Source organism: Candidatus Nitrosocosmicus agrestis (genome assembly GCF_008389435.1).
GTDB classification, from domain to species: domain Archaea; phylum Thermoproteota; class Nitrososphaeria; order Nitrososphaerales; family Nitrososphaeraceae; genus Nitrosocosmicus; species Nitrosocosmicus agrestis.
On record NZ_VUYS01000010.1, the window covers coordinates 1 to 57,671 of the forward strand.

Annotated in this window: 60 protein-coding genes and 1 pseudogene (1 of these 61 running past the window's edge); 26 read left to right on the plus strand and 35 right to left on the minus strand. The window is 31.9% G+C overall.

Going from position 1 to position 57,671, the window contains the following annotated elements; translation table 11 throughout:
* A pseudogene (locus F1Z66_RS07780) lies at window positions 1-267 on the minus strand (hypothetical protein); the annotation flags it as partial.
* Between the two features lie 190 nt (window positions 268-457).
* Window positions 458-655 carry a hypothetical protein gene (locus tag F1Z66_RS07785; RefSeq protein ID WP_159357356.1) on the minus strand — a complete coding sequence of 66 codons (198 nt, stop codon included), beginning with the start codon at window positions 653-655 and terminating at the stop codon, window positions 458-460.
* Window positions 656-2,029: 1,374 nt separating this feature from the next.
* Here F1Z66_RS07785 and F1Z66_RS16230 point away from each other — a divergent pair.
* Window positions 2,030-2,248, plus strand: a complete 219-nt coding sequence (locus F1Z66_RS16230; protein ID WP_149863050.1) for a transposase — start codon at window positions 2,030-2,032, stop codon at window positions 2,246-2,248.
* Window positions 2,249-2,278: 30 nt separating this feature from the next.
* Window positions 2,279-2,422: a hypothetical protein gene (locus F1Z66_RS15390; protein WP_154670512.1), complete on the plus strand. Its 144-nt coding sequence runs from the start codon at window positions 2,279-2,281 to the stop codon at window positions 2,420-2,422.
* A 691-nt stretch (window positions 2,423-3,113) separates the two neighbouring features.
* Here the strand turns inward: F1Z66_RS15390 and F1Z66_RS07795 are convergent.
* The 4 genes from F1Z66_RS07795 to F1Z66_RS07810 form a co-directional block, all read right to left on the minus strand.
* Window positions 3,114-3,293, minus strand: a complete 180-nt coding sequence (locus tag F1Z66_RS07795; protein WP_230207494.1) for a hypothetical protein — start codon at window positions 3,291-3,293, stop codon at window positions 3,114-3,116.
* Between the two features lie 1,779 nt (window positions 3,294-5,072).
* Window positions 5,073-5,837: an MBL fold metallo-hydrolase gene (locus F1Z66_RS07800; protein WP_149863052.1), complete on the minus strand. Its 765-nt coding sequence runs from the start codon at window positions 5,835-5,837 to the stop codon at window positions 5,073-5,075.
* A gap of 632 nt (window positions 5,838-6,469) precedes the next feature.
* The gene (locus F1Z66_RS07805) at window positions 6,470-7,693 is read right to left on the minus strand and encodes an alpha/beta hydrolase family protein (RefSeq protein ID WP_159357357.1); all 1,224 of its coding nucleotides are present in this window, start codon (window positions 7,691-7,693) and stop codon (window positions 6,470-6,472) included.
* A gap of 513 nt (window positions 7,694-8,206) precedes the next feature.
* On the minus strand, window positions 8,207-8,770 hold the full coding sequence (locus tag F1Z66_RS07810) for an OsmC family protein (RefSeq protein ID WP_201448532.1): 564 nt from the start codon (window positions 8,768-8,770) through the stop codon (window positions 8,207-8,209).
* A gap of 303 nt (window positions 8,771-9,073) precedes the next feature.
* Between F1Z66_RS07810 and F1Z66_RS07815 the strand changes: the two genes are divergently transcribed.
* Entirely contained in the window at window positions 9,074-9,598 is a 525-nt protein-coding gene (locus tag F1Z66_RS07815) for a hypothetical protein (protein WP_149863054.1), read from the plus strand.
* A gap of 120 nt (window positions 9,599-9,718) precedes the next feature.
* Window positions 9,719-9,985, plus strand: a complete 267-nt coding sequence (locus F1Z66_RS07820; RefSeq protein ID WP_149863055.1) for a hypothetical protein — start codon at window positions 9,719-9,721, stop codon at window positions 9,983-9,985.
* A 1,435-nt stretch (window positions 9,986-11,420) separates the two neighbouring features.
* Here F1Z66_RS07820 and F1Z66_RS15840 read toward each other — a convergent pair.
* Window positions 11,421-11,627, minus strand: coding sequence for a hypothetical protein (locus tag F1Z66_RS15840; RefSeq protein ID WP_195907503.1), 207 nt, complete (start codon window positions 11,625-11,627; stop codon window positions 11,421-11,423).
* Between the two features lie 190 nt (window positions 11,628-11,817).
* Here F1Z66_RS15840 and F1Z66_RS07825 point away from each other — a divergent pair, with 190 nt between their 5' ends.
* Together F1Z66_RS07825 and F1Z66_RS16235 are read left to right on the plus strand one after the other, a co-directional pair.
* Entirely contained in the window at window positions 11,818-12,468 is a 651-nt protein-coding gene (locus F1Z66_RS07825) for a sialidase family protein (protein WP_149863056.1), read from the plus strand.
* Between the two features lie 33 nt (window positions 12,469-12,501).
* Window positions 12,502-12,624 (plus strand): hypothetical protein, encoded by a 123-nt coding sequence (locus tag F1Z66_RS16235; protein WP_255437898.1) that lies wholly within the window; start codon window positions 12,502-12,504, stop codon window positions 12,622-12,624.
* A gap of 101 nt (window positions 12,625-12,725) precedes the next feature.
* Here F1Z66_RS16235 and F1Z66_RS15395 read toward each other — a convergent pair whose 3' ends face one another.
* Window positions 12,726-12,896, minus strand: coding sequence for a hypothetical protein (locus tag F1Z66_RS15395; RefSeq protein ID WP_154670513.1), 171 nt, complete (start codon window positions 12,894-12,896; stop codon window positions 12,726-12,728).
* Window positions 12,897-13,026: 130 nt separating this feature from the next.
* On the opposite strand from F1Z66_RS15395, the gene F1Z66_RS15400 reads away from it, so the two are divergent.
* The 5 genes from F1Z66_RS15400 to F1Z66_RS07845 all read left to right on the plus strand — a co-directional run bounded on the left by F1Z66_RS15400 (window position 13,027) and on the right by F1Z66_RS07845 (window position 18,079).
* Window positions 13,027-13,194, plus strand: coding sequence for a hypothetical protein (locus tag F1Z66_RS15400; RefSeq protein ID WP_154670514.1), 168 nt, complete (start codon window positions 13,027-13,029; stop codon window positions 13,192-13,194).
* A 1,492-nt stretch (window positions 13,195-14,686) separates the two neighbouring features.
* Entirely contained in the window at window positions 14,687-15,166 is a 480-nt protein-coding gene (locus F1Z66_RS07830; RefSeq protein WP_149863057.1) for a DUF2299 family protein, read from the plus strand.
* 663 nt (window positions 15,167-15,829) lie between these two features.
* Entirely contained in the window at window positions 15,830-16,012 is a 183-nt protein-coding gene (locus F1Z66_RS07835; RefSeq protein WP_149863058.1) for a hypothetical protein, read from the plus strand.
* Window positions 16,013-16,289: 277 nt separating this feature from the next.
* Entirely contained in the window at window positions 16,290-17,402 is a 1,113-nt protein-coding gene (locus F1Z66_RS07840; protein WP_149863059.1) for a ring-cleaving dioxygenase, read from the plus strand.
* Window positions 17,399-18,079: an alpha/beta hydrolase gene (locus F1Z66_RS07845; protein ID WP_149863060.1), complete on the plus strand. Its 681-nt coding sequence runs from the start codon at window positions 17,399-17,401 to the stop codon at window positions 18,077-18,079. Before F1Z66_RS07840 ends, F1Z66_RS07845 begins: the two co-directional genes overlap by 4 nt.
* 3 nt (window positions 18,080-18,082) lie before the next feature.
* On the opposite strand, the gene F1Z66_RS07850 is transcribed toward F1Z66_RS07845, so the two are convergent.
* The 4 genes from F1Z66_RS07850 to F1Z66_RS15405 all read right to left on the minus strand — a co-directional run bounded on the left by F1Z66_RS07850 (window position 18,083) and on the right by F1Z66_RS15405 (window position 20,982).
* Window positions 18,083-19,009 (minus strand): DUF5996 family protein, encoded by a 927-nt coding sequence (locus F1Z66_RS07850; protein WP_149863130.1) that lies wholly within the window; start codon window positions 19,007-19,009, stop codon window positions 18,083-18,085.
* A 20-nt stretch (window positions 19,010-19,029) separates the two neighbouring features.
* Complete coding sequence (locus F1Z66_RS07855; protein WP_149863061.1) at window positions 19,030-19,314, minus strand: UBP-type zinc finger domain-containing protein; 285 nt, start codon at window positions 19,312-19,314, stop codon at window positions 19,030-19,032.
* Window positions 19,315-20,175: 861 nt separating this feature from the next.
* The gene (locus F1Z66_RS16440) at window positions 20,176-20,385 is read right to left on the minus strand and encodes an ATP-binding protein (protein WP_149863131.1); all 210 of its coding nucleotides are present in this window, start codon (window positions 20,383-20,385) and stop codon (window positions 20,176-20,178) included.
* A 447-nt stretch (window positions 20,386-20,832) separates the two neighbouring features.
* The gene (locus F1Z66_RS15405; protein ID WP_154670515.1) at window positions 20,833-20,982 is read right to left on the minus strand and encodes a hypothetical protein; all 150 of its coding nucleotides are present in this window, start codon (window positions 20,980-20,982) and stop codon (window positions 20,833-20,835) included.
* A 376-nt stretch (window positions 20,983-21,358) separates the two neighbouring features.
* On the opposite strand from F1Z66_RS15405, the gene F1Z66_RS07865 reads away from it, so the two are divergent.
* The 3 genes from F1Z66_RS07865 to F1Z66_RS07875 are packed head-to-tail and all read left to right on the plus strand — an operon-like array spanning window position 21,359 to window position 24,795.
* Window positions 21,359-22,387: an ABC transporter substrate-binding protein gene (locus F1Z66_RS07865; protein ID WP_149863062.1), complete on the plus strand. Its 1,029-nt coding sequence runs from the start codon at window positions 21,359-21,361 to the stop codon at window positions 22,385-22,387.
* Between the two features lie 29 nt (window positions 22,388-22,416).
* Window positions 22,417-24,336 (plus strand): ATP-binding protein, encoded by a 1,920-nt coding sequence (locus F1Z66_RS07870; protein WP_149863063.1) that lies wholly within the window; start codon window positions 22,417-22,419, stop codon window positions 24,334-24,336.
* A gap of 36 nt (window positions 24,337-24,372) precedes the next feature.
* The gene (locus F1Z66_RS07875; protein ID WP_159357360.1) at window positions 24,373-24,795 is read left to right on the plus strand and encodes a response regulator; all 423 of its coding nucleotides are present in this window, start codon (window positions 24,373-24,375) and stop codon (window positions 24,793-24,795) included.
* Between the two features lie 234 nt (window positions 24,796-25,029).
* On the opposite strand, the gene F1Z66_RS07880 is transcribed toward F1Z66_RS07875, so the two are convergent.
* The 3 genes from F1Z66_RS07880 to F1Z66_RS07890 all read right to left on the minus strand — a co-directional run bounded on the left by F1Z66_RS07880 (window position 25,030) and on the right by F1Z66_RS07890 (window position 27,386).
* Window positions 25,030-25,209: a hypothetical protein gene (locus tag F1Z66_RS07880; protein ID WP_149863065.1), complete on the minus strand. Its 180-nt coding sequence runs from the start codon at window positions 25,207-25,209 to the stop codon at window positions 25,030-25,032.
* On the minus strand, window positions 25,125-25,376 hold the full coding sequence (locus F1Z66_RS16445; RefSeq protein WP_201448537.1) for an FAD-binding protein: 252 nt from the start codon (window positions 25,374-25,376) through the stop codon (window positions 25,125-25,127). The genes F1Z66_RS07880 and F1Z66_RS16445 overlap by 85 nt, the downstream gene beginning before the upstream one ends.
* 804 nt (window positions 25,377-26,180) lie before the next feature.
* Complete coding sequence (locus tag F1Z66_RS07890; RefSeq protein ID WP_159357361.1) at window positions 26,181-27,386, minus strand: DUF892 family protein; 1,206 nt, start codon at window positions 27,384-27,386, stop codon at window positions 26,181-26,183.
* 763 nt (window positions 27,387-28,149) lie between these two features.
* Between F1Z66_RS07890 and F1Z66_RS07895 the strand changes: the two genes are divergently transcribed.
* Window positions 28,150-28,350 (plus strand): hypothetical protein, encoded by a 201-nt coding sequence (locus tag F1Z66_RS07895; protein WP_159357362.1) that lies wholly within the window; start codon window positions 28,150-28,152, stop codon window positions 28,348-28,350.
* A 129-nt stretch (window positions 28,351-28,479) separates the two neighbouring features.
* Here the strand turns inward: F1Z66_RS07895 and F1Z66_RS07900 are convergent, their stop codons facing one another.
* The 3 genes from F1Z66_RS07900 to F1Z66_RS07910 form a co-directional block, all read right to left on the minus strand.
* Entirely contained in the window at window positions 28,480-28,767 is a 288-nt protein-coding gene (locus F1Z66_RS07900; RefSeq protein WP_149863068.1) for a hypothetical protein, read from the minus strand.
* 220 nt (window positions 28,768-28,987) lie between these two features.
* On the minus strand, window positions 28,988-29,188 hold the full coding sequence (locus F1Z66_RS07905; protein ID WP_149863069.1) for a hypothetical protein: 201 nt from the start codon (window positions 29,186-29,188) through the stop codon (window positions 28,988-28,990).
* A 50-nt stretch (window positions 29,189-29,238) separates the two neighbouring features.
* A complete protein-coding gene (locus F1Z66_RS07910; protein ID WP_149863070.1) occupies window positions 29,239-29,460 on the minus strand; it encodes a hypothetical protein in 222 nt (73 codons plus the stop codon).
* Window positions 29,461-30,077: 617 nt separating this feature from the next.
* On the opposite strand from F1Z66_RS07910, the gene F1Z66_RS15410 reads away from it, so the two are divergent.
* A complete protein-coding gene (locus F1Z66_RS15410) occupies window positions 30,078-30,218 on the plus strand; it encodes a hypothetical protein (RefSeq protein WP_154670516.1) in 141 nt (46 codons plus the stop codon).
* Window positions 30,219-30,299: 81 nt separating this feature from the next.
* On the opposite strand, the gene F1Z66_RS07915 is transcribed toward F1Z66_RS15410, so the two are convergent.
* The 3 genes from F1Z66_RS07915 to F1Z66_RS07925 form a co-directional block, all read right to left on the minus strand.
* Window positions 30,300-30,728 carry a hypothetical protein gene (locus F1Z66_RS07915; RefSeq protein WP_149863071.1) on the minus strand — a complete coding sequence of 143 codons (429 nt, stop codon included), beginning with the start codon at window positions 30,726-30,728 and terminating at the stop codon, window positions 30,300-30,302.
* A gap of 113 nt (window positions 30,729-30,841) precedes the next feature.
* Window positions 30,842-31,165: a methyltransferase domain-containing protein gene (locus tag F1Z66_RS07920; protein ID WP_149863072.1), complete on the minus strand. Its 324-nt coding sequence runs from the start codon at window positions 31,163-31,165 to the stop codon at window positions 30,842-30,844.
* 452 nt (window positions 31,166-31,617) lie between these two features.
* Complete coding sequence (locus F1Z66_RS07925) at window positions 31,618-31,890, minus strand: alpha/beta hydrolase family protein (protein WP_149863073.1); 273 nt, start codon at window positions 31,888-31,890, stop codon at window positions 31,618-31,620.
* A 282-nt stretch (window positions 31,891-32,172) separates the two neighbouring features.
* Here F1Z66_RS07925 and F1Z66_RS07930 point away from each other — a divergent pair, with 282 nt between their 5' ends.
* A complete protein-coding gene (locus F1Z66_RS07930) occupies window positions 32,173-32,745 on the plus strand; it encodes an MEDS domain-containing protein (RefSeq protein WP_149863074.1) in 573 nt (190 codons plus the stop codon).
* A 687-nt stretch (window positions 32,746-33,432) separates the two neighbouring features.
* On the opposite strand, the gene F1Z66_RS07935 is transcribed toward F1Z66_RS07930, so the two are convergent.
* On the minus strand, window positions 33,433-34,521 hold the full coding sequence (locus tag F1Z66_RS07935; RefSeq protein ID WP_149863075.1) for a sensor histidine kinase: 1,089 nt from the start codon (window positions 34,519-34,521) through the stop codon (window positions 33,433-33,435).
* Window positions 34,522-34,737: 216 nt separating this feature from the next.
* On the opposite strand from F1Z66_RS07935, the gene F1Z66_RS07940 reads away from it, so the two are divergent.
* Complete coding sequence (locus F1Z66_RS07940; protein ID WP_149863076.1) at window positions 34,738-35,157, plus strand: hypothetical protein; 420 nt, start codon at window positions 34,738-34,740, stop codon at window positions 35,155-35,157.
* Between the two features lie 174 nt (window positions 35,158-35,331).
* Here F1Z66_RS07940 and F1Z66_RS16240 read toward each other — a convergent pair whose 3' ends face one another.
* From F1Z66_RS16240 to F1Z66_RS07955, 7 genes are all read right to left on the minus strand, one after another.
* Window positions 35,332-35,454 (minus strand): hypothetical protein, encoded by a 123-nt coding sequence (locus tag F1Z66_RS16240; RefSeq protein ID WP_255437899.1) that lies wholly within the window; start codon window positions 35,452-35,454, stop codon window positions 35,332-35,334.
* A gap of 461 nt (window positions 35,455-35,915) precedes the next feature.
* On the minus strand, window positions 35,916-36,086 hold the full coding sequence (locus tag F1Z66_RS15415; protein ID WP_154670517.1) for a hypothetical protein: 171 nt from the start codon (window positions 36,084-36,086) through the stop codon (window positions 35,916-35,918).
* Window positions 36,087-36,374: 288 nt separating this feature from the next.
* Window positions 36,375-36,542: a hypothetical protein gene (locus tag F1Z66_RS15420; protein ID WP_154670518.1), complete on the minus strand. Its 168-nt coding sequence runs from the start codon at window positions 36,540-36,542 to the stop codon at window positions 36,375-36,377.
* 337 nt (window positions 36,543-36,879) lie between these two features.
* Entirely contained in the window at window positions 36,880-37,065 is a 186-nt protein-coding gene (locus F1Z66_RS07945) for a tautomerase family protein (protein ID WP_320410718.1), read from the minus strand.
* A gap of 851 nt (window positions 37,066-37,916) precedes the next feature.
* The gene (locus F1Z66_RS07950; RefSeq protein ID WP_149863078.1) at window positions 37,917-38,177 is read right to left on the minus strand and encodes a hypothetical protein; all 261 of its coding nucleotides are present in this window, start codon (window positions 38,175-38,177) and stop codon (window positions 37,917-37,919) included.
* A gap of 599 nt (window positions 38,178-38,776) precedes the next feature.
* Complete coding sequence (locus tag F1Z66_RS15845; protein ID WP_195907504.1) at window positions 38,777-38,938, minus strand: hypothetical protein; 162 nt, start codon at window positions 38,936-38,938, stop codon at window positions 38,777-38,779.
* 1,453 nt (window positions 38,939-40,391) lie between these two features.
* On the minus strand, window positions 40,392-40,619 hold the full coding sequence (locus tag F1Z66_RS07955; RefSeq protein WP_159357364.1) for a hypothetical protein: 228 nt from the start codon (window positions 40,617-40,619) through the stop codon (window positions 40,392-40,394).
* An 865-nt stretch (window positions 40,620-41,484) separates the two neighbouring features.
* Between F1Z66_RS07955 and F1Z66_RS07960 the strand changes: the two genes are divergently transcribed.
* Window positions 41,485-41,799, plus strand: a complete 315-nt coding sequence (locus tag F1Z66_RS07960; RefSeq protein ID WP_149863080.1) for a hypothetical protein — start codon at window positions 41,485-41,487, stop codon at window positions 41,797-41,799.
* Between the two features lie 237 nt (window positions 41,800-42,036).
* On the opposite strand, the gene F1Z66_RS07965 is transcribed toward F1Z66_RS07960, so the two are convergent.
* Together F1Z66_RS07965 and F1Z66_RS07970 are read right to left on the minus strand one after the other, a co-directional pair.
* Entirely contained in the window at window positions 42,037-42,447 is a 411-nt protein-coding gene (locus F1Z66_RS07965; RefSeq protein WP_149863081.1) for a cupredoxin domain-containing protein, read from the minus strand.
* Between the two features lie 720 nt (window positions 42,448-43,167).
* Window positions 43,168-43,824, minus strand: coding sequence for a nitroreductase family protein (locus F1Z66_RS07970; protein ID WP_149863082.1), 657 nt, complete (start codon window positions 43,822-43,824; stop codon window positions 43,168-43,170).
* A gap of 908 nt (window positions 43,825-44,732) precedes the next feature.
* Here F1Z66_RS07970 and F1Z66_RS07975 point away from each other — a divergent pair.
* Window positions 44,733-45,008, plus strand: a complete 276-nt coding sequence (locus F1Z66_RS07975) for a hypothetical protein (protein ID WP_149863083.1) — start codon at window positions 44,733-44,735, stop codon at window positions 45,006-45,008.
* A 16-nt stretch (window positions 45,009-45,024) separates the two neighbouring features.
* The gene (locus F1Z66_RS07980; RefSeq protein ID WP_149863084.1) at window positions 45,025-47,439 is read left to right on the plus strand and encodes a DNA polymerase domain-containing protein; all 2,415 of its coding nucleotides are present in this window, start codon (window positions 45,025-45,027) and stop codon (window positions 47,437-47,439) included.
* Window positions 47,440-47,901: 462 nt separating this feature from the next.
* Here the strand turns inward: F1Z66_RS07980 and F1Z66_RS07985 are convergent, their stop codons facing one another.
* Window positions 47,902-48,225 carry a hypothetical protein gene (locus tag F1Z66_RS07985; protein WP_149863085.1) on the minus strand — a complete coding sequence of 108 codons (324 nt, stop codon included), beginning with the start codon at window positions 48,223-48,225 and terminating at the stop codon, window positions 47,902-47,904.
* Window positions 48,226-48,787: 562 nt separating this feature from the next.
* Here F1Z66_RS07985 and F1Z66_RS07990 point away from each other — a divergent pair.
* Window positions 48,788-49,513, plus strand: a complete 726-nt coding sequence (locus tag F1Z66_RS07990) for a hypothetical protein (RefSeq protein ID WP_149863086.1) — start codon at window positions 48,788-48,790, stop codon at window positions 49,511-49,513.
* A gap of 779 nt (window positions 49,514-50,292) precedes the next feature.
* On the opposite strand, the gene F1Z66_RS07995 is transcribed toward F1Z66_RS07990, so the two are convergent.
* Entirely contained in the window at window positions 50,293-51,069 is a 777-nt protein-coding gene (locus F1Z66_RS07995) for a hypothetical protein (protein WP_149863087.1), read from the minus strand.
* Window positions 51,070-51,902: 833 nt separating this feature from the next.
* Window positions 51,903-52,184, minus strand: coding sequence for a hypothetical protein (locus F1Z66_RS08000; protein WP_195907505.1), 282 nt, complete (start codon window positions 52,182-52,184; stop codon window positions 51,903-51,905).
* Window positions 52,185-53,425: 1,241 nt separating this feature from the next.
* On the opposite strand from F1Z66_RS08000, the gene F1Z66_RS08005 reads away from it, so the two are divergent.
* Complete coding sequence (locus F1Z66_RS08005; protein ID WP_149863088.1) at window positions 53,426-53,680, plus strand: hypothetical protein; 255 nt, start codon at window positions 53,426-53,428, stop codon at window positions 53,678-53,680.
* A gap of 571 nt (window positions 53,681-54,251) precedes the next feature.
* A complete protein-coding gene (locus F1Z66_RS08010; protein WP_195907506.1) occupies window positions 54,252-54,557 on the plus strand; it encodes a hypothetical protein in 306 nt (101 codons plus the stop codon).
* Window positions 54,558-55,601: 1,044 nt separating this feature from the next.
* Here F1Z66_RS08010 and F1Z66_RS08015 read toward each other — a convergent pair.
* Window positions 55,602-56,189: a flavin reductase family protein gene (locus tag F1Z66_RS08015; RefSeq protein WP_149863090.1), complete on the minus strand. Its 588-nt coding sequence runs from the start codon at window positions 56,187-56,189 to the stop codon at window positions 55,602-55,604.
* A gap of 182 nt (window positions 56,190-56,371) precedes the next feature.
* Here F1Z66_RS08015 and F1Z66_RS08020 point away from each other — a divergent pair, with 182 nt between their 5' ends.
* A complete protein-coding gene (locus F1Z66_RS08020; RefSeq protein WP_149863091.1) occupies window positions 56,372-56,551 on the plus strand; it encodes a hypothetical protein in 180 nt (59 codons plus the stop codon).
* A 224-nt stretch (window positions 56,552-56,775) separates the two neighbouring features.
* On the plus strand, window positions 56,776-57,671 hold the 5' portion of the coding sequence (locus F1Z66_RS08025; protein WP_149863092.1) for a cache domain-containing protein. Its footprint extends 106 nt past the window's final position; only the first 896 of its 1,002 coding nucleotides appear in the window; its start codon is at window positions 56,776-56,778; its stop codon lies beyond the right edge, outside the window.

The window sequence follows — 57,671 nt, forward strand, 5'->3', positions numbered from 1 at the left end:
GGTGGTGGTAGTATCATAATCTGCTATAGTAGTAGACATACCTTTGTCGTTTAACATTAAAGACTGTGGCATTACGGTGTTTGTATCGCTTTTATGTTTGTAAAAGTCAGCATCAAGTTCTGCATCATATATTTTATCTTGCGTAATTACTCCACATTTGCTACACAATTTTTCACCCATTTCATAATCGTAAATTATAGAATGTTGATGTTGGAACTTTGAAAGAGGAATTTGGTCAACTTCATTAATTATTAAAGTATTAGACATGCCTTGAGGTTACGTGGTATAGTATATCTTGAGGTTGTTTACATCTATGCAATGTGATCATTTGGGTTACAATTGGTTACAAGTAATACCCATGAATAGCAAGTTTTTAAGGTCAAGTATTTGATCTAGGTGAGTCTAGTAAACCAACAGGGGTTTATTGTCTATTCTGTGTATGTAAAGTAAGAGCAAGTTAATGGTCTCTAAATGCTGAGACAAGTCTTGACAGCCTAAATGGCATTTTGAGAGTGTCATTGTCTTTTATTCCCGCCGTCTTTGAGCATTCTTTGGAAAGATTTTCCATTTGCATCGCGGTAACTAATACTATCTTTTGGTCCGGCTTTTCTAGTCTTGTTTTTTTAGTAACTTCGAGACCCGAGGGGCTGTCCACATGAGTATCCTCTACAATAGCGTCATATGACTTATTTTTTCTATCAAAAAAATGGTAAAGCTACATTATCACTATTTGCGGTATCTATACTAACGCCTCATGAAGATAGATATTCTCTTAATAGCACGGGTAACTCATTTTCAGCTTCTGCAATCAATATTTGTACTTGACTTATTTCTTCTTTGAATAAATTACCGCTACTTTCATTTTTAGGTCACTCTTTGTGACTAGCCACAATTGCATTTGCTTGATTCATTTATGTCTTATAGATATTTCTTTCGAACTGTGGAAAATTAATATCAGATTCTGCTTTGTTTCCTAATTCAAATTATTCCAAAATAAACGACAGTTTGCCAGATATGGCAAATCATATCTCAACGAATACTGGAAAATAATTTGAAAAATGCTATACAACTCATTTCAAAACTAGGCAACAAAGCACTCCATCTACTACTATCATATAACAACAACAACAACAACACGACTAGTAAGCAAGCACCTTTATCCGATAAAAACAAATAAAATAATTTAACTTAACTAATTATCCAAAGAATCCTCTATTTTAAAATGCTACTTTTTCTCTTCTATTATCATAAAGGAAAAAAGTAGCAGATTCATCATATGCTTATTTTTTTAAGAGCGTCCAATTGGCCTTTTTTAGCTTCGTAGCGAACGTCATTTATAAGGATTTTTATTATTAAACATGTTGTAATATGTAATGCAATGTATAGATAGATAATGCGAATTTAAACTATAAACTAACTTCTCCATGCTGATAAATATACATTCTCGTCTACTGTCCTAAGGGAATTAAAACAAAATCACGACAGTAAAGTAAGTAGCCAATAGAATTGTATGCTTGAATACCTTTTTTGCGTTAACCTTGATAATAAAATACTGAAACAATATTGTAAAGGCGTTAATTTGTTGTTGTACACACAGTCTCGTATTATTATTATTTGTATTAATTTTTTATTATGCCATAGATCTGACTTTAATGAAAAAAGCATGTCATTTGCAGTTATTTTATACTATATAGCCTAACTCAAACTATTTAGCTTGGATTGTCCAATATGGCTCTTACAGATCAATTGGCATCTTGTAACAACCGCTCAGTAGTTAGACGTGGCGAGAGAGAAAGAGAAAAAGAGGGATATATCCTCTTCTCATATGATTTTTCTTGATGATAACTGGCTGGGATTTTGAGCTAGAAAAAATATAAATCAAGATAAAATGGGTAATATTCTTATTCTTAGATTCATTCATCCTCGCAATTTTGTAGGTAATAACAACAATAATAATAATTACTTCATGATTTCCATAGATAACTATCTCTTGAGCCAAGATAACCAATAGGGGCTAGTGGGTGGATGGATGGATGAAAGGATGAATGAGAAATGGAAGGTGCAGAATAGGAAAAAAGGCTATCAAAAGATCCATATCGCTTTAAACATAAAAACAAAGGAAATCCTTGCCCTCGAGGTAACAGACAAGAAGGTTCATGATGATAGGCTGTTAAAGAAATTGGGTGACCATGTTCTGAATACTACCATTACTACTATCTCTACCTCTCTACCTATACGAAGAATTTAATTCGCTACTCTCTCCTAGGGGATGGAGCTTGTGATTCAAATACAAACTTTCAGTATCTTTTGGAGAAAGGAAGGAATCCAACCGAGAATAAAGGTAAGAAAGAATTCAGTCGTTTCACCTAAAAATAGTTTAAGAAATGAGGAAGCGATACTGCAAACAAAAGAGATCTATTGAAATGGAAGAAAAAGAAAAAGAAAAAGAAAAGAAAAGAAAAGAAAAGAAAGTACGGACATAGATGAATGGCTGAAACTGCTTTCTTAACATTCAAAAGCATTTTGGCGAGTGTATGTATTCGCAACAAGGTTCCAAAATGATAAAGGAGATGGTGATAAAAGTGTCATTGTATAACCTGTTTAGGAGAATATAAGGTAACAAGCATAGTTAGATTAAAAGGACAAGGATAGGATACAAAGCATCAAATTCATTAAACTATCTAAAAGATGCCGGTTTAGGAAATACTGTGTACTCAAAATTATTAGACATGCTATTGAACAATTGGTACCTCCTGAGTACAATAGTAGAGTCAAGTTACTATTTATAGTCATAAATTCTTATCATTATAACATGGTTGCCCCCAATGAAGATAGGGTTGCACATAATATCATCCTACTAATTCAAATTACAAAAATACAGCATGAAGTTAAAGACGTCTACGTCATATTGGGAAATAATAATTAATCAAAATTGTTACACATTGTTCGGGTGCCAGTCACCTGTGTCAGTAATATGCTGTTGATTGATAAAACATTTAAGGTAATTCTCAATCTATTTTATGACAAATCTTTTGTTTTCGATTTCGTCTTCATTATGGAACCAAAGTATAGCAACCATTGCCAATTTGAGAGTATGGTCTAATAATAGATCTCTAGGGCTCTGTTATGGGAAATTCTTTTTTTGAGCATGAATCGCAGTATTTTTCTATGATAGTAGCTCCATCTACACTGAATATTGCCTCCTGCGTAGCTATATTACCACAACTTACGCAGTGAATTATCTTTCTGCTAACATCGTCTAATGGCCGTAGCAATGAAAACTTCTTTTCCAATATATGACTTCATTAACTCGGTCCTGCTAAATACTTTTAAAATCTTGAAATTCTAGTGTTTTAACATAAGAATTAACTATGTGATCTTTAAAGATTTCTTTAATTTTCTTAATTATATAATGAAATTTAGGATTACTACATTCAGTGCCAACTATCATCGCCATTTATCTTTACTAGAATTTATTTTAAATTATAGGGGTTGGTTCGTTGATTCCGTGGAAATGATTTAAAACTGGCCTTCTGTTGACATTTAGGACATCCTGAATCCTTTAGACAGTTTAGCAAATATGTTATGGTGCCATTGTAGATCCTGAAGGTAATTATACGTGGTATATTAGGCCTTTCCAATTCTAAAAATGTCTTATCTTCTCATACAAATGACTATACTTATAACAATTAATTACGATTTATTTAAAATTAAGGTGTGGCCTGATAATACAAAAATAACTCTCCTTGTCACGGCCTGTTGTTTATACCATAACAATCTCTGGAGGATTTAGAGAACGAACAAGATTATGTTGACAACACCTATAAAATGGGGTATTCGTTATTGAGGTATAAAATCAACATGCTTGTTAAAAGATGAGAATATTTTTCAGTAGACTCCGCTTCCAGGCGGCGAAAATAATGATAGGCGAGATACTAATAAAGAATAATAACATACCATAGAAATATTAGGCTAGTCATGCTAATTCTAAAGCATCAGCATGGTGGCGTGAGTTTAAATGATTATTATGCATTAAAACTGCTAATCGATCTCATCAATTTGAAATAGCAATTAGGTTTTGATAGTGGTATTACCTGTATAGTCCATTGCAGTTTCTCATTCATGAACCAAATCTTTTTTCATAAAGATTAGATTCTTCATCAATACTGAAAACATTTATGGTATTTCATATATATTTTCGTTTACCTTTGAGAAGCGGTACTAACCCATTGATATGGGTAAATTATGATATCATAGATCATAACTGACTCTGAACTAAACAGATCGGTCATACAAGATCAGTTAATGATGTCAACGATCAATTCTTCGATATTCTTTATTTAATAGATTTTGTGATATTCTCCTTAGTAATTGTTATTTATCCCTCATAGCCGTATCCCTTAATCAGCAAAAACAGAAAATTGGATATCTTATTCCTTGTGTCATTCTTATTACTCGTAGTAAGATTTAGCAATGCAGATCCGAGCCGCAGTCATCACTATAATACGTAGCCTGTAATTCTCCTTTCCTAATAAGAAATAGACTAATAGATATATGCCATAAAAAACGAATTACCTACAGATCTATGACTCTTTCCACCGAACCCGCTACCTACTTATCAACAATTTTACTATGGAATTAGAGAAAAGAAAATTTGCCAAATTTAAAACTAAATTGTCATATGATCTCACTATTGCTACTGCTATGAAATGTTAATATTGTATTCGTTATAGAGATCTATGGTGACTTCAAAATCATCTTTAGAAGATCATATATGTGGCTGCAATAATTCTGATAGAAGAAATTGTCCTTTATGTCAGAAGCCTTGTCATCATGATACATCCTTGAACCCTAAAATACTAATTTCGCCAACATAATATGTGGCAACAAACGGTTAACTTGTTAAGAAATGGCAATGGAAAAAAATTGCAGTTTCCAACTCACTCATATAGCATAAGGAACTTAATCACACCGAAACCTATACCGCTGATTTGTCTAATACATCTATCACAATTGAAAAAAGAAGTATCCATAAAAGGTGAATAGGATGTATTCTATAAAGGTTCGAACTTTCATCCTTTTAAATTTTGTATGTATTCAGCAACTAGTTTTTCGACAGCTTCTCTAGCTCCTTCCAACAATGGTGAATCTTGATGAGCCATCAATAACTTGTCAAAATTAATCCTTGAAAGCCTTTGCACAGATACTATTGCTGTAGTTGGATCCATTGATACTTGGGGTGCAGATATATACAAACCCTCGGCTCCAAAGACCTTTTTATATATACTATCAGCACCCAGAAGCAGTTTGTCTTTTTCATAATAAAGCGATATGTGACCTGGAGTATGACCTGGGGTATGGATGACCTTAAGACTTCCAATCATGTCACCATCTGAGACTTGCTCATCAACGCTAATAGGTTCAACTTCTAAAGTTCCGTATTCTTTTGACAATGACTCAACTGAGATACCGAGATTTTCTAATTTTTTAATAGTTTCTTGTGTAGACGGTGGTCCCATGTATGGTGGATTATGAGCAAGATATCTTGCCTCGATCCAATGCGAATAAATCCTAGCACCTGATCTTCTCTTTATCTCGTTGGCTGCTTGTGCGTGGTCAACGTGGACATGAGTTAAGATTATTTGCTTCACGTTCTTGATTTCGTATCCAACGTCCTGCAGATATTTTTCAAGCATGGGTAATTGTGAAAGAAAACCGGGATCAATTAACGTTAAATTATCTTTATCTTCCACAAACAAATAAGGAAAGACCTTTCCCCGTGGATCAGGATGAGTCATGCCTTCTATTGAGTAAACATTCTTAGTAATCTCAGTCATCTGATTTCAAATATATGCGTCTGTAAGACTTTTGAACTTATATGTTTTAATTTTAACAATGCCCTCTTATTTTTAATTGTCATATGGTCGTGGGGGTTCTATTACTTGATGATAAATCTAAACCTTGATTATATTCTACCCAGTGATAATTATTAAAGGGGATTTAATATTTACATTGTATGTTTAATCCGATCTGTGTTTTTATTTGAATTATGCACACCCGACATGTTTCTAAAGCAATATTTTTCATATACAATGTTAAGAGAAGCAATAAAGTAATATCTTGATGAAAACAATAACTAGTATCACAGAGGGGAGTCTTAATTGACGAAACTATACTCAAATCCAATTTCGAATCAAATTTGTTTCACATATCACCAAATCCGCCACCAATTATAGTATTTACTTTAATATGGATTGATAATCGTCAAATTGATAAATTCATAAATATACGAATGTCTAATTATGAAATTTAAAAATTGAATTCGTATAGTTTTACATATCAATTGTGTTAAAAACCTACTACAGACCATGGCTTTTTTTTCTATATCTTAAAACGCAATAAAACTATTAAAAAAACCATACCTGGCATCTCTATTTCAATAAAAGGTAAAAAAAATAAAACTCCTTTGCTATCTTGAATGAGATTCTAACCATGAATATAAATCTGCTAATACATCTGGTTCCATTGGTCCAAACGCTGTTTGCCATTTTGATGATGGATAGAAAGCATGTCCTAAGTCAGGATATGTAATTAAAGTATGGTCGGGATGATTCACTTCGTTGAGCCTTTGATGTAATAGGAATGCTTGTTGAACTGGAGTTTGAACATCGTTTTCTCCATTGAGTATCAAAATCCCTGTAGATTTAGAAACATTTCCAATAGAGCTTAAACTTGTTGGCATGTTAGATAGAGATTTCCACAATTTGGGACATATTCCAATAGTATTGCATTCAAGCACATCAAATGATGTGGTATTTTCATAGCCCTTTATCAAAAAAGGTTTGATTTGCTTATCGATGTTTATGTCACTACTATTATCAAATTCCTTTATCAAAGCATCAGTCATGGCTTTGCTATCATTTGTATGCGAAACAGATGGGGGTAATAAAAAGTTCCTCAAAAATGGATCCGATACAATCTGTTGAATCGATATCAAACCAGTGTTATTGTTATCTAATACTTGCATAGCGTATTCTAATGGTAGCGAAACGTCTTGATAATACTCTACGTCTTTTAATGGGTTTTGAGCTAGAGTCGCCATAAGTATGATGTTTCTTACCATTGTTGAATTATCCATTCCTATGATTGGAGCATAAAGGGTACCTTCGCTATGACCCAATATGCTTATTCTCTTTGGATCAACTTCAGGCTGCTGAACAAGAATATTCAAGGCTTTCTTGCCATCATTTACTTGATCGTCAACTGTATTATTCCCCCATACACTTGAATTCGAAATAGTATAACTTTCTGGTCCAACACCTCTTTTATCATACTTTAGAACGGCAAATCCTCTCTCAGAAAGATATTGGGATATCTCCCAGAATGGTTTACTATTTTTAGTTAACGTTTCGTTCATGTCTAACGCGCCAGAACCTTGAATAAGCAACACGGCCGGAAATGGTCCTTTGCCTATTGCAGGATATGATAACTGAGCTTTTGTAGTCACTCCGTCACCCAAATCTATGACTAGATCCTTATATTTGATAACTTGAAGGTCAGACTGGGCCAAAGTTTCAGAAAATAAAGGAGTACCAAACGTTGTTGAATATGACGATAAAATCATAAATGCACTAAAAAATATGCTTAAAACTACAAATGGCGATGATTTAAATTTATTTACCAACACTAACATTTGCAATGGTGGCACCTTATATAAAGTAGATACGTATGCTACTGTCCACTACTTGAAGTTTTTCTCAAATGTATTATTTATCATTTCTATAGATGGTAAAGCGATAGACGTATGACTTCTGCAAAATTAGATTAAAATTTCTTTCACTCATAAAAATAATATGTTGCAAAAACTCTTCAAACCCAAGTCGATATCCTGATTTTGCCAAACTCTTGTTGGATGAGAAACCTTGGCACCAAACCAACTCTCATTTTTGGTCAACAGCCTGATAATCCGGCTCAAATTTATTTCACATATTGCCGAATTAATTACTAATAAATAGTAACTAATTTAATGCATAAGGCTTGGAGATCCAATATGATATATAACATTTATTACGGATTTAGAATGTTCTCTTTTGTTTATAACTACTTGATGAGTTTAAAGTTTATATAAATAAAGATGATTCTAATCATAAATAAAATCAAAAGAAGTAGGTTCGAGAAGTTTCACATTTCCATCTTGAGTAATTTTCTACCTTTGTAATGAAACCTCAACTGGAGTCGGATGTGATATTATATCAAATACGGGTGATCTTTTTTGTGCAATATCCACAAGTTCTTTTATTTTTTCTTCAGGTGCATCTGCCTTCACTTTAAAAATAACCTTTATTTTCTCATAATCATTTCTTACTTTATCAGACATTCCGAGCAATCCTTGGATATCTAGGTTTCCAGATAATGTGGACTCCACTTCTTCTATCTTTATACCTTGGGCAGCTGCATGATAGATTAAAGATGTAGTAAAACAACCATTTAATGCTGCCAGTGCATATTCTACCGGATTGGCACCTTGATCTTTTCCTAATAATACAGGCGGTTCATCTTTGTCAAATACAAAAGGCTGGTTCCTTATATGAGTTTGACATGCTCCATCAAAGTCGTTTATCACTGTTTGATTATATCCTCCATTAATCCATTTACCTTTGGCACGGAAATTGAACTTTGAGATATTGGGGTTTTCTTTGATCGCACTCATGACATCAAAAAGATTTGTAACGCTTACTCCATTTACTATTTTTTCATTTTCATTTTCCAATTTGTTTGAATGACTTGTTTATGTCATACCAATTGCTAGCATGCTAGCATAATATAAATGTATACGATAATGATATCATGCTAGCAATATATAAGTATTCTATAAACTTATTCTCATTGTGACTCGCACCCTTGTAATCCGAGGATTTAACGATAAGGTCCATGAGAAATTGGGTAATTTAGCAACCCAAAAAGGCATTTCCATAAACTCCATTGTGAGGGATGCGTAGATAAATGGTTAGAACAACAGCAATCAGAGACAGTTAGGAAACACCATCTGATAATTTATTCAGATGATGAATCTATGATAAAATCGCTAAAATCCATAGATAAATTCGCAAAAGACAGTAACTTGTACAGATGTTTTTGCGGACCTCCAAATGCTAGGGCAGCAAAATTGCTTGACAAATTAGAGTGGTATGACGGTACTATTGAACCCTATCTTTATTCCAATGATAATCATCCAATCAAACAAAAAAACACTTCACCAACTCAAAATGAGAACCATGTAGTTAATTACTGTAATAAGATGATGGAAAATATTGCAAAGAATGCTGATAGCAAATCTGTGTGTTGCGTAGATTTTATAATAAATTATATTGGTAACAATTCCTTAACTCATGCATTATCCATTGAAAAAGCATATGATCATGATAGAATTAGTGGATTCATGTACTGTACATACAAGACAGATGTTTTACTAGAATCTGATACACATGATCTAATAGAATTATTTGAAACACATGATCAAATCTTTATTTTAAACAGAGATGCGGTGTACAAACTACATGTCACCAAGGAGAATATCCACAAGTTATTTCTAAACTAGATAGATACTAGTTCCATGTTTTTTGGTGAACCTTGCATTTCAATTTAATTTTAGATATAAACGATAGCATGATATCATATACAAATAGGTATATATATTGTTATCATGCTAGCAATTAGTATGAACAATCAAAATATAAAAATATCTGTTATTATTAATGGTGATGAACGACAGAATCACAAGAAAGTCGAAGAAGGTGATAAACGTAGACTTTTATCAGAAACGGTAAAGATTGATGTTTCAGATTGCACGAGAATCAAGCGATCTACTGTCATAATTCTAGAGAATAGATTCGAATATGACCGATTAAAGGAATTGTTGGATGCGGTAATGTATCAGAAAAAATTAATGAATTGTTACGGATTGGACACCATAAACAGTAAATAGGATCTAAGAAATTTCCCTGTTACTACAACCGACACTCAAATGGAAGGAATACAATCTGATATACAAAAATACAATGAAACAATACGGCAGTATAATGAATATTCTAAACACCTTGGATTAGAATATGGTGTCGATATTGTTAGTGAAATGAAGAAAGGCTGTAAAATAATATTTCGTCATCCCATTAAACGATTAGAATAGATAACTAAAAGTATTGGGAGAATCTGGTTGGTTATTTCTCTATGGATTACTTTTTCACATAATCGGGATCCTTTAATTTTAAGAAAAATACTTACTTCTTACAGAAGGGAAATCTATAAGGACTTGGATATAAATTCAAGTCAAATTCGTTTCACATACTGCCAAACCCATGTTCAATTGCATACTATTAATGGCATTTTTTGACTGCATAAGTCAAATAAGTGTTAAACAACAATATACATAATTCAAAAAGATTAGACTGTGACATAGATAACATCGATCAAAGTTGTCTTTCACTACATTAGAGTTTTACATATGCCCTCAAATCAAAAGAAACGAAAAGTCAAAATCAGTCCAAAGATCTATTTTGTTTAAATTGTAATTTGCCTTATTCTTGATCTTTGATATCAAGTCATTTTCAATTACTAGTAATTATCATAGGATTTCTCATTTTTAATATTGATTATCTATATTTTCAAATTAATTTTTTAGAGAAAATTTGTTTTCAGAAAATTTCTTTGCTTTTTGTAGGATGTGATGATACGTTACTATTTGTTGAATAGCCATACACCCTATGAAAAACACTGTGAAAACCACGGCTAAGAAAAAAGACAGATACCCAAGAAGATTCATGAATACTGTGAAAACCACGGCTAAGAAAAAAGACAGATACCCAAGAAGATTCATAAAAAAATGTATCCACTATCTCATTTATTATTGTAACATTATGGAAGTTTATCCAATAGTAAAAAAATCTCTCTAACTTAATATATTACAAGAACATAATCTATCGGATTTTTCATATATTTTGAACAGACAAAATTAAATGAAATTTCACCAATGGTAGAATGTCAAATAACTCTAAAGTTCAAGAACTAGAAGAATCTATAATTAATTTATTATAGTCGGTTCAAAAACATCTGCAGATAATTATTTTTTTAATATTGTAATTACCTTGGCAACCGGTTATAATTTTATCCTGGTTATTGCTTGTCAGCTAAAGAATTTCCTTTATATAATTTCTTTTAATTGGATACTCTTAAACTATTTCTGACATACTATTCTCTCGACTCATTACATTTTCTTAATAGATGCGATAACTCTCCCAAAAGCTCCGAACCTTCTTTATAAATCACACCTGCAAGGATATCTGAGTTACCTATATGAACACCGAGGGAGATAATGACGCAAAGCATGGATACTTTTTCTAAGATATCGTCGAGATTACCATTGATTAGGTATATATGAACGAGCCCTGCTTGAACCCGAACTTTTTGCGGTTAAGGTCAAGTTTTGATATAATAAACTCGTTTCCTATGAGATTATTTACCCTGCGTTGGATTGTTGAAAGAGGGATTTTTAAACTAGTAGAAATTTCTTTATTGTTGTGATATTGCAACAAGAACTCGTATGAAAGGATTGATATCGTCCTAAATTCCACCGATCCACCTTTATAATTTTGGCCAAATTTTTCAGAAATTAAGACTATTCAGCGATGAAATATTGATGTATATTAAACAAATTTTATACCCACGGAAATATTTGTTTTTATACTCCATTACTATAAGCATTTCATGAGTAGCAGATAGAGGGGCACAATAATTATATCATTATTTGTGCTTTCGGCGATATTGACCTCGATATTTCAATTTCAGACATCTTTTGAGTTTTCTTGGCCATGTATTGACAGAAGCGATGGAAAGGCTCCAATAGCAGTTTCCGGAAACAACGTCTATGTGGCCTGGTGGAGAAATAGTACAGGGAATTATGAAGTAATGTTTAAGGCATCAGAAGACGGCGGTCAGACATTTGGTGACAAAATTAATCTGAGCAATTCTAGCAATGGAACTTCTGTAGAAGCAGATATTGCGGCAGTTGACGATAATGTATATGTTACGTTCGCAGAAAACAAAACAGGTACTGCTGATGCTTATATAATGACTTCAAATGACAATGGAAAAACGTTTAACCCTGCAGTAAAATTAACCCATAATTCCGATTCAAAATTGGCAAATAAAACATACATGTCCCAACTAAGTTCATACAATGTAAAAACATCTCCATACGAGCTTAAGGTAGCAGCTGAAGGAGATAATGTATATGTATTAGCAACAGGAGGCGAAAAAAACAGTACCACATACCAACCAGATGTGTTTATCAAGGTCTCAAACGACAGCGGCAAGACCTTTGGAAAAGACATAAACTTGAGCCAATCTCACGGAAACAAATCAGACAGAATACAGATCGAGGCTATTGATGGTAAAGTATACGCTACATGGTGAGATAAAAAAATTGATGGCTCAGATGAACCTCTAATGAGAATTAGTCACAATGGTGGGCAAACATTTGGTGATAAGTTAATTCTTTCAGCAAATGCTACTCAATTCAATAATAATAATGGTGATAATAATACCACTAGTATATCTATACCCTCCTAATCTTTCTTTTTGATTCTAATTATAAAACTAAACAAGAAATGTAAACACGATTTTGAAATCAAAGTGGATGTTATCATTACTAGTATTCTGTCTCTTCATATCTAGTATTTTGTTTTTTTTATTACGCCTGATACTGCCTCATTATTTAGAATCAATGCGATTAACGTCAGTACCCTTTTGACATCTTTAACTTCATTTCCGTTATCAATCTCAAACCAAAACGGACAAAAAATTGGCACAAATGATGCAGTTGTTGATGAGTAAATCAACAAACAAGAGCTTTACTAAAATTCTATATATAATATCAAAATAAATTACCCGGATGGATGGACTATAAATGATAGTGATAAAGCCACTATTTTTCACAATCAAAGTAAAAATCTCAACTTAGTTGCTGAAATTATGGCCCCTATCCAAAGTAGTTACTATGATTCAAAGATTGGTGCCTCGCATAATAGTTTAAGACTCATTGTTGAAAATTATAGCACGTTTGGAGATTATGTAAGCGACAATATACAAAAGTATGTAGGAAAAAAGATTCTGTCGAGACAGAAAATAAAAATAAATTAATAACTATTGCAAACAAAAGGATTGGGGCTATCGGGCTTTACTGTCATAATTTTGACCTGAAAAGTTGGAACCAAAATATAAGTCTTGCAGGGAATCCGGCTCATCAAATATTCTTAGACTATAGTTATGACAAACACAGTAAGGATGCAACCGAATTGTGGGCTATAAAGGGAGATAAAATATATATCATCGAGTTTGTAGCACAAGATCAGTATTATAGTAGGTATATACCCGTTGTAAACAAGATGATCGATTCGTTTCAAATACTTTAGAATCCTAAATAGGCGTAAGCAATAACAACAGGATTTTAAAACTGAACCTACATCGGAGGATTGATATCGTCTTGAAGCCCACAGAATCAGTTTGACATCTCTTCCTTTTGAGACCAATTTAGTCACACTTATCTACCGAAAAGGCGTTTGTCTTTTACTTCATCTAACAAACAAGAACATCAGAAGTTCATATATCGTACCTTCATCTCAAAACGAGCAACTAGTGAGGATGATCCAACAGATCCATCTAGATTATCCATCCAATTTTGTTATTATCTAATTTGTTTTTATATCTTTATCTAATTAATATTTAATATGAGGACTCAACATGTTAATACAGGCATCATTCTTGCTGTTGTGACAGTGTTGCTAATAGCAAGTTCGGTCGTTACCATTGAAGAAATAGGAACAGCGAGTGTTAGAGTTTGGTAGATTACATCCGTTTTTTTATACCATTAATCAAATACTGTAACTATGAAAAGAATATCTCGAAAATCTAGCTTAGTGGAATATTGGTTAGATGCATGTAACTATAAATTGGTAAAGAAACATTACCCAGGTGGGTTGTTAATCTTCTTGATCCAGAAATTGTCAAATCTTGTAGTGTAGGTGAACAACATGAAATCCATGAATGTTGATAGTTGCGTTTCTGATGGCTGTTTAACTAAACCAATAGCACAATGTCTTTGTTGCTCAAAATTATATTGTTACGCACATTTGAAGTCATGCCTACAAAATCATCTAAATGAGATTGAAATCCTTAATCCATTAAAGAATTAGGTGAAAGCCCTCAAAGTAGGAAGGATATATCTTCTTTTGCGTTAAGATCAATTTGCAGAATGATCATATTCTCCAGATAGATAAAAAAAGAGAATAAATTAACCAATCAAATACATCTTGACATCTCTGATACAGGTAGGATATTTGATGCCATCACCGGTGATCTATATCATGTCTAGTGTAAAAGAGTTTAAAAAACACCGGGAATTAAAGTATGTGTAATAAATTTCATATTAGTCTATGATTTTGCATGCAAGCATTGAATAAGTTTATTGATGAAAGTCATAGAAATCAAGAAACCAAAACTATTCTAATATTTTTTGTTATTTGAATTCACCTAGACAAGATTTAAGAGTATGCAAACACTACATGTTAGATTAACTTCAACCCGTATCTAAGCCTATTCAGTTCTATTTATAGTATTATATAAAACTACAATCATGTCGGAACCAACTAAAAAAAATAATTCACAATACGAAAACATAACCAATTGGCTCAAAAATGATCCAGCTTGCAATATAGACGAAACATTAGATGACGATAATATTGTTACTATCATTAACTGCAGTTATTTTGAAGATTTTAAAATTGGGGTTTATGTATATAAGAACGATGCTGGAAGAGTTGAAATTATATCTAGTCCTCGTCTGTTAACTCGAGATGGTGAAATTTTACAGAATGCGGATGATAAAATAGTCAATGATTTTCAAACAGAATTGACCAAGGACTTATTAAAGGTTGGTGTGTTTTGTTCATTACAAACGAACAAAGCTGGTAACTCCATTGGGCTGACCATAATACACCCTCTGTTTTTTGATACTTTGACACGAGAATTATTTATGAATGCTGTTCATGCAGTAGCTAGAGCATGTCTTATAGCTGCTATAGAATTTGATAAATTTACTCTAGATCATCAATAACCATCCCAAATTTTTCAACGTACTATTTTTCTATAATTTTAGTATAAATACATCGCGGAAACTACAGATTTGATAAAGCTGACTAAATTTCTTTATACCATACTTTCTTATTTTACTATTGAATGATATATCTTAATAATTTGAACATATTTAAAGAGAATACTCGCAAAAATGTATGACAACAAATCCTGACGTTTTTAATTCTCAAGCAACAAATAATTTGTATTAAACAAATTATTTGGTAACAGTATTTTGGTATCCTTCTTGAATTAATCTGTATATAGTTTCAGAGGTGAAATCTGGAATTTTTCCTAAAATATTATTTTTGTCATCGTTACTTTGTATTGAAATTACTTTAACTATTACCTTGTTTAGTTTATTTAGAATACCTTTAATCTTATATTCATCAGAAGTTAACCCAAACCTCTTCTCATGGGTGTTTTATGTTATAAAATAATAAATTGTAACACCATACCAAACTACCTTATCCCGTATTTTTTATCGACTTTGGATCATTTTTGGAAACAAATGCCAAAAACATCTATAACTTATTTGCGAGCTACTTTTGACATCCGAAGTTAATTGGCTAAAGTTGACAACTTTTTAGAAATATTCTTACTTGTGAAATAAGATTATTTTCAACTTTGAATAACTAAAGATTCAATGCAATTTATAAAATATAACAAAGTACTTGTCAAACCAGATAAACGAGATGACAGGACCAAGGCGATTTTGGCGTTTTTCAAATTGGTTCAAACGAAAGATGCCCAAATGAGGGGTTTTATTGTAATGGGCAGTTTAGAAAACCTTTCTGAAACTATTGTCCTTACTTTTTTGGGAATCTAAAAGGATATGGATGAGTTCTATCAGAAAGACAACCATCTTTTATCCGATTTGGTGGAAAAACTCAAACCCTCTTTTGAAATAATGCCAGAAAGAAAAAGTTATCAAGTTTCAGATTTTAAAATTTAGTTGTAAGAAAATCTAGGAATTCTTTTGCATGAGTGAAATCTAGATGTTATACAAATATGGTAACTAATTAGTTACGAGCAAAGCAATGAGTTTTATCATTTTGGTTTATCCGTTTTAACAAATATTTATACCACAAATAAAAAATATTACTATGTCAAGTATAAATATAGATAATGCGATTATTGGAATACATCATATAACAGCTATAGCAGGCAACCCCCAAAAGAATATTGACTTTTACACCAGTTTTTTGGGATTACGCCTAGTAAAGCTAACGGTTAATTTTGATGATCCAACAACATATCATTTCTATTACGGCGATGAAATAGGAAGACCAGGTACAATTCTGACTTTTTTTCCCTGGCACACCATGCCAAAAGGATTTAGAGGTACTGGTCAAGTGATTACTACATCCTTTTTAATCCCGGAAAATTCTGTAGAATATTGGGTTAGCAGACTAAAAAGTCAAGGGATTGGTTATGCCGGTCCAACAAAGAGGTTCAAAGATGACGATGGTTATAGTGAACAAGTAATCACACTTTATGATCCAGATGGTATGGAAATAGAACTTGTTTCACACAGGGTTGCTGAAGAAAGAGGAAAAAATATTTGGAAAAAAGGACCAATTCCCAAAGAACATGCTATCAGAGGATTTTATTCGGCTACCTTGTGCTTAGAAGGATATGAAAGAACAGCCGATCTCTTAACTGAAAACATGGGTTTTTCAAATACCAAGAGAGAGGGAAATAGATTCCGATTCGAAATCAAAGATAAAGAAAAAAGAATTGATAGTTTCTATGGTAACAAGGAAAAAAGAGAATTTGATCTTTTAAGTTCCCCATCTACCGTGGATCTCATATGTTTACCCGATATTCGTAGAGGCTCTATGGGAGTAGGTAGTGTTCACCATATTGCGTGGCGCACTCCAACAGATGAAAGCCAGTTATATATACGCAAAAGAATAGTCAAAACAGGCCTTGATGCTACTCCTGTAATTGATAGAAGATATTTTCATTCGGTGTATTTTAGAGAGCCTGGAGGTGTATTATTTGAAATAGCAACTGATCCTCCTGGTTTTATGGTAGATCAAAAAGAGGAGGATCTTGGTCAAAAGCTTTTGCTGCCTCAATGGTTAGAACCCGACCGCAATTATCTTGAACAAGTACTTCCTAAAATTAAAACACCGTCACTTGATAAATTTCTTAATCCTTCTTCTTCCTCTTCTCTTAATCAAACCAGTAGTACTTGTAGTGAGAGAAAATGAAGAGCCTTGATTTTAAACACCGTTTTATCTCTTCTCCATCACAGCAGAATCAGAACACAGTCAATTCTGGTAAAGAATATGGACCTAAGAACAATCACCCAGATACACTAACTTTATTGTTACTTCATGGCACAGGTGGAAATGAAGATGATTTGATACAAGTTGGCCAGATGATCTCTTCCACTGCATCCTTATTAAGTCCTCGAGGAAAGGTGTTGGAAAATGGAATGCCTAGATTTTTTCGGCGACTTACTGAAGGTGTATTTGATTTAGATGACTTAAAGATTAGAACCAAAGAATTGGCCGATTTTGTTAAGGAGGCATCAAGAACTTACCATTTTGACATGAACAAAACAATTGCAGTGGGTTTTTCTAATGGTGCAAATATGGCAGCAAGTCTTCTTCTCTCGTATCCAGAAACAATAAGGGCTGCAATTCTATTTAGGGCAATGGTTCCTTTTATACCAAATTCTCAACCCAATCTATCTGACAAACGAGTTCTTTTATCTGCAGGAGTATTCGATCCTATAGTATCAGAAAGTCAAACACAAAACCTTTTTGATTTGTTAGAAAAAAGTGGAGCACATGTGATTTTGAAATGGCAGCAATCAGGTCATAATCTTACCGAATCAGATATCTTGTACTCAAAGAAATGGTTAGATGATATCTTTAAATGATTATTATTGACGTTCCAGTTTACTTCGATCCCACTTTGCAGTTGTTGCTGCTGCTATGTAAGTGCTTTGAAGAAAATCCATCAAGGTTGCATCTGGGTTATTTGATTTTTGAACTGCCTCGTATGGTAAAATAAACTCACTCAAATTCGAGTTATAAAACGCTTCTTTTGGAAGGATTGTGAAATCCTTGAAGCCATCAGGCTCTGGATATGCATAAGAATAATAAAAAGGCTCAATTACTGAGCTCGTTCCTCCTGCGTTCCCTTCAGCACCTGGCCAAAACCCACAACTACTAACTTCATGAGAATACGCTTCTATCATTACATGTGGTGGACAATTTGCAACACCAGGGTGGACAGGGGCACTCCTTCCTGAAAATCTCGTAACCGCCAAATCAAAGGCACCCCAAAAAAAGTGGACTGGACTAACTTTACCTATGAACTTTGATCGAAAGTCCGTCATAACACGAGAAGATTGAGCTAAAACCTGCCAGAACCTGTGAGCATATACAGGATCATACGTATGATGTTTATAGTCATTTTCAAAGGGAATTCTTTCCTCTACTTCCACTGGGGTCGTCCATATGTTTACATTTATTTTAAGATCATTTAATGCAGTCATTACCTCCTTATAGAACTCTGCTACAGGGATTGATTTTAATGGAATTTCTTTTCGTTGATTGCTGGATGCAGTAATTAATAACCTATGAGAGTCAAAATCAAAATCGATTTTTAGTAATCGATCTTTGTAATATATAGTTGAGGTGGTAAGTCCTGATGGAGTTATATAGAGGGTAGTATTCCACCAGTGGTTTTCCAAAGGTGTTAGAGCAAGACGGATTTTGCCCACAATCTGCGTCCACATATGAATAGTTTGACAAGTATCTTTCCAGTCACCAAAAGGCAGAGTAGGCCATTCATTACTAAGCATCAATAATGTTTTACTCCTCCTTATTCAATCATGATTTGATCGACAAAACACCATTTCCAATTTTCTTGGGGTTCGTATGACTTTATAATAGGATGCTTAGTACTTTGAAAGTGTTTAGTTCCATGTTTATTTTTAGAATTATCGCAACAACCTACATGACCACATGTTAGACATAATCTTAAATGAACCCAGTCTGACCCGATCTTCTCACATTCTTCACAACCTTTGGTATTACCTTTTTTATCCAAATCAACACGATTTATATGCTCACATAAAGTTGTATGTTCATTTTGTTTTGATGACATAATATGTCAACAACATAATAATAATTAAGTATTGTAGTAGCTGGGAAACAATCAAGTAATATTCTTCTAACTTATCTTGCAACACGAAAATACTTAAAAAAGGATTTGCTAAGTTTGATTAGGTATCTATATTTTGAGAGAATTCTTATACTACTCTCTGGATACATGGAGAATTAGCAATAACGGCGAGAGACTTTAAGGTAATAAATATAGGATCAGAACAATTTAATTTGGAAATAAACTTGAAAAAACACTGCAAGTCTCACTTCCTGAGTCTGAAAATGAGGCCAAAATTGTCCAACTTTTCAAACACGATCCTGGTTATGATGGGTTGATTGAGAAGTCATTCAGCACTTGGTCCAATACGCTTTTACCTTTAAATGTCGACTATAATTAACTTAAGCAAAATAATTAGAAGATTCATTTATCCTTGACAATTTCATACTCATAGAAATAAATAATTTTCAAAACGAACGCAACTGTCTATTTATATATGATTGTTAAATTAAATCTAGATCAATTGCCTTTACAATATTTGATTTTGAAAAATAAATTTCATCCGTCTGCTTTAGTTTGTTAAGTTGGAAAACCTTACAATCAAAAGAGTAAGATCTTATAAATTGGTCACACAGGAACAATCAAACCCATATACCATACGGAACTTTATCACATAGAAATGACTAATATTTTAGTAACGTTAATACCTGTAATATTTTTTTTAAATAAATATATCATGACTTGACTTTGAGAATGACTTTTCATAATTTATATGGAAGATAGTTACAGAGTCGAGATTGAGAAGATTTAGTAAATTTCCCATTTTTCACTGTGGGATTTATGATTAGTTATTGGATGTGATAATTAGTGTGGCAAAGTAAATGAAATAGTCCCTCTAATTCCATCTTTGTTGTTTTCAGCCCAAATTTTTCCTCTGTGCATGATGATTATATTTTTGCAAATGACTAATCTCAGTCCTGTACCATAAAAAGATCCCGTAGCAAACTTGTTAAATAATCTTGAAAGTTTTTCTGAATGAATTCCTTCACCCTTGTCTCTTATCTTAGCTATGATATTACTTTCCTATACCTTAATTGTTATCGTTATTATTCTTTTTTACTATCGAGTAGAAAGTTCACGGAGTTGTTTACCGAGTTTGAAATGATCTGAGATATTCTTTGCCTATCTGCAACTATTATATGATTTTTTTCAAACTTAACAAGTTCAAATTTTATTTTTTCTTCTTCTGTATACCATCTAGTATAATCTTATTTTCAAGTGTTACCTTAAAATTCCTTAAATTTTCTCTCAACAGATACCGCATTATTCCAAAGATACTCAAACATGAATTGAGCCTGGCTGACCATCTCTATTTCATTACTATAAATGGTTCTAGCTAACAATTGTTCTTTCGGAAAAATTAGATTGGTCCATATATTCTGTTTCGCTAACACCAAATCTGCCTTGATAATCATCAAGATGGCGCAATTCAGTAACCATATTCACTAATTCTTTGCAGTATCAAATATTTTTTGGAGTGACCTCAGTTATGCACCTAATCTTTCCACCCCTTGACAATATATCTTTAAAGCCATTAAAGTGATCTTCAAGATCAATGACCTCGGAAGGAGCATTACGGTCAATAGTAATATCCATTTCTATCTTATCCATTGCATAAAACTGATTGCTTTTTCCAAGGCATTTTTAGGGTCGAATAATACTTCAAACTTACTATTATTAGTAACACTATCAGCTATGACTGATCACACTTATATTATAGCCGAAGTATATAAAACTAATCACTAACCATTAATCAGATAGAGTTTTTTATTTTAACCATTTGAGAAAAATTTGAATTAACATAACCATTATTATTTTTTATAGATTCCTCATTTAAGAATTATATATGTAGATGGAGCTGATTGAAATCAAAAGTGGCTAATTTTCAAAGAAATACAATGTTCGATTTGTTCCATATCGATCGATTTTTTGTTTCAGGATAAATTAGATATGGAAAAATACCAGGATCATTATAACATAAACAAAAATGAGATCAGAGAGCATAGGTATAAAACTATGTTTGGCATTCATTCTTGGAATCGTTATTATGATTCCTTGTTCTAACTTAAATCTGGCATATCCACAGGTATCTGGTAAAAAACCAATAAATTTGGCACTAACTTTGTGGGTTCCTAATTTTATTGCATATATAGCCCAAGAAAAAGGGTATTTTGACAAAAACAACGCGGATGTAAATATTACACTTGTTCAAGACTATGCCAATGCAGTGAGAGGTTATGATGACGGGGAATATGATGGAATGTTTATAGTATATTCCGACGCTTTAATACAAGATTCCGAAGGGATCAATACCAAAGTTGTTTACAACATAGACACTTCATATTATGCTGATGCAATCATAGGTAGTGTAGAAAACCTTACAGAAGTCAAGGGTAAGAAGGTAGGTGTAGAGGGAATTAACAGCTTCTCACACATTTTTATGTTAAGGTCTTTAGAAAATGTCGGTCTCAGTGAAGAGGATGTCGAATTTGCAAACATACTTGGTAAAGATATTCCCGATGCTATAGTAAATGGTCGGATAGTGGCAGGACATGTCTACGAACCATTTATAACTGAAGGGATAAAGAAGAATTTAAACATCTTATCTACTGGAGCAGATATACCTGGCACTATAACCAACGTGTTAGTTTTTCGTTCTTATATAGTAGATCAGAGACCTCAAGATGTTATGAATATAATTAAATCGCTTATAGAAGCAAAAGAAGATTTCGATAAAAATGGGACACAAGATATTGAAATAATGTCTGCAGAGTCAGGATTAAACAGATCGCTAATAGAGGAAGGTCTAAATAATGTCAAGTTTTTAGATCTGGACTACAATTCTAAATATTCCATGAATAGTAAGTTAAATGAGTCGATATCCTTGTATGATTCTGGAAATTCAATAGCAAAATTTTATACTGAAAGGGGAGTATTTAGCGAGTATCCAAATATAGAAAATATAGTTGACCCAGGATTTGTCAAAGATTTAATGACAAAAAAGAATCTTCAATAAATTTCCATAAAAAAGGAAGGAACTCGTATTTGAAAATCAGGACAAAACTTATTCTTACCATGATACCATTATTGTCGGTTTCCGTATTGTTGCTATCGTATGTAGCATTCCAAAATTTTGCTACTACCATGCAAATGCATTTAATTAATGGTCTAAAAACTTTGGCCACTCATACAATGGATGACCTTTCTGAACAAATGTTTGAAAGACTTGCTGATATTCGTTTTCTATCGGATAGTAATATACTTGGAAATTCAAACCTGACTAATCAAGAAAAGGTGAATTATCTTCGTTCTATGGAACGAGCCTTTAAAGCATATTCATCAATTTCAATTTACGATAAAGATGGCATTAAAATTGGAGATACCCGAAATGTTCTTATAGGAGAAAATGAATCTGACAAAGAGTTTTTTAGAGAGGCAATTAAAGGAAATTTGTATTATGATGAAGTACCTACTTATTCAAAATCTTTGAATCAGTATGTGATACATTTTGCAGCTCCACTATTTGACGAAAATAAAACAATAGATGGTGTTGTAGTTACAAGACATCCAATAAATAAGATTAATGATATATTCAAAGAAGTAATATCTTCTGATGAGAACCAGGATATTACTGATAGTCATATTAAATTGGATTTGATATCTGAAAATGGTACCGTCATTTATTCAAGCCATGATAGAGGATCAATTTTAAAAGTCCTTCCAGTTTTTCAAGAATTGATTTCTCAGAATAACACTTCTTTGTTCAATTCCAATGCTACTACTCCACAAATACGTGTCAATGATTTTGAAATATTTGTGAATGTACCTCAAGGTTCGGGTCATTTGGATTATACCGGGAGCGGCTGGTTTCTCTTGCTAAGAGAAAATTCAGATATCGTGTTTGGAAATTTGCAGAGAACAATCGATCAATTTCTACTTGTATCAGGTGTCATACTTACAATTTCAATAGTTCTTATTTTGTTTATTGCAAGGACTATTTCCTTGCCTTTGTCAAAGCTTACAAAACAAGTAATTCAAATAGGTAAGGGAAACTATGATTCAAAAATTGACGTCAAGAGTTCCGATGAAGTGGGAGAATTGGCCACAAACTTTGAGTTAATGAGGCAGAATATAAATGAAGTAAATCGTGGTTTAAATAAAATAGTAGATGACAGAACAAAAGAGCTACAAAAAGCAAATGAAGAACTAAGACAAAATGATGAATATTTAGCAAATATTAACAAAGAATTACGTTTAGCTGACAAAGCCAAAGAAGAATTCATGTCCATGATAAGTCATGAACTAAAAACTCCGTTAGTTCCCGCGAGAGGATACATCGAGCTACTACTTAGGCAGAAAAAAATAGGAGAATTAAATGAAAAACAAAAAAAATATGCCAATATAATTCATAGAAATATTTTAAAATTAGAAGTTTTGGTCAACGATGTTCTTGATGGGTACAAGATTGAGATGAAAAAATTAAAGGTTCAAAAAACTTCGGTAAATATAAAATCTTTAATCTTATCGGTCCTATCAGACCTGGATTCTCCTATTAGTGAAAAACAAATTCATGTCCATGTCGATTTAAGATTAAATGAAGAAACTACCATTTTGTGTGACCAGAGAAGAATCGAACAAGTCTTTGCAAACTTGATCAAAAATGCAATAGATTTTGTGCCTCCTATATCTGGAAAAATAATGATTATCTCAGAATTGGTAAATAATAATACAATGGTACAATTTTCAGTTGAAGACAATGGTACTGGAATTCCTGATGATAAAATGAATAAATTATTTCATAAATTCTATCAAGTCGATACAAGTCTAATAAGAAAACACGGTGGAAGCGGGCTTGGTTTAGCAATTTGCAAAGGTATTGTAGAAGCTCATGGTGGTACAATATGGATTGACAAACAATATAGAAAAGGTGCGTCTTTTAAGTTTACAATCCCTTTTAAGACCTAGGGAAATGGCTATAATACCCATACAATGAGTAATAGTATGTCATCCTCATCCTCTACGACACCTGTTTCAAGACTTCTCATTATAGATGATAATGAGGATATAACCGAGCTGATCAAAGACTATCTGGAACCAGAGGATATAGAATGCAAGATAATAAATACAGGGATAGATGGTTTGGAGGAAATACGACGTAAGAATGGGTATTATGATGTAGTATTTCTTGATCTAGCCATGCCCGAATTTAGTGGAATAGATGTTTTCAACAAATTAAAGGAAGAGCAGTTATTAGAATCTAATAATATAATAATATTTACTGCATCGTCTACCCAAAGCACTGAAATTGCCAATATGTTAAAAGACGGTGCAAAGTTTATTTTGAAAAAACCCTCATCCATAGATGAAATACTTGACGTAGTTACAAGATTTACAAAAAAGAAAGATGAATTTAGCAAGTCTTAATAATTTATATAGATAGTGAAAATACGTCACGGGGGACCTAATTTCATCCTAGTAGTAGTATATGTCCATAAATAGGTTATTTTTTTGAATTAAGTAAATACCACCTTCTCATCGGATGACTTCTATAGCAAGCATAGCTAAAGCATATTCAGGCCACACCATATACTAGTAGGAGGAATTGACGCATTTCCATATCAACCAAATCTATATCTACTTCATATACAACGTCAATCCTCACTTCTCCATGATTTTCATAGTTACACTAACTGCTATCTGATTAAACCTTTTGTGTCCACCAGAGGCTAACTTCAAAGATTTGTAGATTAACTTTATAAGTTGTTTTCCTTGATATATCCAGTTATATTCGGAGCCCATGGTTCCAAATACCGAATTAATTCCAATTCTAGCAAGCACTGTATGAGGTTGCTTTGCTTACTTTTACTAATTATTACTACATCGGACCCATTATCGTAAGCCTCAATTGCGGCTCTTAGTCCAGCAGAACCTCCGCCGATAACTATGACATCATAAATGTAATTAGCCCAGTTACTGCGATTTTCTGTCCTATTTATATTGTAAATCTAAATGTTTAATCAATTTCATTAATGTTATACTCCTCTAGTGTTCAATAGAAAGGGTTTCCCGATTATACATAAAATAATAATCCGGAAAGTGAACAGATGAGGTAGAAAGCTATAGTAATTATTCTGTTTTTTTGATTACAGTGATATCGAGTAGTTTTATTATTGATTGGAAGCAAGATACAATCAGAATAAAACAAAAAATAAACTTGTATTTATTTTTCAATCTGTTAGTCTCTAAAAAATACAAATGATCCTCAATTCTAACTTTAATCAGTGGAGTTTTTTATTACCTAACTCGGTGCCTATTGGTTTATGGTATTTAATATTTTATTGGCAGTGGATACGGATTAAAATTATAGAAAAAAATCCAAATTGTTCTAATGTTCTAAATCATTTATCCCACTCGGCAATAAAATGATTACAGAAAGTTCAAACACAAGAATTGTAATTTAGCGACTTCTCGTCGTCTTTGAACCTATAAACAAAATCTCCCCATTGTAATCAACAAAATCATAATTAGGTATATTTAATCAAGAATGATGGATTGTTAAAAAGTAACAGAATTGATCTAGATCTTTTTCACTGACAATATGCTTGTGCTAAATTATAATAAAGTTAATGAAATGAGGATTTTCACTTTTAAAAACTTTTGAAAACGAACAAGATTGAACGAACCTCAGACTTCTAGTATTACAAATTTTACACCGCGAGTTTTTTGTTACCTGTAATACTATTAAAAAAAATAGGTAAACTATCCTGATTATTATTCATATTCTTAGGTACATATCATAATATCTATATTTAGGCACTCAATGTGTATATCTTATAGGGCCTTTTAGTTCCATAATTTACATATTTCCATCGCTCATTAGGTATTGTTAACTCATGAAATTCATTTTGCAATTCAGAATCCAATGATCTGTAAACATTCTCTCCGATAGATACATTATTTGCTTCAGTAATTGACATTATTTTTGATGCAACATTCATGGCATATCCTAATATGTCAATGGGTGAATGTTGGTCGTAACCAAACTGAACAATTGCACTTTCTCCAGCATCTATTCCTATCTTGACAGAAAGCTCTGGAAACTTGTATATTTTATGCATAAAGGAATTAACTTCCTCCTGGATTGACTTTATCATTAATTTCCCGGATTCAACTGCTGCTTTAGAGGAAAGGAATTTGTTTTGATTGTCAATGTGAGTTGGAAAAAAAGATATCACTGCATCGCCAGCATATTTTAAGACATAGCCTCCCAAAGAGTCAACTACGTTTGAAATGTGGTAGTCGAAAATCCTGACTATAGAAACAAGATTATCTATCGGTAAAGTCATGCTCATTTTCGTTGAACCGACCAAATCAGCGTATATGATTACAATTGGGATCTTAGTACTTGTATGGTTAAGGAGATAATTTTGACCTCGCCTCACAGTAGAATGAATCACCCTCGGCCAAAGATTGTCAAGGATCAAAGGTGTATGAGTCTTGTACCAATAAACCATCGCTTCTTCTTCTTTCATGCTTTTTTCAAGTAAAGATGCATTCTCTTGTTTGTGGGGAATGTCCATTTTTTTCATATTTTCTATTAATGATTCATAAGCTCTCAATTCTCCATGATTTATCGCAAAATCTTGTCTAAGTTGTACTATTTCATAATCCTCTGGTAGAAAATGTTTTAAATCCTTGGTCTGTTTTTCTTCTTTTCCTTCTCCTTCTTTTTTTGAAACTTTTGAAGACTTAGTTTTGGATTGTAATTTATCTATGTTCGCGGTAACAAATGATGCCAATAGGTCGGCTTTTGCATCAGTTGGTGTCTCCCCAAATTGACTTAGTATATCATGAAGTCTTCTCTTTTTAACATTTGTTACTTCCAGATGCCTTTGTAATATCTGTTTTAGGCCCTCAATGGGGGTGTCCTCTATTCTAGAAGCTATTCTTACTGTTGCCGCATTTTCAATAGAAAGCATTTCATTTAGTTCCTTGACTAAATTTAATTTCAACATAACACTAGTCTTGCATTTATCATTATTCTCTACAAGGGGCATTAATAATTTAGATAAAGTACTCCTATCCCAGATAAGGTTATTGCAAAAGCTTGGAATTATATATTATTATATTACATGTTAATCATAAATTAGAGTATTATCTTGGGATTCTTGTAATATTAATAACAATGAAAATATATGCATAATGAATGTCAAAGAATATTCAACAAGTTTTTTGCAAACACTTTTCAAAATTATATGATAATGTGCAACAATTCGAGTGAAAATTCACATGATCTCCGCCGAATCCGCTTAGTATGGGAAACTTATCTCACAGTGCCGAATTATTACTAATGGTTCTTTCGCCATTCTCAAATCTAAAAGTGGCATTTTCATGAGGTACTAGTTAACAAATTGCTTGTTACAATTTTCAATTTTATATCAAATCCATTTAATTGATTTTCAAATTATTTATCTGTAAGTCCATTAGGTTTAAGAAAGGTCCTGGAAATTGTGCTTCCATACTCATTATTGATTATCCTAAGATATACTATCCACGATAAACCTCTGCCTTCAAATAAGTGATTTTTATGTAAAATTTAGTTTTAATTGTAGCAATAGATTTTTCAACTAAAAACAATGCTGGTGATAGTCTTGATATGGCCTAGTATTATATTGAATAGTTGCAATATATTAAAGAAGACATTTGGATTTTGAATTCAGCCCAAAATTGGTGATTTCTCTTTCTGTTATACTAGCGGTAGCGGTATTTTTTATTCTGATGGGTGAATCTTTGCAACAAATCCTTGGTCCAACAGTTCGAGAAAATGTGTTAGTTCAGAGCAAGCAAAAAGATTTCTGTGTAGCCGAAACATCAGATACTGTATCTAGATATATTCATGGTTGTCCATATCGACAAGGAGATAATATTTTCACAAGTTATACAAAAGGATCATCTGCTATCAATAATCGCAGTCTATAAGTAGATTCAGTTAATGATTTGATTTTGTCAAATTAGAACTAGTACCGTATTTTCACGGCATTCATGTTATGTCGATTTCAATTCCTTTTTTCTTAATTGAAGTTCGTTTTTTATTTTTTAGATTTTAGTTTATTTTAATACTTTTGCTTTTGATGTCAATAGTCTGCTTTCACTATTATCATGGTAAATGAATCCGCAATTATCACATTTAACTGTGGGTATGTTATAACCAAGATCAATCTCTCCAAAGGTGCATTGAATATCTCCACAGTCAATGCAGTAAACAAATTGCAAAAATCGTTTTCTTATCGAGGATTTGCCAAATTTTTCAGTAATATAATTTCCCTCCTTATTTAACTCCTTCTTCAATTCAATTATCGTTTGAGTTTTTTTAGATACATAGATTTCAAATGACACCAGCAAAGTTACACAATCTATCTAAATAAAACTTTATCAAAAGTCGATAGTTGGAATAAAAGAATTTAATTTATTGAAATATCATTTGACATAAGACGATCTGAATCACAGTCAAATCTGACAATAGTTCTCTGGTAACCGAATTTGAAATTATTGAAAAATAATATTTATTTTGAGGAACAATGATTCCAAAGTTATGTTCTATTGAGCTATTTAAAATTTATATCCTGATGGTTGTTCCCTCTGGCCCTTGTCGGGGATTATTTATGAGATTATAGCATATCATGTCATTACCTCCACCGGTTACAGGACCTCCAATGCATATGTGAAACGTCTCGTTTACTTTTATCATTCCAGAAGGCATTACTATATCAGTATTATATTGTCCTTCGGATCTGTTGCTATATAATGCATCAGACAAATCTATGTTAAAATGGCCATATTCGGAGTGTTCTTTTACATATATATCTACTAAATCAGAAAAAACCGATCAATATCATTATCTAAATCGTCAACCAGGGTAACTCGGATAATAAAATTACCTTGATTTTCACTCTGAGTTGCATTTGCTACATTCGTATCTATTGTGCAGCTGACCAGAATGGTTAAAGATGTTACTAGGGATAAGAAAAAACGAATTAGGTTCCTGTCTTGATTCTGGTTTTTCTTTTTAATGTGGGAGCTTTTACTCATACACTGTAGATGAAAGACAAATTATTTAGAAATTATTCTTTAATTGCAGTACTCTAATAGTCTAAGAAGATTTGGAATTGATTGTTTTCTCGTAATCAATAGCGACGAAATATATGATATCTAGTAAGTTTAATCGGGATTGTAACAGTTTGATTCTCATGAATGAATGACGATAGTTGTTTAGGTCGCTCAAAGTAAAACCATCTAACTAACTTTAAATTTGATTAAAATTTATTGGAAATACTATATAAGGATAATACGCCGCAAACCTTGTCTTTGAAGATGACTTGCCATTAAAAATTCTAGTTATAATGGCATAAGCGTATAATAACCTGTGAGCATTGCACCTAGTTACCAAATTCAATATATTTTTTCTTCCTTATCGATGGTATGAGTAACAAAATTACAACTCAATACCGCTAAAAGAAAGGACAAGAATAAATGCTATGATTGCTATGGTAGTCACATCTGCTGAACTAACATGTTGTATATTGCATACAATCAATATCTTCACAGCTGGATCAATTGATCCTCAAAACTGAATGTATACCAAAATAGATGCTGATCGCTTTTCCAGAGTTCGTAGTATACGATAGTCCAATTATGCCTATGTGTTAGTGTTAGATAGTCAATCCACAAATAGTAACACTCCAGAACACCGTTTGGTAGACATTGATGCAGATGAACTTGCACTAAAGGGGTGTTTGGACGGAGTAGCCGGTAAGTTCCTGAAAAACCCTGGAGTTTGTAAAGAGTAGCCTGAACCAAAAAAAAAACACTATGAAGATCAATATTTTTTTATTCTTACTAATTTCTTAAATTATGTATCAAGTGACGTTTTATTGCTTAGTTCCTACGATACATATAGCTTCATTCCTCAATCTAATTGAATCTGAATTCTTATCAACATAGTTATTTGCCACTGCCTCAGTTAAAGCATGTAGTATCTTTTTTCTTCTTTCTTCTGACTGACTGGATGATGCTGCCTGAACTGGGGATGCTGTTTCGCATACAAAATTTGTAAATTCTTCTGCTGACCTAAAGTTAAAGATCATATCCTGTCTTTCCATGGTAACGCCTTCAAATCCTGAACTGTTAAAATATTTTTTTAGTAATTTTTCATCAGATAGGCTAAATGGACCATGGGAATTTGGTGGAGGTGGTGTGATATTTGTTTCCTTCATTAATATGTTAAATGGTAATGAAATAAAAGGGACTTTCTCGGGAGATGCCCAAACTGCTGCAACAAAGCGTGCTTTGTTTGCCAATGACTTGTGAATGTTTAATAATCCTAATTTGACGTTGGGTAAAACATAAGACCAAATCTACATAGGGCTGCGTCAAATTTTGATGATGGTAAGTCAATTGTTTCTGTGTCGCCTTATCTAAACTCTATTAAATCTTGTAAATCCATAGATTTAGCTCTCTCTTTTGCAACTGACAACATTTGGGGTGAGATGTCTACTGCCAACACGTGTCCATTCTTTCCTATCTTTGATGCAGCGGTTATAGCTGGTTCTCCAATACCTGTAGAAATATCAAGGACTATTGAACCTTGCTTTATTTCTGCAAGTTCTATTAACCGTTTGCTTAAGTTACTACCTGCATTCTCAGTTATTTCCCACCATTTTAGCCACCCAATTGCCACATTATTCCAGCCTTTACGCTGATCTTCCTTATACTTTGTTGGATCAATTTCTATCATACAAATCTACTTTACTTCAATCTAAAAATATTAAATATTTTCGAGATTATATCAATTATTAAGTCTCCTGGATCTTTATTAATAAATTGAGTTTTTTTATTATAATTCATGGATTAAAACGGGTTAGGCATTATTATGATTCTTAAAATGAACAAAATGAATTGCAAAGTCGAACCAAATTTGTTTCACATATCACCAAATCTGCTACCAATTATAGTATTTACTTTAATGTAGATTGATAGTCATCAAATTGATAGATTCATAAATATACGAAATGTCTAATTATGAAATTTAAAAATTGAATTCGTATAGTTTTACATATCAATTGTGTTAAAAAATCTACTACAGACCATGGCTTTTTTTTCTATATCTTAAAACGCAATAAAACTATTAAAAAAACCATACCTGGCATCTCTATTTCAATAAAAGGTAAAAAAAATAAAACTCCTTTGCTATCTTGAATGAGATTCTAACCATGAATATAAATCTGCTAATACATCTGGTTCCATTGGTCCAAACGCTGTTTGCCATTTTGATGATGGATAGAAAGCATGTCCTAAGTCAGGATATGTAATTAAAGTATGGTCGGGATGATTCACTTCGTTGAGCCTTTGATGTAATAGGAATGCTTGTTGAACTGGAGTTTGAACATCGTTTTCTCCATTGAGTATCAAAATCCCTGTAGATTTAGAAACATTTCCAATAGAGCTTAAACTTGTTGGCATGTTAGATAGAGATTTCCACAGTATAGGATATACTCCCCAAGGGCATTTTAAAGGCTATCATTCAGTCTTGGATTGTGTTTTTCTTTAAAACTGCTAGAGATTTTGTCAAATAATTTGTCTATGTGCGTTACTTTTGTGTTGTATCACTAATGCTCTGATCCTTAAATAAAATCATACTGACTACATTATAGGGTTTTAAACATTTCTGCACAAGTTTGTAAGGTTGGAGGTGTAAAATAAATTCGGTCCACTAATAATTTCGACAAAAATAACATTCTATCAATGCAGGTAGAAAAAGCTGCCAATGTTATCACAGAATCACTTGATAGAATACATGCTCTAGTAATTTATTCAGACATGATGAAACTAAGAGAATTTTGGTCTCTTTATATAAAGAAATGTGTTGAGGAAAAAAATGAAGTGGTCTGTATAGCTCCTTTCTATGAAACTGTTGGTACTGTAAGGAAATTACTTTCAGAAGGGCCTGTATCAATAGATATACAAAAATATGAAACAGACAAAAAATCGTTGATAATTGTAGATTCGTTAGAAAAATATCTTGATAAAAATGCTAAGGAATTTAATGTCATGTCTTTATTGAAGGCTAATGAGGATTTGGTAGAGTATGCAGAAGGTGAATTGAAAAAGAAAGGAGTTTCCTTTTTGGGTGATTCTGGTGCTTTTCTTTTTAAAAATCAAATTCAAAGTCTTTTAGATTATGAGGCTTCCTTACCACGCCAATTTGAGATCAATTTAAAGGGAATATGTTTGTACCATGTAAAAGATTTTGATAGATTATCTATGGACCAAAAAGAACAAGTAATAAAACAACACAAGATTGCGGTTAAAATATGAAACTATGAGTTAGAAACCCATTAACCTTTTTGGTTCTTGAAATATGATGTTGCCTATAGAATATGTCTTGTATTCTTTTAATACAATATTAATCATATTGTGCAATCCAGAAAAATGATAAAGTTTTTGACTTGTGTGATTTTGATTTAGAATTCTTATTCTATGTTCGGGCAACGTATCTTGAAATAAGCGGAAATTCGTCCTTGAACCCCGTTTCCTTTAGTAAAATCTGATAAAAGAGTTGATATGGTAACTAGATGATGCTATTTCCTACAATATTATCAAGATTATATATAATAACATGCGATATTGATCCAGTCATTGTACCTCTAACAAGCTAAGGAATTTGATGTTTTAATAATGTTTTCGGTAACTGTTTACAATAACCTGTCTACCATTTTATATCAAACTACCAAATAACTAATTACTGCATAACCAGTTTTATCTCAAAAATCATCAATGCATTGCATGCTGATCCAAGATATCTTGAAATTGTTATTTGTTTTTGTCTATGCTTAGTATAATGCTGTACAGTATAAGATTGAGTTTGGGGGAAGTATATTCTTATTTGAAAACTCTGAGAAGTGAGTAAGAATTAGCAGAAATATTATATTACCAAAAATGCTACACAATACATGTTAAGAATGCAAATTGACTCATTGATATATCACATAATATCTTAATACCTTAATGTCTTAATGGCAGACTGAATGACACGGTTGCTCCTTTTTCATTCCTGTTATTTTGAGCCCAAATGTTACCGCCATGTGCTTCGATAATATTTTTAGATATGTATAGACCTAGTCCTGTACCTTGATCAGAGTTTGTAACAAATTTTTCGAATACTCGTGGTAAAATTTCCTTATCGATACCTTTTCCTTTGTCTTTGATAGATACTATTACTAATTCATTATCTTTTTCACTCTTTTTATCGCTATTTATATAATCAACCTCTTTAAAATTTCCGTGGTTTGTTTTACACTCATGATTAAGCCTTTTTACGGCAGAAATAGTAACGGATTCACTATTTGAAAATTTAATTGCATTACTTACTATGTTTGAGAGAACTTCAAAAATCCTTAATTTGTCTGCAAATACCACAAGTGGTTCGTCTTGTGGTTCAAAAATAATTTTAGTTGGGGAAGGCTGATTTGCATGAAGCATGGAAACGGTTATTTTTGTAAGGACATCTTTAATTACATTCTGAATTTTTTCGTTTAAATTAAAGAATTCTTTATGTAGCTCCAATCTATCGCTTTCAATTCGAGAGGCAATCAAAATGTCATTGACTAGCTTCTCAAGTCGTTGCGAATTCTTGTACCCTGATACAAGTCTATTTATAAGTTGTTTCACCCTAGACTTGTCTTTAATTAAACTTTCAAATTCTTTAAGTGTTGCTTCCTTGCCTTGGACTGAATTTTGTAAAAGTGATGGGATATCTGTTTCAATCAGTTCGAAATTGCCCGATAAGGCTTGTATTGGTGTTCTTAGTTCATGGGCAGCAATATCTACGAACTCTTTTTGCTTTAGTAAGAGCAGTTTAATCTCTTCGTGGGCTACAATCAAATCTTTATTGACTTTGGCAAGTTCCTTGTTGGTCCAGGCGAACCTTTCATTGGTTTCTGTCACTCTGTCATTAGCTGCAAGAAGATTCCTTTCTGATTCTGATAATTCTTTTTTTGGATTTTTTATTTCTTCTATTTTCTTTCTAATTTCATTATTAGCGCTGTATAGAGATTCATTCGCCTCCCTCAATTCATAGGTCTTGGCCAGCAATTCCTCTGTTTTTACGGTAAGGAGATCTTTTACATTTAAACTCTTATTGCCTTTGAATTCAGGTAGCGTTATTGTTATTCTATATATGTTGCAAAAGATCCTTTAAATAAGTAGCTAGTTACTATATGTTTAATAATTCTTATCTCGTTACTATTGCAATTTTAATTCTTTAATCAAAGAACGGATTAAATAAAGAGTTGTTTGAATTAACTATGGATGACTAGTTTCGCTAGAACGCCTTTAGATTTTCTTGTTGTGAGAGAGGATTGGTGCCGATATAATTTATCTGATGACTCTGTTCTAAAGGTTAAAATAGTTTTAACGAAGGTTTATAAAAATCAAGGTCAACTCATGTGTGAAATACTCCCAATTCATGTAATTTTGACTAACGAAAAAGGTGAGTCAGACCCCAAATTATATTCTATGGAAGAGCTTAAAGCCTCCGTCAATAAGGATATAGGAATTGCTGCAGTGATTGAAGATTGGAATGAATATGTCGTTGATGAAGGAACAAATATAAAAATTCGACCAATAGTTTCGAAAATTGCCAAAACATCTAAATTTGATTCAAACGGATTTCCTAGATACATTTGTGAGATCCAAGGTAATATGAAAATGGAACCGCCGACATCGTGAATTTCGGAAAAATATTTTTAACTAGATCATAGTAGGCAGTGGACTTTGAGTTCTAAATCATTTTAAATAAACCAGGGATAATTCAATTGTCTTGATATTCTTATCTTAGGTGCATTATGTTATTAAAATTGTCTTAACGTGAACGATCTACTTTTCTCACTAGAACCTTCCCACCTATTGTATACTAACATTAAAACTGTCCTCCTGTTGACACTTCGTATAACCTGAATCCATCAGACTGTTTGAAAGACCAGTTATTCTGCCGTTGTCAATTATGATGGGGTTATACGAAGACATCTTAGACCTTTCCACTAAAAAGATTTTTATCCAAATATGCCGATATTTGTAAAAGAAAATAGTTTTCTCTCACCCCTCTCTCCCTCTCTGTATTGCAATAATAAATACATGAACAGCTTTTCCATGTCTTACAAAGAATTCCGCCAAATCCTGAAAGAATGCATCATGAGCTATACAAAATCATATGCATTTCTTGAACCTTCTGTTCTGGGTTGGCAACAAAGTACGTGTGAGAATTCTCATCTAGTAAAATTTAACCATCATCACAAAATCACATAATCTCCTAGCAAAAGTTGGATCCTTGCCCCAAACTGGTATATATAGAATTGAGTATTCTATTTTCACCGTCTTGTCTCTTGCGATACCATTTTTAAACCAAAGCTTTGTTCTACAGTGTGAAGAAAATTTATCATGGATCTTCAAACCTAGTTGCAAAGGTAAGGTAGAGTCTTTTTTTTAAATCAAATTATTGTACCATCGCAAGTAAATGATGTTTGTAACCCATCTTGAATGGTAGTAGCAGGACGAAAAATCTTTATTTCTACAAACAAATCTTCTATATTATTTAACGGAGAATTGACTTCTATTAATGATCCAACTATATCAATACAAAGAAAGCTATAATCATTCATTATTTATTCTGCTATATTATTTCTATGGTGGTGAAAGTATGTATGTTTTTAAAAAAATGATTCATGTAAATGAGTATTTGACAGTTCATGCAGCATTGACATTTGGCTTCACTAAATCCTGACTTCGTATTACTTTAGAATATTTGACATATTAAATTGGTTGCAATGTACTTTATAATTAGATATATCCTTGTTTGATCGACTAGACAAAGGATTCTTGTATATATAATAATAAACCACTTTCTCATGGGTCATGAATTCAAAAATCCTTACTACTAAAAGGTTAAATTAATCGGCTCTTGCATACTTAATAAAATAGTCAATTGAGTTCTTACGATGCCAAATTCCATCGTGTAACCACAAATCAGAATCAGCAGAAATGCTTAATCCACTTTTACATAAATTGCAATAAACCCTATTATTGCGATCGACTTTTCGCATATTTGAATCCATCATTTAATGTCTTCTTTGACGATGATAAACATTGCTATTTGCACGCCCGACACATATGTGCAAGTTATTATCGGTCCGACTGCTAAGTATTGTATCTTTACTTGCTACTTTGTTGATCGAATACATAATTTTGATTTCCAGAACATGTCATCATTAACTAAATGATGAACAAAATTAATATCGCAGTATGCCAGGAGGGACAGGGTAACTAGAATATACTCGTTGATTCTAACTTATTTCTAAACCATGGATTTGATAATTTTTTTTCAAATATTGTACCAAAGCAGACTGCGTTTAATTAAATTTATTCAAAATATTACTTGAATTCGCACTATCTTTCCTAAAGTCGTATACCGGAAGCATACCAATTCCCATGAGTCGCCTCTGCAAAAACTATTATGATCTCTTCTTTTCCTATTTTTAATATTTTTGCTACATTTTCTGTAATTGCTTCAGCCAATCTATCTTTTTCTCTTTGGCTTCTACCGCTGTACATTTGTATACTAATTATAGGTATTTTAATAATTAATTACCAATACTAATAAGACTTAAACATTTTTAATCAAATTTCATACCCCATTTTGATAATAAATGGGGATAGTAGTTCTTCACTGCATACATTCATCGAACTTTTGTTCAAAAGCTTAAATACGTATTTGAATTTGTGTTACCACAGAAATAAATATAAATTATGTATCTATTGATTCTAGTCTGTCTGATTACATGGCAAATGACACGGTTTGCAGTGCTTTTTAAAATAAATGATTTGGTGAAATATTGATGTGTTAGTACCACGACATTGCAGCTTCAATGGATAATATGTTATATGTGTATATCATTTTCTAAAATTGTATATCATTCTCACCTTTTATCAACTACCTAGCTTTTTAATTCAATATGAAGTAACATTGAATTACTTTATTTTAGTAAAATATTAAGGAGATAAGCGAACTTAAATAATTTGAGGTGCAAAGTAAAGTATGTCATTAAATAATGATGAAGATGAAGCAACTATTGGAAATCAGCCAAAACGATCAAAAACCAACAATTATGTCTATTTTCAAAGCGAAGCCCTTCAAAAGAAGAAAAAGTAACTGATTTTGATATATATTCTTAAATAACTATAAGGTTATACGTGGTCTTGCAACATAGGTTGTAGCATAATGTCAGGAAATTGGTACTTTGGTCTGTTGAATAGTGCTATGCAGTTTACTGAAGAAAGTATTCTTACCTTTTGATTAAAAAATATTTATTCTTGGCTTGAGGTACTTGATTTTCATGCTATTCGTATGAAATAAATCAGATTAGCTAAAATCTTTTAAGATGGATCTTAACCTTAATTTGATATAATTTATTGATTTACCTGAATTCACTCCTCTAACTTGCCATAATCCTTTGACTTACAAATACTATCCTTAAATGGATCTCATCAATTTTCAGATCCGAAATTTTTCTTTTAAAATGATCAGTTCTTGCTATATCTTTGACTTTACTTCGAATTGAGAGACGAACAATAATGTCGCGTATTAAAGAAATAGGGGAGTAAGGGATATTAATTGCATCCATAGTCTTAGAACCTACAATTAATTGGTATAATAAATCCCTTACTTCTCTGCTTGAAGAGATCTTGCAGTGCATTTCTCATCTATGAATTCCTATTTTTGTTATAAGATGTCATAGGTATTTACAATCAGTAGTAATATTATAAAAGACCAGCTGGTAACAAGCATTACAAAAAAATAATACAAAACAAAAAAATAGCCACTAAAAGTGAGGAACTAGATATAAAAGTACAACCTCTATAATTTTTACATCATTTTACCAATTTTCATTTAAAGATGGTTAATACACATACGGAGAACTGCATAAATCGATTTTGACATTAATAGCCGCTCAATTGGTATACTGTTGTCTCCTCATTTGGCCAAATATTCGGAGATAATCTTTATAATTTAATACTTACAGAAAAATAAGCCGATGTCTGATTGGGAATTTTCTAAAAGAAGGATCGACGATATATTATCCTATAATGTCCAATTATCGTGATTATTATAATTACTGAGTCCTCATAGATAAATCATGAATTATTATCTTTATTATTACTATTATTATTATTATTATTTTAGAATGTATTAGTATACCATATACATGTTATAAGAATTGTATTTACTTAAATCGTCATCAAACAGTCAAATTAGTTAATTTATGAAAAACCAATGTAGATATTGTATGTGAAATTAAATCCTGCAATAGTGATTGAATTCATACGAATTGTCGGCACTTACATAATAAACAATGATGATCATAAAACCTTGGGCCGCTGGGCTCATTCCTGTGATTTTTTTTTGGTGATCACAGTTTTTACACATTATTACTTCGACATTATCGATGGTACTCACACTTTATAATATACACATGCATTATTAATGATTATTAATAAAAATTCTAGCCAGGAAACATGTTAGTAAATATAATCTGAAAGTAATGATACTATGAATTTAGAAAGTTAGTTTCGATTTTTGTTGACCTGGTTGAAATTGCTTGCCTATGATAATTTTTGCTGTAAAGTGGTCAAGCATAGGGTTAGAGTTTCCCTGAAATTGTTGAAATATTAATTATAATGGATTCGATAAGAGAGTCTCTTAATTTGATTCTGTGAAGACAGCATTTTATCTTTATTAATGTCATATTTATATACTAAATGACTTATATTGTTCTTACACACATATTTTCTAAGTTACCACGCGATGATATTGATGATGTGTCTTCATTTGGAATTTCGAAAATAAAAGAAGGAATTTGTGGCTATATTCATCTATAAGTCTCTTTTGGTGTGGAGATAAAATCATGAAAAGGTGTTTTAACATTCACCTAGTTGATGCCACTACCTTCTTTTTGTCCCGAAGGGCTAACACTAGAATAAATCTTATGAATATTCTTCTCAAATACCATGTTTTAAAATTAGTGGTTATTCTATACTTGAACATACCTACATATTATAGAGTTAATAGTCATCTCTGTATACCAAAGTCAGTCAACAAAAAAATGTTTGAATTAGTAAAAGCAAGATTTAGCAATAGGTTATTCTAATGTACCATCCATGGGATAGAAGTGGTTTAAAAGATAGGATATGTTTCTCCAATCCTTAAAGTCTTCATGTCATGACCGCCTATTAACCAGTCTCCAATTACTAAAAGTTAATGCATTTTGTAGAAAATTTTCGATGGAAAACAAATTGACCGATTTTGAAACAGGACATTCAATATTACATCCCATGGTCCAGATTAGTGATTCAAAAATTATAATCTGATCCTAGACATTTAGATACATGTCCACATCTGGGACAACTTTCTAGATTTGAAAAATTCTTTTGAAAGGTTTGTTCGCTCATTCGATAGATGTTAGAAATATGGTTAAAATCACACCGTTGACATTTTATTCTTAGAGTCAGAATATATTATAACACTGCATAGTATTTTAGTCTTTAATGTAGACTAAAAGGATTATTTTACAACTTTATTAATATATCAGAATATATTTTATTGCTAATATTTTATTGCTCAATCTCATGATGCCTCAATTTTTTTTCGGCTTGGCAGCTAAAAAATTTGTTACAACTTATGACTGCTATCAACTACATACCATAGGACTGATGAGATAAATCACTCATTACTGTCAGTTATATACCTAATGACTCTTTTCAACAGACGCGACATCAATTTTGATTATGATGTGGAACGTATGAATGTAATTAATTCTTGATTCTCATCATTATAAACAAATCTTTTTTATCTTTACGATTGAGATCTTGAGTTTTACCTCTTTTGAGGATAAAAATCAGATAAACGATCTCTAGGGCTCTGTTATGGGAAATTCTTTTTTTGAGCATGAATCGCAGTATTTTTCTATGATTGTCGCTCCCTCTACACTAAATATAGCTTCCTGAGTAGCTTTATTGCCACAATTCACACAGTGTTTTATCGCACCATCAACATCCTCTAATGTTCTTGTTGACGAAAACTTCTTACGGTAAGAGTGAAAAGATGCTGTTGTAGTGTTAGAATTTATTTCATTGATCATGTGGTATTTGTATATTCTCTTTCTATTAAGTGTGTCATGCCGCATATCGCCGATATACAACGCTAATCGTTACTCAGAATTGAAATATAGAGGTTACAACTAGTTCTATGGAGTAATGACAAAATCCTTCTGAATGTATAAATTCATTATTTGCAAAGTACCGGAAGCCATTTTTAAATTTCTAAAAGAAAAAGGATATCTATTTACTGGTCCTACATATCAATGAGCGATCATGGATCCCAAAGGAATTTAAAAAAATAGATAGTATCCCTCGACCGCATAGAAAGGTTTGTTGTATATATGTGTTCTTTTTCATAAAAAAATTTATCTTTTTTTAAAATAGACTTGTTGAAATCTTAATAATAGAGAAAAAACTTTGTCTCTAAAGATTACTTAAAACTTTGATATTATATAGACAATTCGGATTACTGCATTAAAAATGTCCATTACCTTCGCCATTTATTTTCATCAGGGTTTCTTTCAAGTAATATAGATTGGTAATATGATTCATTATCACATTACAGATTAAAAAAATTAAAAACCTATTTGTTTAATACTGTAAATTTTATTATATCAAAATTAATATTGAAAATTCAATAACATTTTGTTACCTCAATGTTTTTTGACTTTAGTGCCTTGACTTTTATCATGTTCCTCTCTTTTGGTTAGACGTGATCTGCTACAGTTAGTCTCCACTCGACCAGCTCAAGGAACGAACAGTTTTTCTGCAAGGGATATGCTGACCAAATACTAACCCTACCACCAAGTATAACAAAGTTCCAGTTTCACAAAATGAATAATCAATTGGTCTGCTATCCGATCGGTCTTTGGTGGTAATTGTAACCTTGTTGACTAAGATTGTGACTTGCAGAACCTTAACTGGAATGCAGTTGCAGATTTATTAACTAAAGAACCAAATGGGATTGATTCACTTACAGGATTTACCGGTGCAAAACCCCTAGGAGCATCTTCTTCTAATTCTATTGCATTAGATGGTAATAGCACATCATTTGGTGATACTGCAAATCCAAAAATCATTGGTGAAACTGCATTTGAAAATGTGCCTGTAGTATTGTATCAGTTAAATAGCAATATTATTAGTTTGACTCTAAGTCGCCAAGAAACAAACAGGCAGTGTGTGATACCTTTATATAATATTGTTACATCACTGATTCAGTAATAATGATTAACTACAATTTAATCCGTTCTAATGTTTTATCTAAAACTCATCTATGATCTTACAAAACGGTAAGCATTAGAGCAGTTATTATTCTTCGTTATCAAAGTAGATTATATTTATGTACTTATCTTTCTGTTTATGACTGTACAAAGAATATCTTGATTAACAATGAATTTAAGTCTTGATCAACCTATTGCTAGACTGGGGTAAAATGACAATAAAAATAAGCTGGTTTGATTAGGATACTATTACTTTACCTACTAATGCAGGATGTAATGCACAGTGATAATCAAATTCTCCAGCGGTATCAAAGGTATGTTCGAATGTTTTTCCTTTACCAGTCATTGCAGTGGGACCCTGTAATCCTGAATCAAATAACTTGCCAGCATCAGGTTGGCCAGGTAGACCTGAAGTCACGGTGTGAAATGCTGAATCATTATTAGTCCAAACAACTGTTTGACCTACCTTCACCTGAACTGGATCAGGTTGATAACCATTCTTTGTCAGGCTAGAAGAACCTGGAACTATTGATACTGCTACTTTATCTCCTTGTGCGAATGCTTTATCCAAATTTCCGTTTAATCCGATTGCCAAAAGACCAACAAAAGTGATTAAACTGACAGACAAGTAAATTATTTTATTTGTCATTATAGCTTATGAAATAATTAAGATATTTAAACTTAATAGTAACAATAGCAATCATGTAGATGATTTCTTATTGTTAATGTAAATAGTAATAGTAATGGTACTAGTAATAGTACTAGTAATAGAAGCCAAGCTTGTGAATAACTCACTAGTTTGATTCGTGATGAAAGCCTGACTTCTATTACCCAATCTCCTTGCAGCAAGATTGTTACTAGGCCCTAATTATAAGCGCAGTAAAGTAAGTATTTACATCATTTTATTTAAACCTCGTTACAAAGTAAACATATACTATCTCAATTCAACATACTTACACACTATAGACATCATTATAGTCAGTAAGGTTTCATATCAATTTATATTTTTTAATTTTTAAATATTATTAATTGTGAATATATAAAGCAAAAAACAAATTGGCTTTATAGTCAAAGGGGTCTGTTTATTTTGTCATTTGGAACCGTATCACGATCTAAAATATAATTAATTTTGATCTAATAACCTTAGATACATGGAAGGGATAGTTAGCCATATTTATGAATTAAAAGAAATGTGTTAATGATACCGAAAGTAATAGCAGTAACACTTTCAACTATATTCAACAAATATGATATTTTTGAACAACTAAATTATTTTATAATAAATGGTTGGAATCCTTGTACTTCTTTTTATACTATAGGCGGTAATAGAATCCTGATATTTTATATTTTGCTAATAAATCATACGATTCTACCATGAGTCTATATGTATTATTTTTTCTACTGACTCTCTGGGCGCTGGTTTGAACGAATCTCCCTTATAGTATGCAAGAGGAAGCAAGGCCACTTGCATGACTTTTTCATATGGGATTTTCAGCAATTCAGCGGCCTCTTTTTCAAACAAAAGGTGAAAACTAGTCCAAGTTGTTCCCAATCCATATAGCCTGGCTGCAAGCATAAAATTCCAAACTGCAGGGGCAATAGACCCCCATATAGAACTTTGGACTCTCACTGAAACATTTGATCCATCTGTTCTACCCTCAATACATGGAATGACAAATACAGGAACTTTTTTTAAATTTTCTACCAAATATTTGGCAGATTCATATATTTTTCTTTGAGTTTCACTTTTCTTCGGATCGTCGGAACTTTTAGTCTTGGCAACAGAAGTTGGCGAATTTATGTAGGATTGCCATCCTTTTCTAAAGAGATCTGATAATGAATTTTTTATGGATTGATCAGTAACAACCAAAAAGTGCCAGTTTTGTCTATTGGAAGCCGTTGGAGCCTGCTGGGCGATTTCTATGCATTTTTTAACTAATTTGATTTCTACAGGTTTTTCAAGATCAAGTCTCTTCCTTACAGCCCTTGTAGTTGTAAGTAGTTCTTCAGGAGTTAATGAAGTCATACTTATGACCCTGAATCTTAATTTATAAGACTATTGAAAATTAAGTGGATTAACAGTTTTATACATACAACAAGAATCAACTTCCTCTTTATTCTATTAGGACTATCTTTGACATTTATCGTATTTATTCGGTCTGAACTTTTTTACTCAATACTATCATTGAGTTTCTAAATTGGGGTATTTTATTATATAAAAAGCAATATACTTTGTAATAGATTTAATGGAGAAAGAAAGAAAATACTTAATTGACATAATTTGCAGGTAGTCTGTCATTTTTTGAATTTATTTATGGCATGTGTATATTGTCCATTAACGTTATGTTTAAAAAAATGGTAACTAATTACCATTTTTTCATCATGCTAGTTGCAAATTGATTTACTTTCTGATACTCTTAATTCCGTGACTCTTAGTTAACTATCTCTAAACATGTGTCAGGATCAGTCCATGTATGAACCCAACTCAAGCACCATTTTCGGTAGCAATCCAAACCAGTTTATTATCTAAATTGGATTATAAAACGGTATCAAAATTGTTTCACATGAATCCAAATTTGTATATCCTACGGAACATTCTCGTACAATCCACATTGTAATTGGTTCTCATAGTGGACTTGAACTAAAAAGGTATAACTGTGTCTAATAATCAAGATAATTATAGTGAAGCCGTTGAAGTATGGTACTGTTTTAGCCCCTCCAGGCATAGGCGAACTATATAAAATAAGGCTAATTCACAATTTGTTTTTTTTACTATTCCATTCAATCTGTTCAAACTTGGGATAGTGCTTTCAGGTTTAGGACTTTTTTTTAATCTCATGAAGAGCCCATTTTATTATCTACTCTTAACTATGTATAACTATACACATTAATACGCTGCGTAATACCTATTAACATGTCTTAAGATATTATGACATGGAAAATGTGATTGAATTATTAAATCGAGTTTTTGATTCTCATACTTTTAGAACAACAAAGGGTAAGAATACTATCTATAAAAAACACAATAAGTTACAAGATATTCTACTGATAAGCAGAGGAGTTCTTATAAACAATTTGCAGATTCATAAACCTGGATTTGCTGATTGTTGTTCAAAGGACGACAACATTATTTATGATCAATTTTCATGTCCCCTAAAACCTCTCAACTTGATGGATACTGATCAAAGACTTGTAGATTCCTATAACTAGTCATAGGGCTTTAGAAATGTCAACAACTGTCCCTGAAGTAGAAAATGCCTACCTATATGATATCTATCATCTAAAAGACAAAATGATTCTATGGTTTAAATTAAAAAATAGTGATACAATAAAAAAACTGGAATATCCCTGGTCCCCTTTTATTTATGTAGCATCTGATACAAAATCAGACTTGGAGTATCTATTAAATAATTGTAATTTATTTTCATATTTTATCAAAGAGTATTCATATGAATACAAATATGAATATCCCTCATCAGATCAAATCAAAAAGGAGGTTCTGAAACTAACTGTTAAGGATTCGTCCCAAATACTGAATATGGCAAAATATATAGAAGGACTTTCAACAAGGTTTGGACAATATCGTCTATATAACGTTGATGTATCTCCGGAACAATCTTTTTTTTATGAAAAAGAATTTTTTCCGTTTGGTCTGTATTCCTTATCAAGTTCACAGAATACTGAAATAGACAATAAAAGTTCAAATTTACTTGATATCGAAAGTGACAATATTGATTCATATGATTATATAATTCCGAATTTAAGATCTTTGACTTTTGACATAGTTTCTGATAGGAAATCACTTGCAAGCGAGACTAGTAACAAAATTTTAGCTATTAAAGTAAGGGTATTTGATTATAATGATAATAATAATTTAGAAGAAAAATTCACGATAAAAGAAGATAGTGAAATAGAAACCATATTGCAATTTTCTTACGAGGTTAGTCGAATAGATCCAAATATCATACTTACCACTGGAGGTGACCAATTCTTATTTCCACATTTATTTAATAGAGCAAGAGAAATGGATATTGCACTTCATTTATTGATTAACCTAAATAGAGAACTTGATCAAGACTTTTTGAAAAAGAAGAATAGATCTGTATTAGAACCTAAGGTCTTGTCAGGTAACTCACATCATACAGCATCGTCATCTCAATCCTATATTTCCTATGGAAAGGTATACTTTAAGCCCAAGCCATTTTTACTATTTGGTAGAATACATGTAGATACAAATACATCCTTTATCTACAAAAATAACGGACTTGACGGCCTCGTGGAAATATCAAAAATATGTAGAATGTCGCCTCAAATTACATCTAGATCTACTATAGGTAAGTGTCTGAGCAGTCTATATTTTTATAATGCATACAAAAAAGACGTTTTGGTGCCTTGGAAGCCCATAACATCGGAGATATTCAAAACATTTAATGACTTGATAAAAGCTGATAGAGGTGGAACTGTTTTTGAATCTAAACCTGGTGCTTACGATAAAGTAGCCGAATACGACTTTGTTTCCCTCTATCCAAATATCATGCTAAAGAAAAACATCTCATCTGAAACAATAAATTGTGAGTGTTGCAAAGACGAACAGGGTAATAAAATTCCAGGCTTAGAACATCTTTATCACTCTTGCAGAAAAAGAAAAGGTATCGTTCCAATATCGTTAGAGATGGTATTAAAAAGAAGACTATATTATAAAGAAAAGAAACTTGAAAGTATCTCAAATAATGATATTCAATCAAAAATCAAATACGATAACAGACAAGATGCGCTAAAGTGGATCCTAGTAACATCTTTTGGATATCTGGGATTTTCTAACTCAAAATTTGGAAGAATTGATGCCCACATTGCTGTATGTGCTTATGCTCGTGATATTCTCTTAAAAACATCAAAAATAGCTGAAAGATATGGCTTTGAAATAATACATGGTATAGTTGATTCTATTTGGATTAAAAGCAAAAAAGAAAATAACAGTAGAATGGGGTTAGAAGACAAACTTCTAAAATACAAAAATTTAAAAGAAGATATCGAAAAGCAGACGGATTTTTCAATTTCCTTTGAAGGAATATACAAATGGATTGTGTTTGATTCTTCCAAGACAAATTCTATGTTACCCGCCTTGAATAGATATTTTGGTGCATTTATGAATGGAACATTAAAAATGAGGGGAATAGAAACTCGAAGGCATGATACTCCACCTTTTTTTGTAAAGTTTCAAGAGGAGTTATTACAAACTATGGCTACATTTGATAGTGTAAAAGAAATCAATGGATCCAAAGACAGCTTGGAAGATATTTACAACAAATATCGCAATAACATCCTATCTGGAAATATATCCTTTGAGGATCTTATATTTACTAAACGACTCTCTAAAAATAGTGTGGATTATCTTGACAGAAATACTATTGAGAATTGTGTTCTAAAGATCTTGTCAAAGAGTGGTAAGGTGTTGAACGCAGGTGAAGAAATCAAATATGTTATTACAGATTTTCGTTCTAAAAATTATTTGAAAAGAGCTTTACCATTAGATCTTGTAACCGATCGCGAGATAACCAAGTATGATGCACAAAGATATTGTGATCTACTATTGGAAATTTACGATTCTGTAACCAAGCACTTGTACGAACACACTGCATAAACTAATCATTATTATTAACATTAAATATCTTGTACAACATTACAACTAAATGTCATTGACTGTTGTTAAGGGAAAACCGAATGTTCATAGTGTGTTATTTAACTTATAACCCTAAACCTATGTAATAAATTAAGCGAAATTACTCAAACTTTTGTGTCTCAAAGGTACAACCATGTTTTTTGTTAATAATTAAGTTCTACTCTAGAATATATTTCAATTATTCGATGAGGTTATATATTATTTGAAGTATGGATTGGGTTATAAAAATGAATTCGGATTTAAAGGGTGATTCTTCCTACTTTATTATTGACTTTTAAAATGTTTTCAGATTTCTGAAAAATTGTAATTATGAACTGTCCATATTTTTAGACCTTTCTCTTTTAAAAGGTTCTGAAAAAAATTCCCAAACAATCAAAACAAAGAATCTAGAAATTATTCTCTGGTTTTTAATAGAATATATTTTTATTTTCTACCTGGTAAAGAAACACCACTTATCTTTAATTGTTGCATGACCTCGTCCACTTCTTCTTTGGATGTATGACCAATTAAAGAGGATGATTCCTTATTTGTACTTACCATTGCATTTATTATTTGAGCTATCATTTCCGAATCATAAAAAGAGTATGAATTAGAAAGAAACTCTGCAATTTTTGAAACATCCATATCAGAAGATATTTTTCCTTTCGCTATTAATCCACCAAATTTTTGAACTGTCTCATATACTCCAATATTGTAGGCAATAAATGCTATCTTTTCAGGGGATATATTATATCCAATATTATTCATATTAGTATTTTAAGTGATAATAGTATAATAGACCTTGCAAAATAGGGTATATTTGCAAATACCGAGCACAGTCAATGTAGTGACTGAAAGATTTTTTCCTCGAAAATTAGATTCACTTTGAGAAATTCTCATCTCATTTATAACAATAGTCAAAAATCTCATTTCAGCCTGCAAAAAAGGCCTATCGGTGAAAAAAATCAGAGAACAAACACCATTGTTGTTCCTATTGCTAAGGTAAGACTATAAAAAATAATTCCTTTTATTATGAATATGATATGTTAAATTTCCTCAAATATTCTAAATATTTTTTAATTGAGGTTTAAACTTTTAGCATATATGTTCAAAATAGTCAAATCGAATCAAAAATACTGGATATCATACGGCTTAACCTGTGCAGAATTAATTTTACTTTGATACTAATAAAAACTCCATATGACAATATCCTTGTTTATTTTAATTTTGATACAGAAATAGATTTATACATTATAAATACATAAAATATAACTTGCATCATTTACATTCTTCAATTAACTTTTTTACAACGATCTTTACATTAGGATTAATGGCAATAGTATTTGGAAGTTTTGTATACCTGGCGGCAAATGTGAATATAAATAGTAATTTTTATTCTTTATCGGCAATATCGTTTAAGGTCAGCGCACAACCGACTTCAGATAAAACTTCAAGTATTGATAATGTACTAAGTACGAATGGTTCAAAAATTCATCAAAGTAACACAACTATAGTAAAAGCATCGGGACACTTTGCCAACAACCAAATCGAAAATGACACTGTAGCTTGGATTGAGGGTGGATTGTGGAATTTGGATATTGAAGAAAATAATAATAATAATGATGATGCAAATGCCAGTAACATCTCTAATATTACTGCAGATTTTAACGCTAATTTTACAATGATAAAGCCTGATGGTAGTCTTTCACACAATCATACTATTAGTAATTTTAAATCTGATGCTATTATATTTGCTGGCAACGATCTTGTAATTACAGGAAATACTGATATACTTACGGATAATGAAGTTAATTATACTCAAGTTCCCATAACAGTGCACTTAATGGGTAAGAAGGTTTTAGGCTTGATGATTGATGTCAACAGGACGGGAGGTCACTTTGCAGGTTCAAATGAAATGTTCGGGACTCTGATTAGTGGAATTGGATTGGACAATTCTACTAGCAGTAATAACAATAGTATGATTAACAACTATGCAACAACGGAATTTGATAATTCATCTATTGACAATTCAATGATGTCCCATATGATGCATTAAATTTTAGTTTTTAACAATACCTAGTAGATAAATTACTACTATTCCGGATTTTAAAATGTGATTCAAATGTTTTACAGCTAGTTTCATTTGGAGATGCTGAAAAAAAGTGATCCATGAGTTTATTGCAAAATCAGTGAAATCCAATGGCTGTAATAAGGCTGATTTAGTACATTGTCTTTGATATGAGAAATTATGCCATCCTATAGATCCTTGAACCCGTAAGTTAACCATATTTAATTGGTTCTAGTCCTTAGGAGAAATAGATTTGTTTAGGTGATATGGGTATTAAAGTAAGCACTTTGAAATCTTGTTTTAATTATATGACGCTATTTATCAATCCCTAAATTGATCAAATCCATTTTGTTATTTGATTTTATGATTTCAATTTATTTAGATAAATTAATTAATTAATTATGTCGGTAGCCTGACAATCAGGTATGAATCTCTAGACAAATAGCATTTGGATATTGTATTGTTTTTTTGTATAAATATCTGCTCCTTAATGTGATTGGATTAAGGAGCAAAAGTTGGAACCATGGGATGCTATCATGAGTTCTACCAAAAATAATCTTTTTTGCAAGAATGATGACGACTGGTTACAATTCCCTCTTCCATAACAGATAATCTTGTTGTCAGAAAATATCGATACGAACATTTGCTATGAAATCAAAAGACTTTGGTCTTAATTTTAAGTAATCCTGACATTAAATACTTATTTAGTTATCTGTCTTTTTTTAAAAGGCGTAGCACTATTTTAGCTCAAAGTCTTGGGTGAATTATTATTCGTATGGAAAAAGACATTCAAAAAATTTCATTGCTTTGTCCTTATTAGAAAAATTTTCATTCAGTAGAGAATAAAGACCTGCAGTCATTGACCGATAGCATTCAGCCTGCTTATCGGATGATATCTCATAATATCCATCTTGCTTAATTATGGCAATCTGTAATTTGCCACCTGTTTCTAAATCTAATTTCTTTACTTCGTTAATGACATATACCGCAATACCCACATTATGTTCAACATGAAAATCAGATAATTTCATATTTATTGCAGAATAAAGTCTGTCCTGTTGCGCTAAAACTAACCGGGCGTAAGAGGATCCGGAACCTATTGAAACATAGTCTTGATTTATTTTGTACATATAAGGAGAAACTTCGTTGTTTTTTCCAGTAGTTCCAAAGCCCATGCGGTAAACACAAGAATCGCCATTTCTTAATACCACGCCTGCTATAGAGAAGGGAGTAAAAAACAATCGTGCTCCTGTATAACCGCACAAAAATGAATGATTATAGTTGTAAACACGATGCAAATTTACCATGATCCCATACATCTGAGTTCTAAATTCTGATTCCAATTCAATTTCATTCTTAAAGTTTTGTTCCAGTTCATCCACGAATAGTTCGATTTGAGAACTATCTCCTGAAGCACCTAAACCAATATGGTTGTTTATTTGAAAGATCTTTTTAATTGTGGTTTTGATTTTTAATGATGTACCTTGGCTGTCACTCGCTAATACAATTCCGTCTTTAGATTTTATAGACAACACTGTGGTCATGGATTATTATACAAGACCGGTTTTACATTATTTAACGATACTATGTATTTTAATAATTTAACTTTGTAGAATTGACACCTGTAAGATGCTTTAACAAAAATTAAGTTACTTTTATTGTCTATTGTGATTGCCTCAGCGTCTGTTATATCCATTTCTTTTATGGATTTCCTGTCAGACTCATTTAAGATTGGGATTTATTGTTATTACCAATTACAAAATATTGTATTTGTAATATCTATTCGATATTGAATTACTCTCGATAATTCTTATCAATTCGATGTCTTTTACTCATAAACAAATTCTATCCAGATCCATCTTAATTCTCTCGAGATAGTTTGCTTAATCTTTATAATCTTTATAATCTTTCAGACAAGTGAAAATGCGGAGCAAACCCTTTGTCTTATTGGAAAATAGATGCAACTCATTTGAATTATTTATACTTTTGTAAATTCTCTGCCTAATCTTTCCAATATCGCAAAAATATATTTAACAATCGCCATCTTTCCTTAGATTTGAAAGATGAATTTGAATATATTGAATTAAGGAACACTTAGTTCTCTTAATATGAATTTAATGGTATACTTGTTTATGGAAATGCTTTCAATTTTTAATTACAAGGTGACGTGTTAGACAGTACACCTATCTGATCCCAAATTTGAACTACAGTGTTTCAAATGATTCTTTATGGGTGTATCTTAAAAAAAGAGAAATGTTGAGTAGTTTTTATATACAATAATGAAATTTTTTGCAAATAGTCTAATTAAAATAATCTGAAGGGATTGTCTATAGTAGGCTAATGAGTTGGCTGTTGTACCGACTCTATCATTAAGATGTTAGTCAGACCCTCCCGATATACCAGTGTTTCCAGATCCACCATTGCCACCATTGCCACCATTGCCGGTGGATATGATATTTCCTCCTGTTATGCCACCATTACCCCCATTTCCTCCGTTACCACCTGAACCGGCCTTGGTGTTGAATTTTTTGAATTTGAAAGCGTCAGCCTTCTGATCAAACAAAGTAGATGAAGCTACCATTGAAGTGATCATCAGAAATGACAAAGTAGATATTACTGCAACTATTGCAATCTGTTTTTCTTGGGTATTGATTCCCATAATGGTTCTTGAGTACATATCGAGAAATATAAAGATTCTTTAAGTTTGTTAATTGAACAGTCAAAAAGGCTCACAAAAATGTTTTTTTGTACCTACTTCTATGAGTATTTCTACAACTATATAGAGAGTTTATTTGGTAAGAAAAGGATTTATCTATCAGTTTTTACTCAATTTTGACACCTGCAGTTGACTCTTTAAATTGATAATATGTTGCTATAAAGGGATATGCCTTCAATATTGTTGAATTGTAAGGTAAAGTTCCAAGTAAATTTTACAAGTGATTCTTTGATATCTGGACCATCAAATGCTTTTCACAATATTCGATATTCTTATCAAGATGGTATGTATGCAACACGAACAGATACTTCACTTAGTTGTTCTAACGCATCATACTGATATTGCAATGATTGATTTCGTTTAGATGTAAAACGACTGCTAAAAATTTTATAATTCATCACATATTATAACTTAATACATATTTTCTCTATTGTTTTGACTGTTTGACCTTTGGTCAATTTCATTCACTATAAGTGTAGTTGTTTAATTCATTATCGATACTGAAACTTTCGGTGAAATGACTTTATCGCAACCGATTTATGATGTCAAATCCCTTTTCTTCAAAAAGAATTATATGATTCTGAAACAGGTGGGTTATGTCTGATCGAATTCTGGTAACTGCCTGTATTTGATGTTTGTTGTCAATTTGATCCAGTGTGCGATTCTGTGCATTTAATCATCTGACGAATCAAATTATCTTTAGGTAGGCAAGTCTGTTGCTTGTTTTGATAAAGAGTTAAACTGAAATAAACGGGAAACATTACGAGAGGAGTCTGAACAAGAGTTACTAACATTGTTTTTTTAGAATCTATTGATTTTCTATTCTATGTATATCAGATTATTATATTCTGCTGCTTCATTTTTCTCCATGTGGTTAACACTCTGTAATAAGCTTTATTCTTAATTTACATTGTAGCAAGAACTTTATTGATTACTGTGCCTCTATAGAATTTTAATTCCTTAATTAGCTTCAAGAGAACATAATTTTCTATTGATATTATTACAATACATGATTTATCGATACTAGCCAACATCTTCCCGTATTGCAATTCTACAATGGGTAACAGTACTAATGCTTCTATAATAGAATTTTTTATAGTAGATTCTTTTGTATTTCATCATAAGAACTTCTTTTCAGAAACGAGTTAGCCAACTCAGTTATATGTAATTGGATATATAGATTCATGGAGAAAAAAATCCAATTATCAATTTTGTCAGTTTTTCTTGCAGCTGCACTCGTAGGTTCTTTAGTCGCCTCTTCTGACTATAATGTATTTGCTACAGGAAAACACAACGATGCAATCCAAATATTAGAGCAATCTTCACTCACTGGTCAGGATTCAACCTGTGATTCTGATGATAGGACAATTGCCTCTTGCAACAACTTGGCCTTTACCGCCAACCTAAATGATGGCAATAACGGATTAGGTCAACAGTAATAATTGCAGAACCATATCCAAACTTTTTTTGATTCTTTTTTCTATTTTGGCTTATAAGTTTTTTTAATAATAGAAAGAGGCTTTTCTGTGTTAATTCACGATTAAATACGTGATTTTTGTAAAAAGTTTGCAAAAAATATATAAATTGATAGTAAAATTTTGATATTGTAATTTAGTGCTAATTTCAAATTATGGCCACTGCCATAGGGATGACAATTTTGTAAATCATTTTATAAGTAGGAAAAATAAGTTAAAGGAAAACCGAGATTATGACTAGTAAGGCAATCCGATGTTGCAGCAATTATGAATGATTGAGACAGTTTTATGTGACCTAGATACTATCGTCTAAATACAAACTTCATTAGTTATTCGCATTCTCTACCGTCCAATTATTAATTTGTATAATGCTTTGGGACTATAAGGACAGATAATGAGAATAATTCAAACAACCATTATTACCATAGCATTCCATACTTACACTGTATTATTGTTTCAGGAGAGTTTACAAAATTAATAAAAGCTTATAAATGTTATAGTACTTTCTACTAGTGGAATGTCCTCAACGGTGTATTTGGAAACTAGTCGTGCATTTGTTGATAAGCTTTTGAGTGTCGATAATGAATTGGAAGCAAAAATTATGGATGGAAAGGATAAAAGGGCAGATGAAATTTATCGGTTATATTTCGATAGGCTGTCATTGTATGAAATGGCTTGTCTTGTACCTTTGAGTAAAAACCACAAATTATTCTTACAAAATAAGAAAGAAGAAATTTATGTAGATCTGAAGTGGTTCAAGTCTAAACAAGAATTAAAAAAGCATCTAGATTTAGCATTATCTGAAATAAATTACTTAAAGAGATCTTACGAATATAAATGACATTCTGTTAAAGATCCTTAACATAGTAACAATATCCCTTAAGGCTTTTATTATATTAAGTTCTGAACATTTTACTTATTTTTCCTAGTTTTAGTAACAAGTAGGGTAAAAAACCTGTTTCGCATCAAGATTGTGTAGATCATGAAGATTTTTATTCCTTGACATTTTTGCAAATATGTTTCAAAATACTAACCATCTCTTGTGGCTTTATGATTATTAATGCACATATTTTCACATTTCCATTTGAGATAGATTATTTGCAGGACCACTATACTATTAAACTAAGCATTATGATTATAAATCAGAGGAAGCAAAAATTTTGTAGCATTGATGTATTAACAGCTACACCTTTTTTAATAACCTTTGGTTTTTTCACATAAAATTTATTTAGTGTGCAGTGAAAATTATTATTATCATTTACCTTCTCTCTATTGTAGACTTTAGAGGTATCTGTCGAGAAATTCCCAAAGTTATACAAAGTGTAATATAAATCGGCACTAAGACCCCTACTACCTCACAGGTATTGCAGTCGTTTATTTGATTATTCAAAACAAAATATGCTTCAATTCCCTCAACCTGTTGAAATGATACTTAACTTGTCTCATTGAGGCTTTCAAATTGTGTTCTCTGCCCCAGAATTGTAGGACTAATCCTTTTGTTTCAGATTAAAAATCCGTAAATAGGTGTTATTAGCGGTATATGCAATGGGATTACCTGTTAAATGGATAACATGTTAGAACCAATTAGAAATCATACGGATTACTACAAATAATATCACTATATCGTTAGTAATGCCAAATTAAATTTAGGGTCACTTTTGTTATTCATGACCCCAAATCAGATAGTTATTTTAGTAGCGATATAATCATGAATTTTCTTCTTAGCTAACGATGTGTTGAATTTCATTATTTTGGTTTATTTTTCGAACATAATATAATCAAAAAAATTGAATATGTTTATAATGTGGTAGATGGTTTGACAAGTTGAGATATCTATTGATCAAGAAAACTATATTTTCAGGAGTTAAAATCAACATAATTGATATTACCGAATTTCATCATTATCATTAGGGGTTTTCTTATATTTGTTTAAAATATCTTTTATACTTTGACGAGTCTCTTCATTAGGCTTTTCTATGGATTGCAGAGACCAATATTTTCCATTATTGTAAATTAACGATTCTTTTTCGGGATTGTGTGTTGCTTCTAAGACCTCTCCAATTAACATTACATGATCCCCAAAAGTGACCTCTTTGAACAATTTACACTCTGCATTTAATGAGGCCCCTTTTACCATCAATACGTCGATATTGTCGGCTTGAAAGAATTGAAACCCTATTTCCTTTAAAACATTAATTTTGTCATAGTCTCTACCACTATATCCTCCAGCCACACTGGCAATTATTGTCTGATCAGTTGCACATAGGTTAATTCCAAATTCCTTTGATGCTCTGATATTTTTGACTGTAGTCTTTGTAGGTCCCAAAGAAACCGCTATAAGCCCCGGTCTATAAGAAAGATGATGTGTCCATTCGCATGCCATGATATCATGACCATGAGGACCATTCGATGTTACTAGGCCTATTGATGTAGCAAATTTATTTGAACGAGGGTCACCCCAAGGTAAATCCATATAAGGGAATTACCAACAAGATTTAATAAAACCTAATCAGAATAGGCCATGTTATATATCAAATATTAAACCGTTGAATTAGTGGATAAAAAGAAATATCATTTTACAATGAAAAGTATGACGTGAGGGATATTGCACATCGTATTTCTACCTCTTGAATTGATTATTAGTATGGGTTTGATATGCATACTACCGAACCCTTGTACCATCCGGAAATTAATCCTGATAATTACATTTTCAGAATGAAACTGCGTTTTGAAGCATATTATACGGATTTTGTTGCCAAACTATCAGTGAACCTGGCCGTTTATGTGGTTACTAAACCTCATTTTTGTTTCGCTTTGACTCAGTCAAAGAACTGAATCTCATTATAATAATCATCTTTTACAAATCAGTAAACATCTTTAAATTTGATAGTAATTTACGAGATACTTAATTTAAAAATCACTTACAATTTTATAAGGTAATTTAGGTTAATTGGCATAGTAAAATTTAGATGAATATTACGAAGAATTCATTGAATTGCAATCCATATCTATTAATAATTGCCTTTTTTGTAACAGTCTCACTCAGTTATTTCTTTAATATGGAAGTAGATTTGGTTGGTGCAACTAGCATTTTTGATAAAGCAGTTAAATATCAATATCCTGAAAATGGACAAGAGGGCTTGGAATCTGATATACCTGTTCAGAACAAGACTTTTATTCAAAGTATTGATCAAGGTATCGCCAATAGTATCAATACCGGCCAAAGGGGGTTAAACAGTAATAATACTACCGAGGTTGATACCCTGGTATCTGACGATAATTCTTTGCTTGCAAATATCTTTGCTACTGATTTATTGAATCGAGTCTATCATTCAGCAACTTTGTTGGAAATAACAGCCAAGCTCCCACAGGTAAGAAATGTCTCTTTTGCTGACATACTTAATCAAACCCTTGAAACGCATCATGGGATACCTTCCAACAAAGATGTTGAAATGCGACAGTTAGCTCATAGTATTATTTCAAAGAATGGTACAGCTGATAATTTATTTGAAATATTCTATTTGATGCCTAATGGTAATATGTACATGCTTGAACCGCATTCCATACAGGGAACATTAAAAGAAAATAACTATGGATTCAGAGAATATTTTCAAAAAGCTATTCAAAACAATGAGACTTACCTTGGAAATGCAATCATCACCACAGCTTCTTCTGGCATCAGAGAAGCTGTATTAGCTACTCCTGTATATTCACTTGAGGACAATACTACTATATCAGGAGTTTGGGCGGGTGGAATTGATTTTGGTATGATAAATCACCAACTTCAATCTTTAGATCTCATAAAAGAGAACAAGAGAGTTGTGTATGTAGATGGCAATGGCGAAAAGATAGCTGATTCTGATCCCTCCAAATCAAATACATTTGAATCCTTTAACAGACTAGTTAGTTTTAAGAATGCAATAAATGGGGAAACTGGTACAGCTGTTGAATCCTT

What these genes read in the sequence shown, in the direction of transcription:
- F1Z66_RS07925 (WP_149863073.1), bottom strand. Translation starts at nt 31,890, where the DNA reads ATGCCAACAAGTTTAAGCTCTATTGGAAATGTTTCTAAATCTACAGGG.
- F1Z66_RS07845 (WP_149863060.1), top strand. Translation starts at nt 17,399, where the DNA reads ATGAAGAGCCTTGATTTTAAACACCGTTTTATCTCTTCTCCATCACAG.
- F1Z66_RS07820 (WP_149863055.1), top strand. Translation starts at nt 9,719, where the DNA reads ATGAACAATCAAAATATAAAAATATCTGTTATTATTAATGGTGATGAA.
- F1Z66_RS07930 (WP_149863074.1), top strand. Translation starts at nt 32,173, where the DNA reads ATGCAGGTAGAAAAAGCTGCCAATGTTATCACAGAATCACTTGATAGA.
- F1Z66_RS08005 (WP_149863088.1), top strand. Translation starts at nt 53,426, where the DNA reads ATGGAGAAAAAAATCCAATTATCAATTTTGTCAGTTTTTCTTGCAGCT.
- F1Z66_RS07805 (WP_159357357.1), bottom strand. Translation starts at nt 7,693, where the DNA reads ATGTTAGTGTTGGTAAATAAATTTAAATCATCGCCATTTGTAGTTTTA.
- F1Z66_RS07970 (WP_149863082.1), bottom strand. Translation starts at nt 43,824, where the DNA reads ATGACTTCATTAACTCCTGAAGAACTACTTACAACTACAAGGGCTGTA.
- F1Z66_RS07840 (WP_149863059.1), top strand. Translation starts at nt 16,290, where the DNA reads ATGTCAAGTATAAATATAGATAATGCGATTATTGGAATACATCATATA.
- F1Z66_RS08000 (WP_195907505.1), bottom strand. Translation starts at nt 52,184, where the DNA reads ATGGGAATCAATACCCAAGAAAAACAGATTGCAATAGTTGCAGTAATA.
- F1Z66_RS07875 (WP_159357360.1), top strand. Translation starts at nt 24,373, where the DNA reads ATGTCATCCTCATCCTCTACGACACCTGTTTCAAGACTTCTCATTATA.
- F1Z66_RS07975 (WP_149863083.1), top strand. Translation starts at nt 44,733, where the DNA reads ATGGAAAATGTGATTGAATTATTAAATCGAGTTTTTGATTCTCATACT.
- F1Z66_RS15415 (WP_154670517.1), bottom strand. Translation starts at nt 36,086, where the DNA reads ATGAATGATTATAGCTTTCTTTGTATTGATATAGTTGGATCATTAATA.
- F1Z66_RS07980 (WP_149863084.1), top strand. Translation starts at nt 45,025, where the DNA reads ATGTCAACAACTGTCCCTGAAGTAGAAAATGCCTACCTATATGATATC.
- F1Z66_RS08020 (WP_149863091.1), top strand. Translation starts at nt 56,372, where the DNA reads ATGCATACTACCGAACCCTTGTACCATCCGGAAATTAATCCTGATAAT.
- F1Z66_RS07990 (WP_149863086.1), top strand. Translation starts at nt 48,788, where the DNA reads ATGGCAATAGTATTTGGAAGTTTTGTATACCTGGCGGCAAATGTGAAT.
- F1Z66_RS07855 (WP_149863061.1), bottom strand. Translation starts at nt 19,314, where the DNA reads ATGTCATCAAAACAAAATGAACATACAACTTTATGTGAGCATATAAAT.
- F1Z66_RS07920 (WP_149863072.1), bottom strand. Translation starts at nt 31,165, where the DNA reads ATGATAGAAATTGATCCAACAAAGTATAAGGAAGATCAGCGTAAAGGC.
- F1Z66_RS07965 (WP_149863081.1), bottom strand. Translation starts at nt 42,447, where the DNA reads ATGACAAATAAAATAATTTACTTGTCTGTCAGTTTAATCACTTTTGTT.
- F1Z66_RS07950 (WP_149863078.1), bottom strand. Translation starts at nt 38,177, where the DNA reads ATGCACTGCAAGATCTCTTCAAGCAGAGAAGTAAGGGATTTATTATAC.
- F1Z66_RS07800 (WP_149863052.1), bottom strand. Translation starts at nt 5,837, where the DNA reads ATGACTGAGATTACTAAGAATGTTTACTCAATAGAAGGCATGACTCAT.
- F1Z66_RS16230 (WP_149863050.1), top strand. Translation starts at nt 2,030, where the DNA reads ATGGATGAAAGGATGAATGAGAAATGGAAGGTGCAGAATAGGAAAAAA.
- F1Z66_RS08015 (WP_149863090.1), bottom strand. Translation starts at nt 56,189, where the DNA reads ATGGATTTACCTTGGGGTGACCCTCGTTCAAATAAATTTGCTACATCA.
- F1Z66_RS15405 (WP_154670515.1), bottom strand. Translation starts at nt 20,982, where the DNA reads ATGGATAAGATAGAAATGGATATTACTATTGACCGTAATGCTCCTTCC.
- F1Z66_RS07850 (WP_149863130.1), bottom strand. Translation starts at nt 19,009, where the DNA reads ATGCTTAGTAATGAATGGCCTACTCTGCCTTTTGGTGACTGGAAAGAT.
- F1Z66_RS07865 (WP_149863062.1), top strand. Translation starts at nt 21,359, where the DNA reads ATGAGATCAGAGAGCATAGGTATAAAACTATGTTTGGCATTCATTCTT.
- F1Z66_RS07890 (WP_159357361.1), bottom strand. Translation starts at nt 27,386, where the DNA reads ATGTTGAAATTAAATTTAGTCAAGGAACTAAATGAAATGCTTTCTATT.
- F1Z66_RS07835 (WP_149863058.1), top strand. Translation starts at nt 15,830, where the DNA reads ATGCAATTTATAAAATATAACAAAGTACTTGTCAAACCAGATAAACGA.
- F1Z66_RS07940 (WP_149863076.1), top strand. Translation starts at nt 34,738, where the DNA reads ATGACTAGTTTCGCTAGAACGCCTTTAGATTTTCTTGTTGTGAGAGAG.
- F1Z66_RS15400 (WP_154670514.1), top strand. Translation starts at nt 13,027, where the DNA reads ATGGCCCCTATCCAAAGTAGTTACTATGATTCAAAGATTGGTGCCTCG.
- F1Z66_RS15420 (WP_154670518.1), bottom strand. Translation starts at nt 36,542, where the DNA reads ATGATGGATTCAAATATGCGAAAAGTCGATCGCAATAATAGGGTTTAT.
- F1Z66_RS07830 (WP_149863057.1), top strand. Translation starts at nt 14,687, where the DNA reads ATGTCGGAACCAACTAAAAAAAATAATTCACAATACGAAAACATAACC.
- F1Z66_RS16235 (WP_255437898.1), top strand. Translation starts at nt 12,502, where the DNA reads ATGAGAATTAGTCACAATGGTGGGCAAACATTTGGTGATAAGTTAATT.
- F1Z66_RS07985 (WP_149863085.1), bottom strand. Translation starts at nt 48,225, where the DNA reads ATGAATAATATTGGATATAATATATCCCCTGAAAAGATAGCATTTATT.
- F1Z66_RS07910 (WP_149863070.1), bottom strand. Translation starts at nt 29,460, where the DNA reads ATGAGTAAAAGCTCCCACATTAAAAAGAAAAACCAGAATCAAGACAGG.
- F1Z66_RS07955 (WP_159357364.1), bottom strand. Translation starts at nt 40,619, where the DNA reads ATGATCAATGAAATAAATTCTAACACTACAACAGCATCTTTTCACTCT.
- F1Z66_RS07815 (WP_149863054.1), top strand. Translation starts at nt 9,074, where the DNA reads ATGATAAAATCGCTAAAATCCATAGATAAATTCGCAAAAGACAGTAAC.
- F1Z66_RS07995 (WP_149863087.1), bottom strand. Translation starts at nt 51,069, where the DNA reads ATGACCACAGTGTTGTCTATAAAATCTAAAGACGGAATTGTATTAGCG.
- F1Z66_RS07895 (WP_159357362.1), top strand. Translation starts at nt 28,150, where the DNA reads ATGGGTGAATCTTTGCAACAAATCCTTGGTCCAACAGTTCGAGAAAAT.
- F1Z66_RS16240 (WP_255437899.1), bottom strand. Translation starts at nt 35,454, where the DNA reads ATGTCTTCGTATAACCCCATCATAATTGACAACGGCAGAATAACTGGT.